The sequence below is a fragment of the Cupriavidus sp. 30B13 genome, assembly GCF_049059565.2.
Lineage (GTDB): Bacteria > Pseudomonadota > Gammaproteobacteria > Burkholderiales > Burkholderiaceae > Cupriavidus.
On the sequence record NZ_CP188223.1, the window covers coordinates 339,546 to 394,201 of the forward strand.

Consider the following 54,656-nt stretch of genomic DNA (forward strand, 5'->3'; position numbering starts at 1 on the left):
TGGCTTTCCAGCGCCAGGTCGGCCAGCACGTTGCGCATCAGCGGCTGCTCCGCCAGCAGGTGGCCGAAGGCCATGCGGTGGCGCGCGTGGTGGAGCGCCTGCACCAGCGCGGCGCGGATGATGGCGGCGCTGCCGATCACGCAGTCGAGCCGGGTATGGGTGGCCATCTCGATGATGGTCGGGATGCCGCGGCCCTCCTCGCCGACCAGGATGCCGGTGGCGCCGCGGAACTCCACCTCGCTGCTGGCGTTGGAGCGGTTGCCCAGCTTGTCCTTGAGGCGCTGGATCTGCACCGGGTTCTTGCTGCCGTCGTCGCGAAAGCGCGGCACGAAGAAGCACGACAGCGGCCCGTCCTCGGCGCCCATGCGCGCCACCACCAGGTGCGCGTCGCACATCGGCGCGGAGAAGAACCACTTGTGCCCGGTCAGCTCGTACTCGGCGCCGCGCCCCTCGCCGCGCACGGCGCGCGCCACCGTGGTGTTGCTGCGCACGTCCGAGCCGCCCTGCTTCTCCGTCATGCCCATGCCGATCATGACCGCGCGCTTGTCGCGCCACGGCAGGTCGCGCGCGTCGTGCTCGGCGGCGAACAGCTTCGGCCCCAGCTCGGCGAACAGCGCCGGCTCCTTCTGCAGCACCGGGATGCAGGCGAAGGTCATGGTCGGCGGGCACAGCGAGCCCGATTCGGCCTGTGCCTGCAGGTAATAGCCCGCCGCGCGCGCCACCCAGGCGCCCTCGCGCGGCTGCGCGAACGGCAGCGCCTGCAATTGCTGGCCGCGCAGCAGGCCCAGCAGCTCGTGCCACGCGGCGGGGAACGCCACTTCGTCGATGCGCTCGCCGGTGCGGCTGTGCGTGTGCAGCTCCGGCGAGTGGCGGTTCGCCTCGGCCGCCCAGCGCTGCACGTCGGCCTGCCCCAGGCGCGCGCCGAACGCGTCGAGCGCGCCGGCATGCCAGCTGCCGCCCAGGCGCTCCAGCGCCGCGCGCAGGGCCGGATCGCCGGCGAACAGGTTGTAGCCGGCAAGGTCCGGCACCTGGTTGAACACGCGATGGGTGGCGGCTTCGGTCATGCGGTCTCCTGGAATGTGCGTGGTGTCGTCTTGTTTTGTCTTGTTTCCTGCATGGTAGAGCAAGGCGCGCGTTATGTGACGGCGGGGCAGGGCCGGCCGGTGTGGTGCCCGGGCCCCACGGCGCCCCGCCGCGTCTTGCCGCGCTGCAGCAAGCGCCGGCCCTGACTCGCGCGCACGGCTGTCCAGATTGAAACAAGGGTGGTCAAGCCCTGGCCCTTGTGCTTAAATTCACCCCGTTGGATGAAACAGGGGTGCCGTACGGATGGGCCGTGCGGCTGAGAGAGTCCCTTCGAACCCGATCCGGCTAGTACCGGCGTGGGAAGTTTCATGACTACCGAACAGCTCCTGCCTCCAGCGAGGCACATGACCCGGCCATCGCGCCCCGTCCATGCTCAGGGCTCCTGGTTTCGTCCATCCCCGCAAGAGAGAGGACGATACCCATGGCCCGCACAAACTCCGCCCCCGCCGCTTCCTTCGAGTCGCTCGAGACCGATCTCGACAAGAAGTTCGCCTACCCCGCTTCCAGCAAGACCTACCTGACCGGCAGCCGCCCCGACATCCGCGTGCCGCTGCGCACGATCCTGCAGACTTCCACGCGCACGGACAAGGGCGAGATGTCCAATCCGCCGATTCCCGTGTACGACACCTCGGGCCCGTACAGCGACCCGGACGTGCACATCGACCTGAAGGCCGGCCTGCCGTCGGTGCGCGGCAAGTGGATCGAAGAGCGCGGCGACACCGAAGTGCTGCCGGGCCTGTCGTCCGAATACGGCCTGGCGCGCGCCGCCGACCCGGCCACCGCCCACCTGCGCTTTGCCCAGCTGACCAACCCGCGCCGCGCCAAGGCCGGCGCCAACGTGTCGCAGATGCACTATGCGCGCCAGGGCATCATCACGCCCGAGATGGAATACGTGGCGCTGCGCGAGTCGCTGAACCTGCAGGCGCTGTACGACAAGCCCGAGTACAAGGCGCTGCTGCGCCAGCACCCGGGCAACGCGCTGGGCGCCGCGCTGCCGCTGCGCCCCGAGGACATGACGCCGGAATTCGTGCGCCGCGAGATCGCCGCCGGCCGCGCCATCATTCCCGCCAACATCAACCACACCGAGCTGGAGCCGATGGCGATCGGGCGCAATTTCCGCGTCAAGATCAACGGCAACCTGGGCAACTCGGCGGTGACCTCGTCGCTGGCCGAGGAAGTGGAAAAGATGGTGTGGTCGATCCGCTGGGGCGCCGACACCATCATGGACCTGTCCACCGGCAAGCACATCCACGAAACCCGTGAATGGATCCTGCGCAATTCGCCGGTGCCGATCGGCACGGTGCCCATCTACCAGGCGCTGGACAAGACCGGCGGCATCGCCGAGGACCTGACCTGGGAGATGTTCCGCGACACGCTGATCGAGCAGGCCGAGCAGGGCGTCGACTACTTCACCATCCACGCCGGCGTGCTGCTGCGCTACGTGCCGATGACCGCCGACCGCGTCACCGGCATCGTCTCGCGCGGCGGCTCGATCATGGCCAAGTGGTGCCTGGCGCATCACAAGGAAAACTTCCTGTACACGCACTTCGACGAGATCTGCGAAATCATGAAGGCCTACGACGTCTCGTTCAGCCTCGGCGACGGCCTGCGCCCGGGCTGCATCGCGGACTCCAACGACGACGCCCAGTTCGGCGAGCTGCGCACGCTCGGCGAGCTGACCGCCAAGGCCTGGAAGCACGACGTGCAGGTCATGATCGAAGGCCCGGGCCACGTGCCGCTGCAGCGCATCCAGGCCAACATGGACGAGGAGCTCAAGCACTGCTACGAGGCGCCGTTCTACACGCTCGGACCGCTGGTGACCGACATCGCCCCCGGCTACGACCACATCACCAGCGGCATCGGCGCGGCCAACATCGGCTGGATGGGCACGGCCATGCTGTGCTACGTCACGCCCAAGGAACACCTGGGCCTGCCCGACAAGGAGGACGTGCGCGAAGGCATCATCACCTACAAGATCGCCGCCCACGCGGCCGACCTTGCCAAGGGCTGGCCGGGCGCGCAGCTGCGCGACAACGCGCTGTCCAAGGCGCGCTTCGAGTTCCGCTGGGAAGACCAGTTCAACCTCGGCCTGGACCCGGAGCGCGCGCGCTCGTTCCACGACGCCACGCTGCCGGCCGAAGGCGCCAAGATCGCCCACTTCTGCTCGATGTGCGGTCCCAAGTTCTGCTCGATGAAGATCACGCAGGAAGTGCGCGACTACGCTGCCTCGCTCAAGCCGGAAGCCGAGAAGGGCATGCAGGAAAAGTCGATCGAGTTCGTCAAGAGCGGCAGCAAGATCTACTCGTGAGGCAGGGGCGCGGCGCGCTCGCGCGCCGCGCGTGAAGTACCGCGTCCCGCCCGCGGGGCGCGCCATGAACGAAAGGAGGCCGGTGCCCGCCGCGCAGTCGCGGCAGGCGCCGGCGCAAACATCCCCATGACAGTGCAGTCGTTTGATGTGGCCGTGCTCGGCGCCGGCCTGGCCGGGCGCCTGTGCGCCTGGCAACTGGTGCGTGCCGGCCTGCGCGTGGCGCTGGTCGAGCGCGCCGGCCCCGACGGCGCCGGCTCGGCCGCGCACGTGGCCGCCGCCATGCTGGCGCCGCTGGCGGAATCCGCCATCGCCGAGCGCCGCATCGTCGAGCTGGGCATCGCCAGCGTCGACCTGTGGCGCGCCTGGGTGGCCGAGCTGCCCGAGCCGGTGTTCTTCCAGGAGGACGGCACGCTGGTGGTCTGGCACGCGCGCGACCGCGGCGAGATGTCGCTGTTCGCCAGCCGCGTGCGCGCGGTGGCGCCGCCCGCGCTGGTGAGCGAGCGCATGCGCGCGCTCGACGGCAACGGCGTGGCCGCGCTGGAACCCGCGCTGGCGGGCCGTTTCCCGCAGGGCTTGCTGCTGGCCGGCGAAGGCCAGCTCGACAACCGCGGCACGCTGCGCGCGCTGCTGTCCTGCGCGGTGGCCAGCGGCGTGCACTGCGTATGGGAGGCCGGCGAGGTCGAGGCGCAGGACCTGCCGGCGCTGGGCATCCGCGCCGGCGTGGTGCTGGATTGCCGCGGCCTCGGCGCGCGCGCCGCCTGGCCCGCGCAGGCCGCCGCGCGCGGCACCATCCCCGGCCTGCGCGGCTTGCGCGGCGAGGTGGTGCGCGTGCATGCGCCCGAGGTCAGGCTGCACCGCCCGGTGCGCCTGCTGCATCCACGCTACCCGATCTACATCGCGCCGAAGCCGGGCGATCTCTACGTGATCGGCGCCACCGAGCTGGAAAGCGAGGACGATTCCCCGATGAGCGTGCGCTCCGCGCTGGAGCTGCTGTCGGCGGCCTACTCGCTGCATCCGGCCTTCGGCGAGGCGCGCGTGCTCGAACTCAACGTGCAGCGCCGCCCCACGCGGCCGGACCACCTGCCCGCGATCCGGGTCGACCAGCATGCGCGCATCGTGCGCCTCAACGGCCTGTACCGGCACGGCTTCCTGATCGCGCCGGCGGTGACCGAAGCCGCCTGCGAGGTGGTGCGCGCGCTGCTCGACGGCGACCCGGCGGCCCACGCCGTGCCCGCCGCGCTGCGCTGGCCCGGCATGATCGGCCCGGCGCTCGACACCGTCACCGGCGGCTCGCCGGTGCTGCACTGAACAGACGCAGACAGACCATGGAAATCCTGCTCAACGGCCGCCCGCAGGCCCTTGCCGACAACGCCACGCTGGCCGACGCGGTGGCCGGCGCCGGCATCGCGCCGCCGTTCGCCGCCGCGCTCAACGGCCAGTTCGTGCCGCGCGCCGCGCATGGCGCCACCGCGCTCGCCGCCGGCGACCGCATCGACCTCGTGCAACCCGTGACGGGAGGCTGAACCGACATGACCTTCGATACCCTCGACCCTCTCGATCCCCTTGACCCGCTCGCCCGCCGCGGCGGCCTGCTCGGCGATCCCTTCGTGCTGTACGGCGAATCGTTCGCCTCGCGCCTGCTGCTGGGCACCGCGCGCTACCCGTCCCCCGCCACCCTGCAGGCCGCCGTGGAAGCGGCGCGCCCCGCGATGCTGACGGTGGCGCTGCGCCGCCAGGGCGCGGTGGGCGACGGCGAGGGCGGCCAGACCTTCTGGCGGATGCTCAAGGCGCTCGACGTGCCGGTGCTGCCCAACACCGCCGGCTGCATGGCGCCGCAGGAAGCCATCACCACCGCCATGATGGCGCGCGAAGTGTTCGAGACCGACTGGATCAAGCTCGAGCTGGTGGGCGACGACTACACGCTGCAGCCGGACACGCTCAACCTGCCCGCGGTGGCCGAGACCCTCATCAAGGAAGGCTTCAAGGTGCTGCCCTACTGCACCGAGGACCTCGTGCTGTGCCGCCGCCTGCTCGACGTGGGCTGCCAGGCGCTGATGCCCTGGGCCGCGCCGATCGGCACCGGCAAGGGCGCCGTCAACCCGCACGCCATGCGCGTGCTGCGCGAGCGCCTGCCCGACACCCCGCTGATCGTCGACGCCGGCCTCGGCCTGCCGTCGCACGCGGCGCAGGTGCTGGAGTGGGGCTACGACGGCGTGCTGCTCAATACCGCGGTGGCGCAGGCCGCCTACCCGGTCAACATGGCGCGCGCGTTCGCGCAGGCCGTGGACGCCGGCCGCACCGCCTACCTCGCCGGCCCGATGCCCGAGCGCGACATCGCCCAGGCCAGCACGCCGGTGGTCGGCATGCCGTTCTGGCACGCCGCGGGCGCGGAGGACCGCGCATGAGCCACGCCGCCGTGAAAGCCGCCGTCGACGGCGCGCTGCGCGACACGCTGCTGGCGCGCTACGGCGCCACCTTCGGCACCAGCGACAAGCCCTGGCGCGCGCTGGCCCGGCCCGGCGCCGAAGCGCTCGGCAGCGCCGACGTAGTGCTGTCCGACGGCGAGGCCGACGCCGCCGCGCTCGCGCGCATCGCCGCCGCCGGCGCGATCGCCATCGAGAGCGAGCGCGAGGGCGGCCGCTGGATCGACACCGTGCGCTCGCCGATGGGCACCTGGGTCTTCAGCGCCCACGCCGACAGCGACAGCGCGCACCCGCCGGCCTTCACCGCCGTGCTGCTGGCCTGCCTGGCGCTGCATTTCCCCGCGCACGACGCGCTTTGCCTGGCGCGCGCGTGGCAGCCGGGCACGCTCGCCTGGCCGGCGGATTTCGCCCGCTTTCCGCAGGTGCGCCATGCCGCGCTGGTCTCGCCCGAGCATCCCGCCGCGCCGTTCGCGCCATGCCCGCCGCTGGGCCTGTACGCGGTGGTGCCGAGCGCCGCGTGGATCGAGCGCCTGGTGCCGCTCGGCGTGCCCACCGTGCAACTGCGCTTCAAGTCCGATGACGCGCAGGCCGTGCGCGCCGAGATCGCGCGCGCCGCCGATGCCGCGCGCGGCAGCGCCGCGCGCCTGTTCGTCAACGACCACTGGCGCGAGGCCATCGCGCTGCACGCCGGCTTCGGCAACGACAGCGCGCGCAGCGGCATCTACGGCATCCACCTCGGCCAGGAAGACCTCGACGAAGCCGACCTCGGCGCGCTGCGCGCCTCCGGCCTGCGCCTCGGCGTGTCCACCCACGGCTACGCCGAGATGCTGCGCGTGGCCGCCATCGGCCCGAGCTACCTCGCGCTGGGCGCGATCTTCCCGACCACCACCAAGGTCATGCCGACCGCGCCGCAGGGCATGGGCCGCTTCCAGGCCTATGCCCGGCTGATGCAGCCGGTGATCCCGTCGCTGGTGGGCATCGGCGGCGTCGACGCCGCGCGGCTGCCGGAAGTGCTGGCGGTCGGCGTCGGCAGCGCGGCGGTGGTGCGCGCGATCACCGAGGCGGCCGACGTGCCGGCGGCGGTGGAGCACCTGCTGGGGATGTTTCCGGCGGCCTGAGCTTCACCGGCGCCCGACCTCGCCCCCGCGCCGCCATGCCGACGCCGTCCGTCCGTCTCGCCACCCCGGCCGACATACCGCTGCTGCCCGCCATCGAGCGCGCGGCCGCGGCACTGTTTCCCCCGGCCGACCTGCCGCCCGCGCTGCGCGCGCATACCGTGGCGCCCGGTGAACTGCGCCGCGCGCAGCGCGAGCGGCGCCTGTGGGTCGCCGTCGCCGCCGACGGCACGGTGGCGGGCTTCGCGCTGGCCAGCCGGGACGGGGAGCGCGCCTATCTCGACGAGATCGACGTCCATCCGCGCCACGCCGGCCGCGGCCTGGGCCGCGCGCTGGTGCGCGCCGTGGCCGACGCCGCCTGCCGGCAAGGCCTGCGCTCGCTCGCGCTCACCACCTTCGGCCACCTGCCGTGGAACGCGCCGTTCTATGCGCGGCTGGGGTTCGTGGTGCTGGACGACAGCCAGCTCTGCGGCGCGCTGGCCGGGGCGCTGGCGCGCGAAGCGGCGGCGGGCCTGCGCCAGCGCGTGGCCATGCGGCTCGCGCTGCCGGCGCCGTGCGGTACGATGGCGCCAGTCCCGCCACCCGCCGCCGACTCATGATCACCTCCCAGTTCATCAGCCGCGTCACTCTGCGCCGCGACATCGTCGAGAGCTTCGAGCGCTATCCGTTCAGCCTGCCCGCGGTGCGTTCGCTCGACATGCTGGAGCTCCATCCCAAGGTCACCTTCCTGGTCGGCGAGAACGGCTCGGGCAAGTCCACGCTGATGGAGGCCATCGCGGTGGCGGCCGGCTACAACGCCGAGGGCGGCTCGCGCAACTTCGGTTTCGGCACGCGCCGCTCGCATTCGGTGCTCGACGAATACCTGCGCCTGGCGCGCGGCTTCCGGCGTCCGCGCGACGGCTATTTCCTGCGCGCGGAGAGCTTCTTCAACGTCGCCACGGAGATCGAGCGCCTCGATGCCGAGCCCGGCCCGGGCGCGCCGGTGATGCCGGCCTACGGCGGCCTGTCGCTGCACGAGCAGTCGCACGGCGAATCATTCCTGGCGCTGTTGACACAACGCTTTCGCGGCAACGGCCTTTATCTGCTCGACGAGCCCGAGGCCGCGCTCTCGCCGCAGCGCCAGCTTGCCGTGCTGTCGCGCATCCATGACCTGGTGCGCGCCGATTCGCAATTCCTCATCGCCACGCACTCGCCGATCCTGATGGCCTACCCGGACGCGTGGATCTACCGCCTCGGCGCCGACGGCGTGCAGCGCATCGCCTACGAGGACACCGAGCACTTCCGCGTGACGCGCGATTTCCTCGCCGATCCGCAGCGCATGCTGCGCGTGCTGCTGGCGCACGACGAGTAGGCAACCGCGGCGGCTACGGCCGCGCGCCGCGCTCCAGGAGCTTGTACAGGTGCGAGCGCGAGATGCCGAGCTGCGCGGCGGCGCGCTTCTTGTTGCCGCCGTGCCGCGCGATGGCCTGCAGCACCGCTTCGTGGGCGACCTCGCGCAGCGCGGCGGGCGAGCGGGGCGGGGCGTCGTCGGCGGGCTCCGCCGGCGCCATGGCGGCAACGCCGTAGCCGGGCAGCGGCTCCTGCGTCTCGGCGCGCCACGCCACGGCGCTCTCCTCGCCGCGCGCGAAATCCGCCGCGCGCAGCACGCGCCCGTCGCAGAACACCAGCGCTTCCTCGATCTTCTGCCGCAGCTGGCGCACGTTGCCGGGCCAGCGGCGCTCGGCCAGGTGGCGGGCCACCTCCGGGGCCACCTCGGGCACCGGCACGCGGTTGCGCGCGCAAAAGCCGCGCACGAAGTGGCCGAGCAGCGCGGGGATATCCTCGCGGCGCTGGCCCAGCGCCGGGATGCGCAGCACCACGCCGGACAGCCGGTAGTACAGGTCGAGGCGGAAGCGCCCACCGTCGATCAGGGCCTGGATGTCGCGGTTGGTCGCCGCCACCAGGCGGAAGTCCACGCGCTGCGCGCGGCGGCTGCCCAGGCGCTCCACCATGTGGTCTTCCAGCACGCGCAGCAGCTTGACCTGCATCTCCATCGGGATGTCGGCCACCTCGTCGAGGAACAGCGTGCCCCCCGCGGCCTGCTCCAGCTTGCCGGCCTGGCCGCCGCGCTGGCTGCCGGTGAAGGCGCCGGCAGCGTGGCCGAACAGCTCGGACTCGATCAGCGTGGCCGGCAGCGCGGCCAGGTTGAGGCTGACCAGCGGGCGGCCGTCGAGCGCGCGGCTGGCGCCGTGGATGGCGCGCGCCACCAGCTCCTTGCCGGTGCCGCTCTCGCCCAGGATCAGCACCGGCACGTCCAGCCGCGCCACCGTGTCGATCTCGCGGCGCAGGCGCTGCATCGGCGCGCTGTCGCCGATCAGCAGCGCGGGGCCGGCCTGCTGCTCGCGCAGCTCGTCCAGCTCGCGCCGCGTCTGCGCCAGCTGCGAGCGCAGCTGCGTCATCTCGCGGTGCATGCGGCCGATGGCCTCGGGCTCCTTGAACAGCACCTGGCCGATCGCGCCGACCACCTCGCCGCCCGCGCTGATCGGGATGCGGTTGACCACGCGCGTCACGCCGTTCATGGTCTGCAGCTGGCCGATCTCGGCCTTGCCGCTGGCGGCCACCTGCGCCAGCCGCGAATTGGGGATGACCTCGCGCGCCGGCAGCCCGGTGCCCTCGCCGGTGCGCAGGCCGAGGAATTTTTCGTGCACCGGGCTGATGAAGCGCATGCGCCCCGCGCGGTCGGCCACGGTGATGGCCTGGTAGGGATTGGTCAGCAGGTGGTCGAGGATGGCGCCGGCGAACGGCACCGCGCCGAGGAAATCGAACAGCGCCGCCTCGCGCGTGGCCGGGCGCAGCAGGATCACCTCGCGCGCGCCGTCGCGCAGGCGCATGGCGATGTAGCGGCGCGCGGCCACGCTGCATTCGAACAGGCGGCCGGTGCCGGCCGCGCTGCCCTCGCCACTGCCCCGGGCATCATCGCCGAGCCGCGCCGAGGCCGCCAGCGCCGCCGCCGCGAGCGCCGCGTCGGCGGCCAGTCCGTGGCTGGCGAGTATTTCTCCCGCGCGCGTGGCGACCAGCACGCCGAGGCCGTCCTCGCCCGCCGGCCATGTGTCCTCGGCTGTCGTTGTCGACGACATATCGTGTCTCCGTTGCGGACATTGCGATGTCCTTTTGTGTTGTTGTGGCGGACACATTAACAGCGCCGCGCAAAAAGGACAATGAAATCAAGGCCCCGCGCGCATGGCACGGTTGCTGCGATATCAAGGCGACATAACGACAGCTTTGAGGAGACCCGCCTTGTCCTGGCAGCCCGAAATCGATGAACTCGCTTACCGCAAGCAACTCGCCGCCCAGCTCGGCGGCCCCGACAAGGTCAGGCGCCACAAGGACGCCGGCAAGCTGACCGTGCGCGAGCGCATCGACGCCATCGCCGACGCGGGCAGCTTCCGCGAGGTGGGCGCGCTCACCGGCAGCGGCCAGTACGACAGCAACGGCCGCCTGGTCGGCCTCACTCCGGCCAACCTCGTGATGGGCCGCGCGCAGCTGGATGGCCGCCCGGTGGTGCTGGTGGGCGACGACTTCACCGTGCGCGGCGGCGCCAACGACGGCGCCGTGGGCGAGAAGCTGATCCACGCCGAGAAGATGGCGCACGACCTGCGCCTGCCGATGGTGCGGCTGGTGGACGGCACCGGCGGCGGCGGCTCGGTGCGCAATATCGAGAACAAGGGCTACACCAACATCCCTACCATGAAGGTGTGGCAGCACGTGGTGGAGAACATGTCGCTGGTGCCGGTGGTGTCGCTGGCGCTGGGCTCGGTGGCCGGCATGGGCGCGGCGCGCGTGGCCGCCAGCCATTACTCGGTGATGGTCAAGGGCACCTCGCAACTGTTCAATGCCGGCCCGCCGGTGGTGGCGCGCATCGGCCAGAAGCTGGAAAAGAACGAGCTCGGCGGCAGCCAGATCCACACCCGCAACGGCGTGGTCGACGACGAAGTCGCCAGCGAGGCCGAAGCGTTCGCGCGCGCGCGCCGCTTCCTGTCCTACCTGCCGCCCTCGGTGCACGCGCTGCCGCCGCGCGCCGAGCCCGCCGACGACCCCGCGCGCCGCGACGAATGGCTGCTGTCGGCCATCCCGCGCGACAGCCGCGCGGTCTACAAGATCCGGCCCATCGTGCAGACGCTGGTGGACCAGGACTCGTTCTTCGAGATGGGCCGCTTCTGGGGCCGCGCCATCGTCACCGGGCTGGCCCGCATCGACGGCTGGCCGGTGGCGGTGGTGGCGAGCGACCCGTACCACTACGGCGGCGGCTGGGACGGTCCCACCGCCGAGAAATTCATCCGCTTCGTCGACATGGCCGAGGCCTTCCACCTGCCGGTGGTGAACATGGTCGACATCGCCGGCTTCCAGATCGGCCTGGAAGCCGAGAAGGCCGGCACCATGCGCTACGGTGTGCGCGCGCTGGCCGCGGTGTACCAGGCCACGGTGCCGTGGTGCTCGCTGATCCTGCGCCGCGCCTACGGCGTGGCCGCGGCCGGCCACCAGCACATGGGCCGCTTCAACTTCCGCTACGCGTGGCCCTCGGCCAACTGGGGCTCGCTGCCGATCGAAGGCGGCCTGGAAGTGGCCTACAAGGCCGAGATCGAAGGCGCCGACGACCCCGTGCAGAAGCGCGCCGAGATCGAGCAGCGCGTGCGCAGCCTGACCTCGCCGTTCCGCAGCGCCGAAGCCTTCGTGGTGGAAGACATCATCGACCCGCGCGACACGCGCGCGCTGCTGTGCGAGTTCGCCAACCTGGCCGCGCCGCTGCGCGAGCCGGGCGTGAGCAGGTTCGGCATCCGGCCCTGAGGCGGGCTTGCGCCTTGCCTTGCTGCCGCCTGCGGCCCTCCGCCGCTGGCGGGAGAGGGCGGCAAGCCAGCGCGCCGCGCCGGCCAATACCCGAGAAAGCCAGCTGCACCACAACTAGAAACTGGAGACTGCCTTGCCCTATCACCGATTCCTTCCCGCTCTCAACGGCGCGGCGGCCGCCGCGCTCGCCATCGGCGCCGCGCTGCTGCCCGCCGGCGCGCAGGCGCAGGAGAACTGGCCGCAGAAGCCGGTCACCATCGTCGTGCCGTTCCCGGCCGGCGGCATGACCGACCTGCTGGCGCGGCGCATCGCGCGCGACATGCAGGCCGAGTTCAAGCAGCCCTTCGTGGTGGACAACCGCGCCGGCGCCAGCGGCCAGATCGGCAGCGAGATCGTGGCGCGCGCCACTCCGGACGGCTACACGCTGCTGGTCACCGCCACCCACCACGTGATCAACCCGGCCGTGCGGCCGCGGCTGCCGTACAACGCCAGCAAGGACTTCACGCCGATCGCGCTGCTGGCCACCACGCCCAACGTGCTGGTGGTGAACAACAACGTGCCGGTGTCCAGCCTGCAGGAATTCCTCGCCTACGCGAAGAAGCAGAAAGAGGGCCTCTCGTTCGGCTCGTCGAGCATCGGCGGCGCCACGCACATGTCGGGCGAGCTGCTGCGCCTGATGACCAACACGCCGCTCACGCACATCCCCTACAAGGGCGCGGCGCCGGCGCTGTCCGACCTGCTCGGCGGCCAGATCCCGGCGCTGTTTCATGACGTGATGACGATGGCGCCGTACGTGAAGGACGGCAAGGTCAAGGCCATCGGCGTGACCTCGGCCAGGCGCAGCGAGGCGCTGCCCAACGTGCCCACCATCGCCGAGCAGGGCGTGCCCGGCTACGAGGCCACCACGTGGATCGGCTTCTACGGCCCGGCCAACCTGCCCAGGCCGCTGGTGGAGCGCCTGAACCGCGACGCGGTGAAGAGCATGAACGCCGCCGACTCGAAGGCCAGCCTTGCGCAAAGCGGCACCACGCCGGGCACGCTCGACGCCGCGCAGTTCGGCGCCTTCGTGCAGGCGGAGCTGGCCAAGTGGAAACGCGTGGCCCTCGAGGCCAAGGTCAAGGTGGACTGAGCGATGCGCGAGAACCACGACAACAGCGGCGACTACGGCGACAGCGGCGATAACGGCGACGACCACCTCCTCGGCCTGCTGGCGCCGCGTTCGGTTGCCATCCTCGGCGCCTCGGACAATCCCATCAAGGCGGGCGGCCGGCCGATCGACTACCTGCGCCGCCACGGCTTCGCCGGCGCGGTGTATCCGGTCAATCCCAACCGCGCGCAGATCCAGGGCCTGCCGGCCTATCCCGAGCTGGCCGCGCTGCCGGACGCGCCCGACGTGGTGGTGGTCAGCGTGGCCGGCCAGGAAGTGGAGCAGGCCATCGAGCAATGCCTGGCCGTGCGCGCGCGCGCCGCGGTGATCTATTCCTCGGGCTTCGCCGAGCTGGGCGAGGCGGGCGCGGCGCAGCAGCGCCGCCTGGTGGAACGCGCGCGCGCCGGCGGGCTGCGCCTGTTCGGGCCCAACACGCAGGGCGTGGCCAACTTCCGCGACGGCGCCATCCTGCATTTCTCCACCATGATCAACGAGGAGCCCGGGCAGGACGGCCCGGTCGCCATCGTCAGCCAGAGCGGGGCGGGCTCGTCCATCGTCTACGGCGGGCTGCGCCGCAAGGGCATCGGCGTGCGCTACATGGTCGCCACCGGCAACGAGGCCGACATCACCGCCGCCGAGGTGCTGCGCGCGGTGGCGGCGGACCCGGACATCCGCGTGCTGCTGCTGTACGTCGAATCGCTCAAGGACCCGGCGGTGCTGGCGCAGGCCGCGCGCATCGCCCACCGGCGCGACATCCCCATCCTGGCCGTCAAGGCCGGCCGCACGCAGGCCGGGCAGCTTACCGCCAGCTCGCACACCGGCGCGCTGGCCGGCGAGGACGCGCTGGCCGACGCCTTCCTGCGCCAGCACGGCATCCAGCGCGTGGCGGACTTCCGCGAGCTGGTGGAGTACAGCCAGGTCTTCGCCGGCGGCCAGCGCCCGCGCGGGCGCAAGGTGGTGGCGATCAGCAACTCGGGCGCGACCTGCGTGCTGGCGGCCGACGCCGCCGAGGACCAGGGCCTGGACCTGTGCCAGTTCGAAGGCGCGGGCGCGGCGGCGCTCAAGGCGGTGCTGCCGCCGTACGTGTCGGCGCGCAACCCGATCGACATGACCACCGCGCTGCTGGGCCAGCCGCACATCTACGGCCAGACGCTGGAGGTGGTGGCCGCGCAGCGCCAGGCCGACATGATCTACGTGGGCTTTCCGATCGGCGGCGAAGGCTACGACTTCCCCGGCTTCTCGGCGCAGACCGGCCGCTTCGCCGCGGCCAGCGGCGTGCCGGTGGCGGTCAGCGCCAACCAGGAATGGGTGGCACAGGCCTTCCGCGCGCACGGCGTGCCGGTGTTCGACAGCGAACGCGCGGCCATGCGCGCGCTCGGCATGCTGGCGCGCCACGCGCAACTGAATGCCGCGGCGCTGGCCGCGCCCCCGGCGGTCCCGCCGGCTTGGCCGGACGGCATCCCGGCGGCCACCCACACGCTCGACGAAGTCGAGAGCCTGGCGGCGCTGGCCGAGGCCGGCCTGCCCGTGGTGGCGCACCGCCTGTGCAAGAGCGAGGACGACGTGCGCCGCGCGCTGGCCGAGCTCGGCACGCCGGTGGTGGCCAAGGGCGTCTCGCCCGACATCACGCACAAGTCCGAGCTGGGGCTGGTGCGCCTCGGCCTGGCCGGCGAGGCGCAGGCGCTGGCCGCCTACGCCGATCTCGACCGCATCCTGCGCGGCCTGGCCGCGAGCGAAGGCGTGCGCCACGGCGGCGTGCTGCTGGCGCGCCAGCAGCGCGGCGCGTTCGAGCTGGCCGTGGGCGCGCATATCGACGCCATCTACGGCCCGGTGGTGATGGTGGGACAGGGCGGCGTGCTGGTCGAGGCCATCGACGACGTGCAGTTCCTGTGCGCGCCGTTCAGCGCCGCGCAGGCGCGCGAGGCCATCGGCCGCCTGCGCATCGCGCGCGCGTTCGGCGCGCTGCGCGGCCTGGCCGCGGTGGACGTGGACGCGCTGGCGCGCATGCTCGCGCGCCTGGGCGACTGGATGGTGCAGGCGCAGGGGCGGGTACGCTCGGTGGACGCCAATCCGGTCATGGTGATGCGCGGCGAGGCCGCGCCGGTGCTGGTCGACGCGGTGGTGATCCGCGCGGGGGAACGGGCAGGAAAACGGGCAGGAGAACGGGCAGGAGAGGCGTCATGAGCATGAACACGGAAGCATCCGCCGCGCCGCGCCCGCTGCGCCGCGTGCTGGTGGCCAACCGCGGCGCGGTGGCCGCGCGCGTCATCCGCGCGCTGCGCGGGCTCGGGCTGGAATCCGTCGCGGTGTATTCGGATGCGGACGCCGGGCTGCCCTACCTGCGCGAGGCCGATATGGCGCTGCGCATCGGCGAGGCGCCGCCGCTGCAAAGCTACCTGGACCAGGACAAATTGCTCGAAGCCGCGCGCGCCAGCGGCGCCGACGCGGTGCATCCCGGCTACGGCTTCCTCTCCGAGAACGCCGCCTTCGCCGAGCGCGTGGAAGCGGCCGGCCTGTGCTTCATCGGGCCGTCGCCGCGCTGGATCCGGCGCCTGGGCCACAAGACCGAGGCACGCGCCTTCATGGCGGCGCAAGGCATGCCGCTGGCGCCGAGCTCCGCCGTGCTGCCCGACGACATGGCGACCGTGGCCGAGGCCGCCGCGCGCATCGGCTACCCGGTGCTGATCAAGCCCGCCGGCGGCGGCGGCGGCATCGGCATGGTGCCGGTGCGCGACGCGGCCGGGCTGGCGGCCGCCTGGGCGCAGGCGCGCTCGGTGGCGCAGCGCAGCTTCGGCCAGGCCGAGCTGTACCTGGAAAAGCTGGTCGAGCAGCCGCGCCACATCGAGTTCCAGGTGCTGGCCGACCGCCACGGCGGCGTGCGCATCCTGTGGGAGCGCGACTGCTCCGTGCAGCGCCGCCACCAGAAGGTCATCGAGGAAGCGCGCGCGCACGGCCTGGACCGCGCCGAGGTCGAGGCGATGGCGGCGCAGCTCGCCGCGCTGCTGTCCGCCATCGGCTACGACGTGATCGGCACCGTCGAGATGCTGCACACGCCCGCCACCGGCTTCGTGTTCCTGGAGATGAACACGCGCCTGCAGGTGGAGCACGCCGTCACCGAGCAGATCACCGGCATCGACATCGTCGCCGCGCAGCTCCGGCTGGCGCGCGGCGAGCGCATCGACGCGGTGCTGCCGCAGGCCGCGGGCGGCATCGTGCCGGCGCGGGGCCACGCCATCGAGGCGCGCGTCTATGCCGAGGACCCGGTGCGCTTCTTCCCGTCGCCGGGCCCGCTGGACGTGTTCCGGCCGCCGCGCATGGAAGGCGTGCGCGTGGAGACCGGCTATGCCGAAGGCGGCCGCGTGACGCCCTACTACGACCCCATGCTGGCCAAGGTGATCGCCACCGGCGCCGACCGCGGCGAGGCCATCGCCACGCTGCGCGCGGCGCTGGAAGCGTTCGCGGTGGCCGGCGTCAAGACCAACATCCCCTTCATCCTGCGCGTGCTCGCGCATGCCGATTTCGCCGCGGGGCGCATCGACACCGCGCTGGCCCAGCGCGTGCTGGCCGCGCCCGATGCTTCCCAACCTTCCCTGAGAGTAGCCTGATGAACACCATCGAAACCCTGGTCAGCGGCCATGTCTGCGCCATCCACACCGAAGTTGGCGCTACCATTGCGGCCGGCGACGCCGTCATGATGATCGAGTCCATGAAAATGGAGATCCCGCTCGAGTCGGACCATGCCGGCGTGGTCAAGGCCATCCTGGTCCAGGCCGGCGACGCCGTCACGGAAGGCCAGGCCGTCATCGAACTCGAATAACGCCTCAAAGGAAGAGAAGTCTTGGAAAGCCCCTCGCAGATCGTCCCGGTGGCGCCCGGCACCCCGGAGCAGCCCTATTTCGGCATCGACGTGCCGCTGATGCGCCACCTTGGCCTGCAGCCGGTGCAGATCGAGGAAGGCCTGTGCCGCACCCGCCTGCCGGCCAGCCCGTTCCTGGTCAACAGCCGCGGCGACGTGCACGGGGGCACCCTGATGGCGGTGCTGGACTTCACGCTCAGCGGCGCCGCGCGCTCGCACGCGCCGCTGCAGACCGGCGTGATCACCATCGACATGTCCACGCATTTCCTCGCCGCCGCGCGCGGCGAGCTGCACCTGGAGGCGCGCTGCATGCGGCGCGGCGCGCGCATCGCGTTCTGCGAGGGCGAGGTGAAGAACGCCGACGGCGAAGTGGTGTGCGTGGCGCGCGCGGCGTTCAAGCTGGTGCCGCTGAGCAGCGGCGGCAACTAGGCGCCGCGCGCCCAGGCCGGCGCCGCCGTGCTCAGCCGGCCCGGCCGCGCCGCAGCATCGCCAGCAGCAGGTACTGGCCGCCCAGCAGCGCCGCCGTCAGCCCGGCCGGGATCTCGTTGGGGAACAGCAGCAGCCTCCCCAGCCACTGCGCCAGCACCATCAGCAGCGCGCCCGCGGCGGCCGCGGCCAGCATCTGCTCGCGCGCGCGGTGTATCCCCAGCGAGCGCGCCAGGTGCGGCGCCATCAGCCCGACGAACGAGAGCGGCCCCACCAGCAGCGTCGCGGTGGCGGTGAGCAGCGCCGCCAGCAGCAGCACGGCGAGCCGCGCCGCGCCCACGCGCACGCCCAGCGAGATGCCGATGCCTTCGCCGAGCGGCAGCAGCTCGAGCCAGCGCGCCGTGAGCGGCGCCGCGGCGAGGCCCGCGCATGCCACCAGCACGCCGAGGCCGGCCGCGGCGGGTTGCACGTAGTAGGTGGAGCCGACCACGAAGTTCAGCAGCAGTTGCGCGCGCGGGTCGCCGCTGGCCGTGATGGCGCCGCTGACCGCCTGGAACAGCGCGGCGAGCGCCACCCCGACCAGCAGCATGCGCTCGGCCGCGTAGCCCGCGCGGCGGCCGTGCCATAGCAGCAGCGCCAGCACGCCGGCGGCGCCGGCCAGGCAGGCGCCGAACAGTTCCAGCGGGCCGGGCGCCGGGTACAGCAGCACCGCGGCGGCGATGCCGAGCGCGCCGCCGGCGCTCACGCCGGTCATGTCCGGGCTGGCTATCGGGTTGCCGCTCATGCGCTGGATCAGCGTGCCGGCCAGGCCGAGCATCACGCCCACGGCCAGCGCGGCGGCGGTGTGCGGCACATGCCAGAAGGCCAGCGCGCGCAACTGCGCGAAGTCGGCGATGCGCCAGCCGCCGAGCCCGCGCCCGATCACCATCGAGCCGAGCGCGGCCAGCAGCGCGAGCACCGCCAGCGCCGCGATCGGCCGCCACGGCCGCGCGCGGCGCAAGCTGGCCGTGCCCGCCGGCGCGGCGGCCTGCGGGTCGGGACTCGGCTTCACCCGCCGCAGCAGCCACAGCAGCAGCGGCGCGCCCAGCAGCGACGCCACCGCGCCGGTGGGAATCGGTTGCGCGCCGAAGGCGCCGGCGAGCGCGGCCGCCTGCACCGCCGCGTCGGTCAGCCACAGCAGCACCGCGCCGAGCAGCGGCGCCCACAGCAGCCGCTGCGCGAAGCGGCGCGCGCCGGCCGCGCGCGCGAGCGTGGGCGCGGCCAGGCCGACGAAGCCGATCACGCCGGCCGCGCTGACCACGCAGGCGGTCAGCGCGACCGCGATGCCCAGCGCCGCCAGCCGCGTGCGCGGCAGCGACACGCCGAGGCCGCGCGCGGTGCTCTCGCCGGCCTCGAACAGCCCCAGCGGCCGGCGCATCAGCCAGGTGGCGGCGCCGGCGGCGGCCAGGCGCCCGAGCAGCGCGGCGCTGTCCTGCCAGCCTTGCTGGTCCAGCGCCCCGCCGCCCCAGATCATCAGGCCCGCCAGCAACTGGAAATGGGAGATCGCGAAGGCCAGGCTCAGCGCGCTGCAATAGAGGCCGACGATCATGCCGGCAAGAATTACCGCGAGCGGCGCCAGCCGCTGCCGCCACGCCAGCGCGAACACCAGCAGGATCGCCGCCGCGCCGCCGGCGAACGCGACCAGGCCGCGCCGGTCCGCGGCCCACGCCGGCGCCCACAGGGTGGCGGCGGTCAGCGCCAGGTACGCGCCGGGGAAGATGCCGAGCGTCATCGGTTCGGCCAGCGGGTTGCGCAGCACCTGCTGGACGATGGTGCCGGCCAGCGCCAGCGCGGCGCCGCACAGCAGCGTCATCGCCAGGCGCGGCAGCAGGCTGTCGCGCACGATGGCCTGCGGCAGGCTGCCGGGCTGCGGCGCGAACAGCGCGGCGCGCAGGCTCGCGCCCGCCAGTTGCGCGTGCAGCACCCACGCGGTCAGCGCCAGCGCGCCCAGCGCGGCGAGCAGGCACAGCGGCGGCAGCAGGTTGCGCGCCGCGGCGCGTTCGTTGCGTTCAGCCGGCATGGACATCCCGCATGACGTCGGCCACCGCGCGAGCGAAGCGCTGCACGGAGACCAGGGCGCCGCCCTCGGCGATCACCGGCAGCGTGGCCGTGCGCCCGGCCTGCGCGAACGGCAGCAGCCGCCAGAGCGGATTGCGCCGCAGCTGCCGCGCTCCGGGGCCGACCCACAGGATCGCGGCGGCCGGCGCCGCGGCGAGGCGGTCCAGCGCGACGACGGCGCGCCGCGCGCCGGCGAAGGCGTTGCGCAGGCCCAGCGCGGCGAGCACGTCGTCGAACATGCTGTGCGCGCCGAACAGCCGCACGTGCCGCTCGTCGACGGCCTGCGCCACGTAGACGGCCGGATAGCCGCCCGCGGGCGCGCCGGCATCGAGCGCCTGGCGCGCCCGCGCGACGGCGCGGCCGGTCTGTGCCAGCAGCGTGCGCGCCCGGTCCTCGGCGCCGAGCCGCGCGGCCAGCGTCGCCAGTTCGCCGCGCATGGCCGCGACGGGATCGGGAGCCGACATGTAGCCGCCCAGCGTGAGCGTGGGCGCGATGCGCTCGTACAGCGGCCGCGCGCTGGCATGGGCCGGCGTGACCAGCAGCAGGTCCGGCCGCAATTCGTAGAGCAGGTCGAAGTTGGGCTGGAACAGCAGTCCGACGTCGACCACGCCAGCCGGCAGCGGCGGCGCCACGATGCTGCTGGCGTACCACGCCGGCGCCGGCAGGCCGGCCGGCGTCACGCCCAGCGAGAGCAGCATCTCGGCCAGCTCCCAGCTCAGCACCACCACGCGCGGCGGCGCGGCGTGCGCGGCGGCGCGGGCGGCCGGCAGAACGGCTGGCGGGAAGGCCGGCAGCGCGGCCGTGGCCGCGGCGGCGCGCAGCCAGGCGCGCCTGCGCGCGCATTGCAGCGTCCCGGCGCTCATCGCGGAATGCCGATGGCGCGGCCGCTGGCGGGATCGCGCAGCACGTTCATCGGCATGCCGTAGATCGCCTGCAGGCGCGCTTCGGTCATGATGTCGGCGGGCGCGCCCGCCGCCAGGATGCCGCCGCCGCGCAGCGCGACGATGCGGTCGCTGAAGCGCGCCGCCATGTTGATGTCGTGCAGCACGATCACGGCGGCCATGCGCCGCTCGGCGCAGAGCGTGCGCACCAGATCCAGCATCTCGACCTGATGGGCGACGTCGAGCGCGGAGGTCGGCTCGTCGAGCAGCAGGCAGTCGCTGTCCTGCGCGATCAGCATGGCCAGCCAGGCGCGCTGGCGTTCGCCGCCGGACAGGCTGTCCACCAGGCGGTCGGCGTAGCGCGCGACGTCGGCCAGCCGCATCGCCTCGTCCACGTGGGCGCGGTCGCGCGCGCCGAAGGCGCCCAGGATGCCGTGCCACGCGTAGCGGCCCAGCGCCACCAGTTCGCGCACCAGCAGGCCGTCGGTGGCGGGCGTGTGCTGCGGCAGGTGGGCCACGCGGCGCGCGTATTCGCGCGGCTTCCACGCGGCCAGCGCGCGGCCGTCGAAGTCGATGGCGCCGGCGCTGGCGGCGTGGTGGCGCACCAGCAGGCGCATCAGCGTGGTCTTGCCGGAGCCGTTGTGGCCGATCAGCGCGGTCACCTGCTCGCGCGCGATCGACAGGTCGATGCGGTCCAGCAGCGTGGCGCCGCCGGCGCGGAAGCCGACCTGGCGCAGTTCGAACAGCGCGGCGCTCATGTCCCGCCTCCCGCTTTGACTCCCGCCTCGGCCACCTGGCCGGACTCCATGCGGATATGCCGGTCCGCGAGATGGAAGTAGCGGTCGTCATGCGTGATGACCACCACCGCCTTGCCGCGCGCCTTGAGCTCGGGCAGCAGGCGCCGGTAGAACACTTCCTTGAACAGCGGGTCCTGATCGGCCGCCCATTCGTCGAACAGGTAGAAGGGCCGGTCCTCCAGGTACGCCACCAGCAGGGCCAGGCGCTTGCGCTGGCCCTGCGACAGCGCAAGCGTGGAGAACACGCCGTCGCGCACGCACACCTTGTGCGCGAGCTGCAGGTCTTCGAGCAGCGCCTGCGCGGCGGCGTCGAGGTTGTCCAGGCGCAGGCCCAGCAGCGTGTCGAACAGGAAAAAATCGCCGAACACCACGGAGAAATGCTGGCGGTAGAAGTCCCGCCGCGCCTCGTCGATTTCCTCGCCGTCGAGCAGGATGCGGCCGCTCTCGGGCGCGTACAGCCCGACGATCATCTTGGCCAGCGTGGTCTTGCCGCTGCCATTGCCGCCGGTCAGGTAGACCAGCTCGCCCGGGCGGAAGCGCAGGCTCACCGGGCCGAGCGTGAAGGTCTCGTTCTCCTTCTCGCGGAAATAGCGGTGCGTCACGCCTTCGAGCACGATGCTGCCGAACGCCGCGGCCGGCGGCTCGGTGCGCGTGCGCTCGGCCGGCAGCTCCGCGTTCAGTTGCTCGATGCGCTCGAGCGCCACGCGCGCGATGCCGAGGCTGGGAATGGCCGACAGCAGCCCTTCGACCGGCATGATCATGTACAGGAAGATCATGGCGTAGCCGGACATGACGTGCGGCGTCACCGGGACGTAGCGCGCCAGGATGAACAGCACGCAGCCGATGAAGGCGAAGAAGATGAAGCTGCCCCAGCTCGCCGCGGCGGCATACAGCACGTAGCCGCGCGTGCGCTGCACGCGCACCGCCTCGACGTTGGTCGCCAGCGTGCCGTCGACGAACTCCCGCCGGCGCGCGCGGTGCAGCTTGAGCTCCTTGGCGCCGTCGAAGAGCGCGCGGAAGTGGCGCACCAGCGCGTCCTCGCGGCGGCGCGAATCGCGCAGGTGCAGGATGCCGCGCGCGTGGGCCAGGTGGAAGCCGGCCGCGCCCAGCAGCACCGTGGCCGAGGCGAACGCCAGCACCGGCCACGACAGCAGGCCGAGGTAGAGCAGGCAGCCGGCCACCACGGCGCCGTTCATGACCAGCCCGGGCAGGCTGACGAACAGCACCACGATGGCATCGAGATCCTGCGTCAGCACGCTCAGCGCGCGCGCCGCGCCCTGGCGCTCGAGCTGCGCGTAGGGCGCGGCCGAGATCCGCTCGATGGTCTTCATGCGCAGGCTGGCCTTGGCGTCCTGGCCCAGGCTCATGAACAGCGTCTGCGAGGCGGCGCGCATGATGAGCGCCGCCACGCCGACGGCAAGGAAGCGCAGGCCGAGCTCGGCGCGCTGCGCGGGCGCCGCCGCCAGCGCCTGGTTGATCAGCGCCACCAGGGCGGCGCTGCCGAAACCGCTGGCCAGGCTCATCGCGAAGGCCAGCACCAGCCGTTCGCGCGAGCCCGTCACCAGGTGCCAGAGTGTGCGCATGGGGTCCTTACCACTGGTAGCGCACGGTGCCGATCACCGTGCGGTCGGCGCCGTAGTAGCACTGCACCTCGCTGTTGCAGTAGGCAATGTACTCGCGATTGAACAGGTTGCTCGCGTTGAGCGCGAAGCGCCAGTTGCGCACGTCGTAGTGCAGCGCCGCGTCGACCAGGAGGTGGCTCGGCACCTTGAAGGTGTTGGCGCGGTCGCCCCACGACGGGCCGATGTAGCGCGCGCCCGCGCCGAAGCCGAGCCCGCGCCAATCGCCGCGGTGCAGCGTGTAGTCGAGCCAGGCCGAGGCCATGTTCGACGGCGCGCCGGTGGGCGGCGTCTTGCCCGCGGACGGATCGCCGATGCCGGCCGAGATCACGCGCTGGTTCAGGTAGGCATAGGAGGCGATGGCCTTGAGGCTGTCGGTGAGGTTCACGCGCGCTTCGGCCTCGAAGCCGCGCGCGCGGATCTGGCCGGTCTGGCGCGTGAAGCCCGGGTGGTCATCGTCGGTGGTCTGCACGTTCTTCTGGCGCAGGTCGAACGCGGCGATCGAGAACAGCGCATCCCAGCCCCTGGGCTGGAACTTCACGCCGACCTCGTATTGCTGGCCGTGGGTGGGCTGGAACGGCGTGCCGTCGAAGGTGGTGCCGGCGCCCGGCTGGAACGACTTGGCGAAGCTCGCGTACGGCGCGATGCCGGAGGCGAACTGGTAGGTCAGCCCGGCGCGCCACGTGAACGCGTGCTGCTGGTCGCGCGTCTGCGCGCCGTCGACGGTATTCTCGTTGCGGGCCCAGTCCTGGCGGCCGCCCACGGTCAGCGTCCAGCCGCGGTAGCGCAACTGGTCCTGCGCATAGACGCCGTACTGGGTCTGGCGGATGTACTGTTTGGTGATGTCGGGCACGAAGGCCACGTTGCGGTAGTCGGGCGCGAACACGTCGACGGTACCCAGCGAGAAGCCGCGGCTCACGTTGTTGGTCACACGCTGCACGTCGAAGCCGAACAGCGCGGTGTGGTTGACGGCGCCGGTGTCGAACTTCGCCTCGGCCTGCGTATCGACGGAGAGGTTGGTCAGGTGCTCGTCGTTGTTGTTGGTGAACAGGCCGGCGGTGCGCTGGTCGGCGGCCAGCGAGCCGAACAGCGAGTTCTGGTAGAACTGCAGGCTCTGGTGCAGATAGCGCACGTTCTGGCGCACCTTGAAGCTGTCGTTGAACGCATGCTCGAACAGGTAGCCGAGCGAGAACTGCTCGCGCTTGGAGCGGTCGCGGTCGGGGTCGCCGAGGTAGTCGTGCGACGAAATGCGTCCGTTGCGGTTGGGCAGGATGGTGCCCGCGGCGGGTACCGGGTTGAACAGGCCGCCCTGCGGGTCGTTCTGGTAGCTGCCGAGGAAGGTGAACGACGTGCTCTTGTCGGGCCGGAACGTCAGCGACGGCGCGATGGCCAGGCGCTGCTCCCTGACGTGATCGGTCTGCGTGTCCGCGTCGCGCGCCAGGCCGGTCACGCGGTACAGCACGGTGCCGTTCTCGTCGACCGGGCCGCCCAGGTCGAACATGCCCTGGAAGCGGTTGTAGTTGCCGAACTGCGCCTGCACTTCGTGGAACGCCTCGGCGGTGGGCAGCTTGCTGGTCATCAGCACGGCGCCGCCGGGGCTGCCCTGGCCGTACAGCACCGAGACCGGGCCGCGCACCACGTCGATGCGGTCGAGGAAATACGGGTCGATGCGCGGCGTCGCGTACCACGTCGTGCGCATCAGGCGCAGGCCGTCGAGGTAGGTGTCGTTGCTGAGGTCGAAGCCGCGCGCGGTGATCTGGTCGAAGCGGATGTCGTTGTCCTGGGTGGTCACGCCCGGCACGTAGCGGATCGCGCCGTCGATGGTCTGCGCGGCCTGCGCGTCCATCTGCTCGCGCGTGACCACGGAGACCGACTGCGGCGTCTCGACCAGCGGCGTGTCGGTCTTCGCGCCGGCCGTGCTGCGCCGGGCCACGTAGCCGGACGTTTCCGCGCCCGGCGCCGCTTTCACCACCACCGGCGGCAGCGTGGCGGCGCCGTCGGCGGCGGCTTGCTGCGCATGCGCCGCGGCGGCGGTCAGCCAGACCGTGGCCATCGCCCACTGCCGCCCGTGGCGCCGCTTCCACCCGTGTTCCCCGTTCCGTTTGTGCCGCCCTGCGGCGTGGTGCTGCATGACCTGGTTCGTTCCCCGTTCCCGCATGGCCGAAATCCTCTCCTTGTATGTATATTGCGGCACTTGATAACAATAACAATGAGAATCGTTACTATTTCAATTCGTATTAACTTGCAAAGGCAAGCTGGAAGTGAAAGGATAGCGGCGGTATTAATGCACTGTCTTGCCATCAAACATCGCGAAACAGACATGATTTGGCAGCCGGCCGGTGGGGCGGCCGGCAGGGGAAACGGGGAACGACATGGATCCGATCTGGCGCAAGCAATTCGGCTACGAGTACCGGCGCCAGCCGCGCGCCGTGATGGCGCGCGGCTCGACATACAAGAACGGGCAGCGCGAGATCTGGCATTCGCACGAGCAGGCGCAGCTGGTCTATGCGATGGAGGGCGCGGTGCGGGTGCTGACGCCGACCGGCAGTTGGATGCTGCCGCCGATGCGCGCCATCTGGCTGCCGCCCGGCGTCGACCACGAATTGCACGCGGTCGGCGCAGTCAACGCGTTCTCCGTCTACCTCGAGCCCGACGCGGCGCCGTGGCTGTGGCCGGCCTGCCGCGTGGTGCTGGTGACGCCGCTGATGCACGAGCTGACCGCGGCGCTGGCGCAGCAGCCGCTCGAATACGAACCCGACAGCCTCGGCGCGCATATCGCGCCGCTGCTGCTGGCGGTGCTGCGCGACGCCGAGTGCACCATGCAGGGCGGCCTGCCGCTGCCCGGCGACCGCCGCCTGCGGGCCATCTGCAGCGAGCTGCTGGCCGCGCCGGCCAACGACGACACGCTGGACGAATGGAGCGAGCGGGTGGGCGCGAGCGCGCGCACGCTGGCGCGCCTGTTCCGGCAGGAAACCGGCCTGACGTTCGGGCAATGGCGCCAGCAGCTGCGGCTGGTGGAAGCCATGTCGCGGCTGGCGCTCGGCGGCTCGGTGGCCGGCGTGGCCGACGAGCTCGGCTACGGCAGCAGCAGCAGCTTCATCGCCATGTTCCGGCGCGCGCTCGGCGAGACGCCGCAGCGCCTGCTGCGGCAGTCCTGAGCCGCGAGGGGCGCGGCGTCAGGCGCTCCGGTAGACCTGGGCGAAGCGCGCCTGCTGCACGATGCCGTAGTCGCCCGGCGCATATTGCATCAGCCAGTCGCCGGCCTCGCCGCGCAGCACGTCGCCGCCGGCCGAGCGGGCGATGCTGAACGCGGCTTCCATCCGTTTTGCGAGCACCGTGGCGGGCTGGTTCCGGTAGTCGCCGTCGCGCCCGTGCGAACCGGCTTCCAGCGGCTCGTACCGGGCGTCGAAGCGGTCGCGCGAGACCACCCAGCGGTCGCCGGTGGAGCCGGTGACGATGGCGTCGCCGGGCCGGTAGCGGTTGGGGCCTTCGAGGCTGACGAGTTCGCCGGGCGCGGTGGCGAAGGCCACCCGCACGACTTCATGTTTCTGGTAGGGCGCGGCAGCCGGGTCGGCGCGCAGGTCGATCTGGGACAGCAGGGTCATGGCGTGGCAAGGATGGCGCGGAGGCCGGACGATGGACAGCGCGATCATACCGCCGGGAGCGGGCCGTCCCCCGGACTAGCCCATCGCGCGCGGCGCGAAGGCATGGTTGAGCGGGCCGTTGCCGGCGCCGAGTTCCAGGTCGGCGCCGGCGACGATGGCTTCGGCCACGTAGTCCAGCGCGGCGTCCACCGCGTCTTCCAGCGCATTGCCGCGCGCGAGCTGCGCGGCGACGGCGGCGGCCAGCGTGCAGCCGGTGCCGTGCAGGTTGCGGGTCTCCACGCGCGGGTGGGAGAACACGTGCACGGTGCCGTCGGCGGTCATCAGCAGGTCGTCGAGGCCGGCGTCGGCCGGGTCGAGGTGGCCGCCCTTGAGCAGCACGGCGCGGCAGCCCAGCGCCAGCAGGTCGCGCGCGGCCTGCTCCATCTCGCTGCGGCGGCTGATCTTGCGGCCCAGCAGCCAGGAGGCTTCGGGCAGGTTGGGCGTGACCAGCACGGCACGCGGGAACAGCAGGCGCACCATGGCCTGGCTGGTGGCGTCGTCGGCCAGGGTGGCGCCGGAGGTGGAGATCATCACCGGGTCCACCACCAGCTGGCGGATGGCGTGGCGGTCCAGCGCGGCGGCCACGGCCTCGACGATGTCGGCCGTGCCCAGCATGCCGGTCTTGGCGGCATCCACGCCGATGTCGCTGGCAACCGCGTCGATCTGCGCGGCCACCATGCCGGCGGGGATGGCGTGCACGCCGCTCACGCCGAGCGTGTTCTGCGCGGTGATGGCGGTGATCGCGCTCATGCCGAAGCAGCCCAGCGCGGCGAAGGTCTTGAGGTCGGCCTGGATGCCGGCGCCGCCGCCGGAGTCGGAGCCGGCGATGGTCAGGGTGCGCGCGGGGCGGTGTGTGGTCGGGGTCATGTGCGGTGCGGGCAGGCGGCAAAAAGGCGGTAGAAGCGGCAAAAAGGCGGCACAAGGGCGGCCGGCAAAAAATCGTGCGCGGCGCCGGTGCGCGGCGCCGGCGGTCAGGCTACAATACCGCCACTCCGAGGAGCGTTGCAACGGATGCGACCATTGTGCCCCAGTGCGCGGTGGACCATTCGCCAGGCTCGGACTGTCTCAACGGCGCTCGCTGATCCGTGGCCCCCACGGTGGCGAGTCGACCTATCCGCCCGCTTTGCATGTCCTGCTGCGCCAGGCGTGCCCGCGCGCCGCATATCCCCCCGCACTCGCCGCCATCGCGCCACTCTTCACCGGAGTGAAACATGAACGCAGTGACTGACCTGAAGAACGATTACCTGGTTGCCGACATCAACCTGGCCGGCTGGGGCCGCAAGGAAATCGCCATCGCCGAGACCGAGATGCCCGGCCTGATGGCGATCCGCGACGAGTTCGCCGCCGCGCAGCCGCTCAAGGGCGCGCGCATCGCCGGCTCCCTGCACATGACCATCCAGACCGCCGTGCTGATCGAGACGCTGGTCGCGCTCGGCGCCGACGTGCGCTGGGCCTCGTGCAATATCTTCTCGACCCAGGACCACGCTGCCGCGGCCATCGCCGCCTCGGGCACGCCGGTGTTCGCCTTCAAGGGCGAGACCCTCAAGGAATACTGGGACTTCACCCACCGCATCTTCGACTGGGCGGACGGCGGCACCCCCAACATGATCCTGGACGACGGCGGCGACGCCACGCTGCTGCTGCACCTGGGCGCGCGCGCCGAGAAGGATGCCTCGCTGATCGCCAAGCCGGGCAGCGAGGAGGAAACCTTCCTGTTCGCCGCCATCAAGGAGAAGCTGGCCAAGGACCCGACCTGGTACAGCCGCAACCTGGACGCCATCAAGGGCGTGACCGAGGAAACCACCACCGGCGTGCACCGCCTGTACCAGATGGCGCAAAAGGGCGAGCTGCGCTTCCCGGCCATCAACGTCAACGACTCGGTGACCAAGAGCAAGTTCGACAACCTGTACGGCTGCCGCGAATCGCTGGTGGACGGCATCAAGCGCGCCACCGACGTGATGATCGCCGGCAAGGTTGCCGTGGTGGCCGGCTACGGCGACGTGGGCAAGGGCAGCGCGCAGGCGCTGCGCGCGCTGTCGGCCCAGGTGTGGGTGACCGAGATCGACCCGATCTGCGCGCTGCAGGCCGCCATGGAAGGCTACCGCGTGGTGACCATGGACTACGCCGCCGAGCATGGCGACATCTTCGTCACCTGCACCGGCAACTACCATGTCATCACGCATGACCACATGGCCCGCATGAAGGACCAGGCCATCGTCTGCAACATCGGCCACTTCGACAACGAGATCGAGATCGCCGCGCTGGAACAGTACCAGTGGGACGAGATCAAGCCGCAGGTCGACCACGTGATCTTCCCCGACGGCAAGAAGATCATCGTCCTGGCCAAGGGCCGCCTGGTGAACCTGGGCTGCGGCACGGGCCACCCGTCCTACGTGATGAGCAGCTCGTTCGCCAACCAGACCATCGCCCAGATCGAGCTGTGGCAGGAACGCGATAGCGGCAAGTACCCGGTCGGCGTCTACACGCTGCCCAAGCACCTGGACGAGAAGGTCGCGCGCCTGCAGCTCAAGAAGCTCAACGCGCAATTGTCCGAGCTGACCGAGGAGCAGGCCGCCTACATCGGCGTGAAGAAGGAAGGCCCGTACAAGGCCGACCACTACCGCTACTGATCGCGGCGGGCCGGCGCGCGCGTCGCGTGCCGCTTGACCGTGCTCATTGATCGCGGCCGCCGATCGCGGGTACGATCGCACGGCCGGGCTGTCCCGGCCGTCGGGCCGCGGCGCGCGCGAAGGCGCGCCGCGGTGTCGCGCATCCTGTTTCGTCTGACCCGAGCGAAGGAGTCGTCATGAGATTGCTGGCCGTCTGGATCATCAATGCCGCCGCGCTGTTCCTGGTGGGCAACCTGATCAGCGGGATTCACCTTGGCGGCTTCGGCTCGGCCATGATCGCCGCGCTGGTGCTGGGCCTGGTCAACACCCTGATCCGCCCGGTCCTGGTCATCCTCACGCTGCCGGTGACGCTGCTCACGCTCGGCCTGTTCATCTTCGTGATCAACGCGCTGCTGTTCCTGTTCGTGGGCAAGCTGCTGTCCGGCTTCGTGGTCAGCGGCTTCGGCGCGGCGCTGCTCGGGTCGATCCTGTACAGCGTGATTTCCTGGCTGCTGTCGAGCGTCCTCCTGGGCGAACGCCGGAACGCCTGATGCACGCGGCCCGCGGGCCGCTGCCAAACTTTCCAGCGCGCCGCGCCACAGGCGGCGCGCCACCATCATGCAAGACCGCTACTTCAGCTTCGAGTTTTTCCCGCCCAAGACGGCGGAGGGCACCGAGAAGCTGCGCAACACGCGCGCGCAGCTCGCTCCGCTGAATCCCAAGTACATCTCGGTGACGTTCGGCGCCGGCGGCACCACCCAGCAGGGCACGCTGGACGCCGTGCTGGAAATCCAGCGCGAAGGCATCGAGGCCGCGCCGCACCTGTCGTGCGTGGGCTCCACGCGCGAGAGCATCCGCCGCATCCTGCAGACCTACCGCGACGGCGGCATCCGCCATATCGTGGCGCTGCGCGGCGACATGCCCTCCGGCATGGGCGAGATCGGCGAGTTCCGCTATGCCAACGAGCTGGTGGAATTCATCCGCGCCGAGACCGGCGACTGGTTCCACATCGAAGTGGCCGCCTATCCCGAGTACCACCCGCAGGCCAAGTCGCCGCGCGTGGACCTGGAGAACTTCGTGCGCAAGGTCAAGGCCGGCGCCGACTCGGCCATCACCCAGTATTTCTTCAACGCCGACGCCTACTTCCGCTTCGTCGACGACGTGCGCGCCATGGGCGTGGACGTGCCCGTCGTGCCGGGCATCATGCCGATCACCAATTCCTCGCAGCTGATGCGCTTCTCCGAGATGTGCGGCGCCGAAGTGCCGCGCTGGGTGGCCCGGCGCCTGGAAGGCTTCGGCGACGACCGCGAATCGATCCGCGCCTTCGGCCTCGACGTGGTCACCGCGCTGTGCGAGCGCCTGCTCGCGGCCGGCGTGCCGGGGCTGCATTTCTACACGCTCAACACCGCCGGCGCCACCAAGGCGATCTGGCAGCGCCTCAAGCTCTGAGCCCATGGCCACCGCGCGCCGCCCCGATCCCTTCGTCGACCACCTGCTCGAACTGATGGGCCCGCTGGCGGCGCGCATCGGCCCCGTCACCGCGCGCCGCATGTTCGGCGGCCACGGGCTGTACTACGACGGGCTGATGTTCGCGCTGGTGTCCGACGGGCGCTGCTGGCTCAAGACCGACGCCCGGACCCGCGCGCTGTTCGAGGCCGAGGGCGGCGAGCCGTTCCGCTACAGCAGCGCCGGGCGCGAGGTCACCATGCGCCATTACCTGAGCCTGCCGCCGGCCTGCCTGGAATCGGCCGAGGAGATGGCGAAATGGGCGCGCCTGTCGGTGGAATCCACGCTGCGGCTGGCCAACCAGGCGCGCTGAGCGGGCGCTCGGCGGCGCCGTCGCTGCGGCCGGCCATGGCCTACACTGGCGTATGGCCACAGCAGCCTCCGACGCCACCGCGGTCACCGCCACGTTCCGTTTCCACGAAGAACTGAACGACTTCCTGCCGCGCGCGCGGCGCGGCGCGGACTGCGCTTGCGCCTGCGCGCGCGCCGCCACCGTCAAGCACATGATCGAGGCGCTCGGCGTGCCGCACACCGAGGTCGAGCTGATCCTCGTCAACGGCGAGTCGAGCGGCTTCGGGCGGGTGCTGCGGGACGGCGACCGCGTGGCCGTCTATCCGCGCTTCGAGACCTTCGACATCACGCCGCTGCTGCGCGTGCGCGAGCGCCCGCTGCGCGAAACGCGCTTCGTGGCCGACGCCCATCTCGGCGGGCTGGCCCACCTGCTGCGCCTGACCGGCTTCGACACGCTCTACGACAACCATTTCGCCGACGCCGAGATCGAGGCCATCGCCATGCGCGAAGGGCGCATCGTACTCACGCGCGACCGCGAGCTGCTCAAGCGGCGCGGTGTCACCCATGGCTGCTACGTGCGCGCCATCAAGGCGCTGCCGCAATTGCACGAGCTGTTCGCGCGGCTGGACCTGGCGCGTGGCGCGCGGCCGTTTTCGCTATGCCTGGACTGCAACGCGCCGTTGCGGCGCATCGGCAGGGCCGAGGCGGCGGGGATGGCCGGGCGCGTGCCGGCCGGGGTGCTGGCGCGGCAGGAGCGGTTTGCCACGTGCGATCGCTGCCGCAGGGTGTTCTGGGAGGGCTCGCACTGGCGGCGGATGCGGGGGGTGGTGGACGAGGTGCTGCGGAAGGGATGACCGGCGGGGCCGGCCGGTCTGTGGCCCCGCTCAGAAAACCCCCGCTTCGCTGACCACCCAATCCATCCCCACGTCATGCTCCTGCGGCAGGAGCCCGGTCCGGCAAGCCTCGAAGCCGATGCCGATCGCCACGGGCGGTGTGCCTTCGGCGGCAGCCAGCGCCGCCAGCGTGCGGTCGTAGAAGCCTCCGCCATAGCCCAGGCGGAACTTATCGGAGCTGAAACCGACACAAGGAATCAGCAGCGCGTCGGGCAGCACGGCCGGCGTGCCGTCGGGGACCGGAATGCCGTAGCGTCCCGTGGCCATCGCGGTGCCCGGTTCCCACAGGTGGAAGTCGAGCGGCGCGCCGGGGCGGCTCACTACCGGCAGGGCGGCCTGGCGGCCGGGCGCGGCGGCGAGCCAGCGCATTACCGCGGGGCGGGCGTCGAACTCGTGCTGGATCGGCCAGTAGAAACCGAGGCGCCGCACCGCCTGGCGCTCCAGCAGCGCGGCCAGCGCGGCTTCGACGGCGGCGTCGGCGCCGGCGCGCGCGGGCAGGGCCGCGCGCAGCGCCAGCAGGCGCCGCCGCAGGGTGTTGCGTTCCTCGCCGGAGCGGTCGCGAACCTCGTCGCTGGGCATGGCTGCGTGGGATAATGTTTGCTGTTGACCAAATATCGCACGGTCGGACGCGTGCCCTTCGCGCACAGGCAGAGAAGGCAATATCGTCCGGCCGTCACAACAAGGAAAGCCAAGAATGCCGAAGGGAGTATATCCGCAGCGTGCGGGCAGGGCCGCCCTCGCGGCCATCGCGTGCGCGCTGCTTGCCGCGCCGGTATTTGCGCAGAAGCGGCCGCAGCCGGTTCAGCAGCAGCAGCAATCGCAGGCAACCATCATCCCGGGCAACCCCGACGACGCTTTCGTGGCGCTGCGCGACGCCGCCCGCAAGAACGACGTGGTCCGCACCGATGCCATCTCGGCCACGCTGGTGGACTACCCGATCCCGTCGTACGTGGAGTATTTCCGCATCAAGCCGCAGATGTTCGACGCCAGCGGGCTGGCCCGCGTCGACGCGCCGGACGACCAGGTGCGCGCGTTCCTGCAGCGCTACAAGGGCGAGGCCATCGCCGACCGCATGCGCAACGACTGGCTGCTGGTGCTGGGCAAGAAGCGCGACTGGGCGAATTTCGACGCCGAGTACCCGCAGTTCGTGCTCAAGGACGACACGCAGGTGGAATGCTATGCGCTGCTGTCGCGCGCGCTCAAGGGCCAGAACGTGGCGGCCGAGGCACGCGCGGCGCTGGCCGATCCCAAGAATTTCGGCGAAGGCTGCGTCGACCTGATCGGCTACCTCGCGCAGAGCCGCCAGATCGAGCCGAGCGACGTGGCCTTCCAGGCACGCCAGGCGCTGGAGCAGAATTTCGTGACGCTGGCCGGCCGCATCGCCGCCACCGCGCCGGACGCGCGCGGCGACAGCAACACGCTGGCCACCGTGGTCAAGATGGCGCGCAACGATCCGTCGCAGGCCGCCGCCTACCTGAACGCCAGCGCCGGCAGCCTGTCGCGCGACGAGCAGGGCGCGGGCTGGGGCGTGATCGGCCAGTACGCGGCCAAGAAGCTGGCGCCCGAGGCCGCCGGCTATTACCGCCGCCAGATGGACCTGGGCGGCAACCAGTGGCTGTCGGACGAAAGCCAGGAGTGGCGCGTGCGCGCCTTCCTGCGCCAGGGCGACTGGAAGCAGGTGCGCATGGCGGTGGAGGCCATGCGCCCCGAGCTGCGCGCCAAGGACCCGGCCTGGACCTACTGGTACGGCCGCGCGCTCAAGGCGGACAACCGCGCCGCCGAGGCCGAGCAGCAATTCCAGGCCATCGCCGGCCAGTTCAATTTCTACGGCCAGCTGGCCAATGAAGAGCTGGGCAACCGCACCGTGCTGCCCGCGCGCACCCAGGTCAGCGACGCCGAGGTCAACGCCATGCGCGCGCGCCCCGGCTTCCTGCGCGCGCAGAAGTTCTACGACCTGAACCTGCGCTTCGAAGGCAACCGCGAGTGGAACTGGGAACTGCGCGGCATGACCGACCGCCAGCTGCTGGCCGCGGCCGACTACGCGCGCCGCATCGAGCTGCTGGACCGCGCCGTCAACACCGCCGACCGCACCCAGGCCGAGCACGACTTCTCGCTGCGCTTCCTGATGCCCTACCGCGACATCATGCAGCGCGCCACCGACGACGTCGGCCTCGACATGGCCTGGGCCTACGGCCTGGTGCGCCAGGAATCGCGCTTCATCATGAACGCGCGCTCGTCGGCCGGTGCGCACGGCCTGATGCAGGTGATGCCGGCCACCGCCAAGTGGGTCGCGCGCAAGATCGGCATGTCGGATTTCTCGCCGTCGATGATGGGCGATCCCAACGTCAACATCATGCTCGGCACCAACTACATGAGCATGGTGTTTACCGACCTGGACAGCTCCTGGACGCTGGCCTCGGCCGCCTACAACGCCGGCCCCGGGCGCCCCAAGAGCTGGCGCACCAGCCTGCCGCGCCAGGTCGAGGGCGCGATCTTCGCCGAGACCATCCCGTTCTCGGAGACGCGCACCTATGTGAAGAATGTGCTGTCGAACGCCACGTACTATGCTGCATTGATGAGCGGCAGGCCGCAGTCGCTCAAGGATCGCCTGGGCACGGTGTCGCCGTCGCAGATCACCACCACCGCCTTGCCCTGAGCCGGCGCGCGCTGCGCGGTCTGCCGGCGAGTGCGGTCGCCGGCGCGTGCCCGGTCCGGGGCGCGCGCCGGCCGGGCCTTGCCACGGAGGAATCCATGCAGACCAGCCATGTTCTAGTGATCGGCGGAGCCGGTTTCGTCGGCAGCCACCTGGTGGCGCGCCTGGCGGGCGTGGCCACCGCCTCGGCCACGCCGCTCGAGCCGGGCAGCGTGACCGAGCCGCCCATCGACCCCGAGCGCATCGTCGCGGCCACGCGCGACGCCGAGCACGCCCAGCACCTGCTGTTGCTGCCGCGCGTGGAGGTCCTCGAGCTCGACGTGCGCAACGATGCCGACCTCAATGCCGCCGTCGGCTCGCTGGGCACCGACGGCATCGTGGTCAACCTGGTGGGCATCCTGCACGGCGAGCGGGCCGAGCCTTACGGTGCGGCCTTCGCCGCCGCGCACGTGGACCTGCCGCGCCGCCTGGTGGACGCCTGCCGCAGCACCGGCGTGCGCCGGCTGTTGCACATGAGCGCGCTGGGCGCGGACAGCGCCGGCCCGTCGATGTACCTGCGCAGCAAGGGCGACGGCGAGCGCGTGGTGCGCGAAAGCGCGCTGGACTGGACCATCTTCCGCCCGTCCGTGATCTTCGGCCCCGACGATCACTTCCTCAATCTGTTCGCCCACATGCAGCAGATCGCGCCGGTGGTGCCGCTGGCGTGCGCGCAGGCGCGCTTCCAGCCGGTCTACGTGCAGGACGTGGCGCAAGCCTTCGTCAACGCCATGGCCACGCCCGCCACCATCGGCCACGCCTATGACCTGGCCGGGCCGCAGGTCTACACGCTCGAGGCGCTGGTGCGCTATGCCGGCCAGGCCAGCGGCCACCCGCGCCCGGTGCTGCACCTGCCCGACGCGCTGGCGCGCCTGCAGGCGGCCGTGCTCGAGCACATGCCGGGCACGCCGGTGATGACGCGCGACAACCTGGACTCCATGCGGCTCGACAACGTCATGCAGGGCCCGCTCGCGCCGGAGCTCGGCCTGCGCCAGCCGGTCAGCCTGGAGGCGGCGATGACCGACGTGCTGGCCGGCCGCGGCCATGAAAGCCAGATGCAGACCCTGCGGCGCAGCGTGTATCGCTGAAAGCGCAACGGCGGGCCGGCCGGCCCCGCCCGCTTGTGACCTGCGCTCACATCGCTGCGAGCGCAATTCGCTTGGAGCGGCCCGGCGCGGCTGGCTACAATGCCTTGTTCCGCCGGTGTGCTTTCCCGGCCGCTCCCTTCCCAGTTCCAGCAAGGATTCCGCGATGAAGCTCGTCATCGGCAACAAGAACTATTCGTCCTGGTCGCTGCGCCCGTGGCTGCTGATGCGGCAGGCCGGCATCGCCTTCGAGGAGATCAACGTGCGCCTGTCCACGCCGGAATTCGACGCGCTGGTGGCGCGCCATTCGCCGGCCGGCAAGGTACCCGTGCTGGTCGACGGCGACCTCGCCGTGTGGGACACGCTGTCCATCGCCGAGTACCTGGCCGAGCGCTTTCCCGACAAGCAACTGTGGCCGGCCGAGCGCAGCGCGCGCGCGCTGGCGCGCTCGGTCTGCGCGGAGATGCACGCCGGCTTCGGCAACCTGCGCAGCCAGATGCCGATGAACGTCACCGCGGTGCTGCCCGGCCTGGGCTGGAACGTGGCCGTGCAGCGCGACGTGGACCGCATCGCCGCGATCTGGACCGACCTGCGCGCGCGCTTCGGCGCCGGCGGCCCGTTCCTGTTCGGCGCCTTCACCGTCGCCGACGCGTACTTCGCGCCGGTGGTCAGCCGCTTCGCCACCTATGGCACCCACCTGCCCGACGAAGCCAAGCGCTACGCCGACTTCATCCTCGCGCTGCCCACCATGCAGGCCTGGATCGCCGATGCGCGCGAGGAGCGCGATTTCATCGTGGAGGACGAGCCGTACCGGCTCGCGCCGGACCGCGCCGACGCCATCGTCATCAACCGCTGAGGACCGTCCATGCAGGTGTATGCCGTAGGCGGCGCCATCCGCGACGCCCTGCTGGGCAAGTCCAGCCAGGACCGCGACTACGTGGTGGTGGGCGCGACTCCGGCCGAGATGGAAGCCGCCGGCTACAAGCCGGTGGGCAAGGATTTCCCGGTCTTCCTCCATCCGCGGACCAGGGAGGAGTACGCGCTGGCGCGCACCGAGCGCAAGACCGCGGCCGGCTACAAGGGCTTCGCCTTCTACTGCGCGCCCGACGTCACGCTCGAAGACGACCTGGTGCGGCGCGACCTCACCATCAATGCCATGGCGCGCGCGGTCGATGCCGGCGGCGAACTCGCCGGCCCGGTGATCGATCCCTACGGCGGCCAGCGCGACCTGGCCGCGCGCCAGTTCCGCCACGTGTCCGAAGCCTTCGCCGAAGACCCGGTGCGCATCCTGCGCGTGGCCCGCTTCGCCGCGCGCTTCCACGACTTCACCGTGGCGCCGGACACGCTCGCGCTGATGCGCCGCATGGTCGAAGCCGGCGAGGTCGACGCGTTGGTGGCCGAGCGCGTCTGGCAGGAACTCGCGCGCGGCCTGATGGAGGCAAAGCCCTCCCGCATGTTCGGCGTGCTGCGCGACTGCGGCGCGCTGGCGCGCCTGCTGCCCGAGCTGGACCGGTTGTGGGGCGTGCCGCAGCGCGCCGACTACCACCCCGAGGTCGATACCGGCGTGCACGTGATGATGGTGATCGACACCGCCGCCGCCATGGGCGCCGCGCTGCCGGTGCGCTTCGCGGCGCTGGTGCACGACCTCGGCAAGGGCACCACGCCGGCGGACGTCCTGCCGCGCCATATCGGCCACGAGCAGCGCAGCGTGGCGCTGCTCGAAGACGTCTGCAAGCGCCTGCGCGTGCCCACCGAATGCCGCGACCTCGCGGTGGCGGTGGCGCGCGAGCACGGCAACATCCACCGCAGCGACACCTTCGGCGCCGCGGCGCTGACGCGCCTGCTGGAGCGCTGCGACGCGCTGCGCAAGCCGGCGCGCTTCGCCGGGATCCTGCAGGCCTGCGAGGCCGACGCGCGCGGGCGGCTGGGGTTCGAGGAGCGCAGCTATCCGCAGACGGCGCGGCTGATGCGGGCGCTGGCGGCGGCTTCGTCGGTGGATGCGGGCGCGGTGGCCCGGGAATGTGCCGGCGATGCGGGCCTGATCAAGGATCGCGTGCATGCGGCGCGGGTGGCGGCGGTGGAGGCGGCGCTGGGGGCGCCGTGACCGTCAGGCGCGGCTAGATCAGCTTCCCCACCGCCAGCGCCACCATCGACAGCAGGATCGTCGACGCGAACGGCAGCATGAAATCGCGCCCGAACAGGCGGAAGCGCACGTCCCCGGGCAGCCGCCCCAGCCCCAGCTTCTGCAGCCATGGCAAGGCCGCCGACAGCACGATGACGGCCAGGAAGATGGTGAAGGTCCAGCGCAGCATGGTGCGTGCCTGTGGGGTTCGGGTGCGTGACTATAGCGCGTGGCTGCGGTCGGCGCGCGCGAAGCCGGCCAGCGGCAGCGCGTGGTCGAGGCCGCGGGTCAGCGCGATGACCTTGAACAGCTCGCCCATCTCGGCCTCGGACAGCAGTTTCTGCACCGCGTTGGCGGCGGGCAGGAAGCTGCGCGTGTCGCCCGGGTCCAGCGCCATCAGCAGTTCCGTGATGCCGGCGTTCATCAGGAAGCGCGCCTGCGAGGCGAAGCCGGCCACGATCAGGCCGGTGTCGGCCGCGGCGTGGGCGATGCCGCTGAAGTCGACGTGGGCGGTGATGTCCTGCAGGCCGGGGTAGAGGAACGGGTCCGGGTGCGCGTGATGGCGGTAGTGGCACATCAGCGTGCCGCCCATGCGCTGCGGGTGGTAGTACTCGGCGGCCGGGAAGCCGTAGTCGATGAAGAAGGCGGCGCCGCGCGCGAGCATCGCGCCCACCGCGCGCACGAAGCCCTGGGCTTCGGCGTGGGTCTCGGTGACGATGTCGTGGTCGCCGGGGATCGCGTGCAGCGCCTCGGGCAGGTCGCCGGCGGGCACGGGGCGGTCGGAGAAGGCGAAGGCGGCGCCGGTCTGCGCCGCATTTCCGGCTGCCGCGGCCTCCTGCCGGATCACGCCGCGCTCGAGCCAGCGGCCGTGGCTGCGCGCGAACAGGCGCACCGGCATGGCATCGAGCACTTCGTTGCCGACGATGACGCCCTCGAAATGCCCGGGCAGCGTATCGAGCCATTCCACGCGCGCGGCCAGGTGCGGGGCGCGCGCGGCCAGCGTGGCCTGCTGGCGCGCGCGCAGCTCGCCGGAGAGTTCGACGATGGCATAACGCCCCGGCAGCTGCCCTTCCTGTTCCAGCGCCAGCAGCAGGTCTGCCGCCAGGCGGCCGGTGCCGGCGCCGAATTCGAGCAGTTGCGCCAGGCCCGGTTCGGCCAGCAGCGGCGCGAACTGGCGCGCCAGCGTGCGGGCGAAGAACGGGCTGAGCTCGGGGGCGGTGACGAAGTCGCTGCCGTCGCGCGCGTCGCGGCCGAACTTGGCGGCGCCGCCGCTGTAATAGCCGAGGCCGGGCGCATACAGCGCCAGCGCCATGTAGCGGTCGAAACCGAGCCAGCCGCCGGCCGCGTCGATGGCCTGGGCGATATGTGCGCTGAGCGTGGCAGAGGCGCTCAGCGCGTCTGCGGGGGGAAGGGGTAGACTAGCGCCTTTGTGCATACCGCGATTGTAGCAATGCCCGACTCCGTATCTCCTGACTCCGCATCGCCCGGCGGCCCGTCGGCTGCCGCTTCCGATTCCGCTGCCGCCGCTCCTGCCGCTTCCGCCGCCGCCGCCGCGCCCGCGCGCGGCGTCGCGCTGGTGACCGGCGCCGCGCGCCGGCTCGGCCGCGTGATCGCGCTGGAACTGGCCGCGCGCGGCTGGGACGTGGCCGTGCACTGCCACCGCTCGCTGGCCGAGGCCGAGGCGCTGGCCGGCCAGATCCGCGCGCGCGGCCGCCGCGCCGCCGTGCTGCAGGCCGACCTCGCCGACGAGGCCGCCACCAGCAAGCTGGTCGCCGCCTGCACCGCGGCGCTGGGCGTGCCGGGCTGCCTGGTCAACAATGCCTCGCTGTTCCAGTACGACGTGGCGACCAGCTTCTCGTATGCCTCGCTCGACACCCACATGCGCACCAACGTGGCGGCGCCGCTGCTGCTGTCGCGCGAGCTGCACCGCGCGCTGCCCGAAGGGCAGACCGGCGTGGTGATCAACCTGCTGGACCAGAAGCTGGACAACCTCAACCCGGATTTCCTGTCCTACACGCTGTCCAAGGCGGCGCTGCAGACCGCCACCGTGCAACTGGCCCAGGCGCTCGCGCCCAAGCTGCGCGTGGTGGGCGTGGCGCCCGGCATTACCATGGTCTCGGGCGACCAGTCCGGCTCGAGCTTCCGGCGCGCGCACTGCATGACGCCGCTGGGCCACTCGTCCACGCCGGAAGACATCGCGCAGGCGGTGGCCTACCTGGCCGAGGCGCGCGCCGTGACCGGCACCACGCTCTACGTCGATGGCGGGCAGCACCTGATGCCGCTCGCGCGCGACGTGATGTTCCTCACCGAATGACCCTTTGACTTACCCGGCGCGCGGCCGCTGCCCGGCCCGCGCCTTCCAGATCCGGTTTCCCCCCATCATGACCATGCTCGCCGCCCTTACCCACCCCAGCCTGCAGGACTGCCGCCGCATGTTCCTGCGCAATTACGAAGTGCAGATCAACATCGGCGTGCACGAATTCGAGAAAAAGGGCGAGCAGCGCGTGCTGATCAATATCGACCTGTTCGTGCCGCTGGCGCAGAGCACGCCCCAGGAAGACAAGCTGCAGGAAGTGGTGGACTACGACTTCATGCGCAACACCGTGGCCGAGCGCATGGCGCAGGGCCACGTGCACCTGCAGGAAACGCTGTGCGACGACGTCGCGCGCGCCATGCTCAGGCACCCCAAGGTGCGCGCCGTGCGCGTCTCGACCGAGAAGCCGGACGTCTATCCGGACTGCGATTCGGTCGGCGTCGAGGTCTTCCACATCAAGGGCGCGTAAGCCGCGCACGGCGGCCCGCCGGCCCGCACGCGGGCGGCAGCCGGCGCGCACGGGGCGCTCAAGCTAAAATACCGGGCTGTCCGGCTACGGCCCGGGCCGCCGGCACCGCAAGTGACGCGGCTGCCGCATCGCCCGCCGTTCCGCCCCCCGCATTCCCCGATCCGAGCGCCATGACCGCCACCACGCATTCCAAGAACTTCTACCGCCTGGAAACCTACCTCCAGTCGCAGACGGGCCGCGCCATCGGCGACTTCAAGATGATCGAGGACGGCGACACGGTGCTGGTCTGCCTGTCCGGCGGCAAGGACTCGTACACCATGCTGTCGGTGCTGATGGCGCTGCAGAAGCGCGCCCCGGTCAAGTTCAGGCTCATCGCGATGAACCTCGACCAGAAGCAGCCGGGCTTTCCCGCGGACATCCTGCCGGCGTACCTCAAGTCGGTCGGGGTGGAGTATGTGATCGTGGACGCGGACACGTATTCCATCGTCAAGGAAAAGGTGCCCGAGGGCAAGACCACCTGCTCGCTGTGCTCGCGCCTGCGCCGCGGCGTGATCTACCGCACCGCCAAGGAACTGGGCGCCAACAAGATCGCGCTGGGCCACCACCGCGACGACATCGTCCAGACCTTCTTCCTGAACCTGTTCTTCGGCGGCAAGATGAAGGCCATGCCGCCCAAGCTGGCCACCGACGACGGCCAGCACATCGTGATCCGCCCGCTGGCCTATTGCCCGGAGAAGGACATCGCCGCCTATGCGCGCGCCATGGCCTATCCGATCATTCCGTGCAACCTGTGCGGCTCGCAGGAGAACCTGCAGCGCAAGAAGGTCAAGGAGATGCTGCTGGAGTGGGAGCGCCAGAGCCCGGGCCGCATCGACAACATCTTCGCCGCGCTGCGCAGCGTGGTGCCCTCGCACCTGGCCGACACCGAGCTGTTCGACTTCAACGGCCTGGCCACCGGGCTGGCCAAGGTGGACGAGGCCACGCTGTTCGGCCAGACCAGCTTTGCCCAGCAGCCGCTGGTGTTCGCCGGCGGCATGGAGGAGAACAAGCTGGAGTTCGTGCGCTTCGAGAAATCCGCGCCGGCCGGCGCCGAGCCGGCCAGCGCGGAGTAAGGAAGAAAGGCGGCTGCGGCGGCCGCTGCGGCGGCTAGTTGTCCGCCCGCGCCGGCTGCGCGCCGGCCGCGTTGGCGGTGCCGGGCGGGCTTTCGCGCATCAGCGCGCTGGCGTCGTCGATCCATTTCTGGAAGCGCTCGGCCGCGTGGTTCTTCTGCTCGGGCGTGGTCAGGTTGGCGATGGTGGCCGTCAGCACCAGCCCCGCCTCGTTGTTGGCGTCGTAGCGCGCGTCGCGCTCGCGCGTGGGCGGGTTCTGCCAGTGGTCGCCGTAGCGCTTGAGCATCTCCACCACCTGGGCACGGGGCGGATGGGTGGCCTGCACCTGCCGCGCCAGCGCCAGCCATTCCTGCTGGCGCTTGACGCGCTCGTCGTAGCGCGCCTCGGCGCCTTGCACCACCGGCCCCAGCGCGCGGCGGATGGTGTTTTCCTGCTCGTCGGAGAAGCGTCCGTAGATCAGCCGCGCGTAGTCCATCACCTTGTCGTAGCGGGCTTCCTCGCGCGCGGCCGGGTCGGGGCGCAGGTATTCCTTGCGGTACTTGGCGTTGGCGTCGCCGAATTTCTTCTCCATGCGGGCGATCTGCTCGGGCGTGAGCGTGAGCAGCAGGTCGGCCACGTCGGGCGTGGAGCGGTCGAACGCCACGCGCGCCAGGCGCTGGGCGCCTTCCTGGATCCTGGCCACCTCGGCCGGCGTGACCGGCCGCTGCACTTCGCTCTTGGCCTGGCGCAGCAGGCCGGCGATCTCGGGCAGCTGCTCGCGGCGGTGCCAGGCGAAGAAGCGGGCGATGGCGTCGCGCGTGAGCGGCTCCTGGCTGGCGGATACGTCGACATAGTTGTCGATCCACCAGAACGCCAGCCGGTCGCCCTGCTGGTAGCCCAGTTTCATGGCGTTGCAGGCGGCCAGCGCCACCACCGCACCGGCCAGCGCCAGGTGCCGCAAGGCGCGCAAAATCGTCAGAATTGGTGACGAACGGCGCAAAACCCCCATGATAGAATCCTTTCCCGCGCGATCCGGCCGATCCGGCGCTTCCCGGCGCTTACCCTTCCCCTCCGCGGTGGGCTGTGCCGCGCGCCCCGGAACCCCGATCATCAGACCGGCCGGCGCGTCCGCCCCCGCTCCGGTCCGGGGGGCGGCTTCAAACGGTTTCATGGACACACTCACTTAGGATCCTCCTTGTGAATATCGTCATTCTCGCTGCGGGAATGGGCAAGCGGATGAATTCCGCGCTGCCCAAGGTACTGCATCCGCTCGCCGGCCGCCCTCTGCTTGCGCATGTGATTGCCACGGCGCGCCAATTGTCGCCGACGCGGCTGGTGGTGGTGGTGGGGCATGGCGCCGAGCGCGTGCGCGAGGCGGTGGGCGCGGACGACGTCGCCTTTGCCCTGCAGGCCGAGCAGCTCGGCACCGGCCACGCCGTGGCGCAGGCGCTGCCGCTGCTCGACGACAGCCAGCCCACGCTGGTGCTGTACGGCGACGTGCCGCTGACCGAGCCCGGCACGCTGCAGCGCCTGGTGGCCGAAGCCGGCGCGGGGCGCTTGGGCATCCTCACCGTGGAGATGGACGATCCCACCGGCTATGGCCGCATCGTGCGCGAGGGCGGCAGCATCACGCGCATCGTCGAGCAGAAGGACGCCAGCGAGGCGCAGCGCGCCATCCGCGAGATCAACACCGGCATCATCATGGCGCCCACCGGCCACCTGCGCCGCTGGCTGTCGACGCTGCGCAACGACAACGCGCAGGGCGAGTACTACCTGACCGACACGGTCGAGCGCGCCGTCGCCGACGGCGTGGCCGTGGTCTCGGCCCAGCCCGCCGCGCTGTGGGAAACGCTGGGCGTCAACAGCAAGGTGCAACTGGCCGAGCTGGAGCGCATCCACCAGCGCAACCTGGCGCAGCGCCTGCTCGAAGCCGGCGTGACGCTGATGGACCCGGCGCGCATCGACATCCGCGGCGAGCTCACCTGCGGGCGCGACGTCACCATCGACGTCAACTGCGTGTTCGAAGGCCGCGTGCACCTGGAAGACGGCGCCCACGTCGGCGCCAGCTGCGTGATCCGCAACAGCACCATCGGCGCGGGCGCGCGCCTGCAGCCGTTCTGCCACTTCGAGGACGCCAGCGTGGGCGCGCAGGGCCGCATCGGCCCGTACGCGCGGCTGCGTCCCGGCACCGTGCTGGGCGAGGACGTGCACATCGGCAATTTCGTCGAGGTCAAGAACAGCCAGATCGCCGCGCACAGCAAGGCCAACCACCTCGCCTACGTGGGCGATGCCACGGTCGGCTCGCGCGTCAATATCGGCGCCGGCACCATCACCTGCAACTACGACGGCGCCAACAAGCACCGCACCGTGATCGAGGACGACGTCTTCATCGGCTCCGACACGCAACTGGTGGCGCCGGTCACCGTGCGGCGCGGCGCCACGCTCGGCGCCGGCACCACGCTGACCAAGGACGCGCCGGCCGACAAGCTGACGCTGTCGCGCGCCAAGCAGATGACCCTCGACGGCTGGCAGCGTCCGGTCAAGCAGGCCAGGAAATAACCCCCGCCTCCGTGCGGCCCGGCACATGCCGGGCGGCACTGGCAACACGCGGGTGACGGCGCCGCCGTTACCGCGCAAAGCAACCGGCGCGGCCATGACCGCGCCTATCGGGAGAAAACTATGTGCGGCATCGTCGGCGCGGTTTCCACGCGCAACATCGTACCGGTCCTGATCGAAGGCCTGCGCCGCCTCGAATACCGCGGCTATGACTCCTGCGGCGTGGCCGTAGTGCGCGAAGGCGCGCTCGAGCGCGCGCGCACCGTCTCGCGCGTGGCCGACCTGGACGAGCAGACCCGCGCCTCCGGCCTGGCCGGCTTCACCGGCGTGGCGCACACGCGCTGGGCCACCCACGGCAAGCCCGACACCACCAATGCCCACCCGCATTTCTCGGGCGAGACCATCGCGCTGGTGCACAACGGCATCATCGAGAACTACGAGCCGCTGCGCGAAGAGCTGCGCGCGGCCGGCTACGGCTTCGAGTCGCAGACCGACACCGAGGTCGTGGCCCACCTGATCCACCAGGCCTACAGCTATCCCAGCAGCGCCACGCGCGGCGACCTGTTCGCCTCGGTGCGCGCCGTGACCAAGCGCCTGCACGGCGCCTACGCCATCGCGGTGTTCGCCAAGGACCATCCCGAGCGCGTGGTCGGCGCGCGCGCCGGCTCGCCGCTGGTGGTGGCGCTGGGCGAGAACGAATCGTTCCTGGCCTCGGACGCGCTGGCCGTGGCCGGCACGGCCAACCGCATCATCTACCTGGAAGAGGGCGACGTGGTGGAGCTGACCCGCGAGGGCGCCACCATCCGCGACGTGCACGACCACCTGGCCGAGCGCGAAGTGCGCGTGGTCGAGACCCACGCCGCGGCCGTCGAGCTGGGCCCGTACCGCCACTTCATGCAGAAGGAAATCTTCGAGCAGCCGCGCGCGCTCGGCGACACGCTCGAGGGCGTGGACGCCATCACGCCGGAACTGTTCGGCCCCGGCGCGGCGAGCGTGTTCGGCGAGATCGACAGCATCCTGATCCTGGCCTGCGGCACCAGCTACTACTCGGGCTGCACCGCCAAGTACTGGCTCGAGTCGGTGGCGAAGATCCCGACCCAGGTCGAGGTCGCCAGCGAATACCGCTACCGCGAGACCGTGCCCGACCCGCGCGCGCTGGTGGTGGTGATCTCGCAGTCCGGCGAGACCGCCGACACCATGGCCGCGCTGCGCCACGCCAAGTCGCTCGGCCACACCCACACGCTGGCCGTGTGCAACGTGGCCACCAGCGCGATGGTGCGCGAGACCGAACTGCGCTTCCTGACCCGCGCCGGCACCGAGATCGGCGTGGCTTCCACCAAGGCCTTCACCACCCAGCTCGCCGCGCTGTACATGCTGACGCTGGCGCTGGCCAAGGTGCGCGGCAAGCTCGGCGCCGAAGCCGAGGCCGCCGCGCTGACCAACCTGCGCCACCTGCCGGCCGCGCTGCACGGCGTGCTGGCGCTGGAGCCGCAAATCATCTCGTGGTCGGAGGACTTCGCCCGCCGCGAGAACGCGCTGTTCCTGGGCCGCGGCCTGCACTACCCGATCGCGCTCGAAGGCGCGCTCAAGCTCAAGGAAATCTCGTACATCCACGCCGAGGCCTATCCGGCCGGCGAGCTCAAGCACGGCCCGTTGGCGCTGGTGACCGAGGCCATGCCGGTGGTCACGGTGGCGCCCAACGACGCGCTGCTGGAAAAGCTCAAGTCCAACATCCAGGAAGTGCGCGCGCGCGGCGGGCGCCTCTACGTGTTCGCCGACAGCGATACCCACATCCAGTCGAGCGAAGGCATCCAGGTGATCCGCCTGCCCGAGCACTACGGCGATCTCTCGCCGATCCTGCACGTGGTGCCGCTGCAGCTGCTGGCCTACCACACGGCCTGCGCCCGCGGCACGGACGTCGACAAGCCGCGCAACCTGGCCAAGTCGGTCACGGTGGAGTAAGGGCAACAGAGGGCGCGCCGGGCGCACTAGGCGCCGGCGCGGCGGCGCCCGGGGCGGTCCGTGCGGGGCACGGGCAGGCTCACCGGGCGGCCGCGCGGGGTTGGACTCGGCCACGTCGGACATGCGCTTGTATCCCATGCCGCGCCGCCCGCGGGCAAGACGGTGCCGCCAGGGGCGGAGGCGGGGAAGGAAAGCAGTTGTTCACGAGTCGAGTGTTGGCCAGAACGGGGCCGGCCGCTATCGGCCGTCCGCCTACAAGGCTGGCAAGATCTTCAAGGTCTTCAAGGTCCGCCAGGCGGCGGACCCGCTTCCGTGCCCGCTATGCCTTCGTCGCCGGGCGTGCCGAGACTTCGTCATACCATCGCTGCAGGGCGGCGTGCCCGGCGGGGATCGGCATCTTCAGCGCGCCCGCGGCGAAATCGACCGTCACCAGCGTGGTGATGTCGGCCGCCGAGAACGCATCGCCGGCCACGAACGGAACCGAGGCGAGGCGCGCGTCGAAATCGGCGAAGAAGTTCGCCACGCGCTGCCTGCTGCGCCCGACCAGTTCGGGAATCTGCTCATAAGCGTGCGGGCCTGATAGCGCGCGGCCTTTCAGGCCTTCGACCGCGTTGCGCACGCCTTCCATCACCGCCGCGAAGCCGTCCAGCTCGGCGCGGCGCTCCCACATGGCCACCAGCGCGCGCGTCTTCGCCGTGGTGCCCAGCAGCGGATGCCGCGGGAACTCTTCTTCCAGGTAGCGCCAGATGGCGGGCACCTCGGCGATGGTCGTGCCGTCGGCGAGCACCAGCGCCGGCACCTGGCTGCGCGGATTGATGGCCTTGTAGGCCGGCGAAAACTGCTCCTTGTTGCCCAGGTCGACCGCCCGCAGCGGGATTTCGAGCCCCTTCTCGGCGATAAAGATGCGCACGCGGCGCGCGTTGGGCGAGGCCTTGGATTCGTACAGCACGGGCGCGCTGGTCGTCATTTCGTTTCTCCATGTTGAAGGTCCGCCAGCTCTTCGATCGCGTCGACGCGATCGGGATAGAAGGCGAGGTGATCCTTGATCTGCGCCACGGCGGCATAGGGATCTTCGTAGGTCCAGACGGCGTTGACCGAGCGCTCGCCGCCGGACGGGATCGAGTAGTAGGCGCACTCGCCCTTGTAGGGGCAGTAGGTGCCGTGGGTGGTGCGCTCCAGCAGCGTCATGTCCGCATCCTTGCGCGGGACGTACAGCACGGGCGGATAGGCGGCCTCGCGCAGCGTCCATGCTTCGCGCGTATCGGCGATGACCTTGCCGGCGAGCCTGACCACCACCCGCGCGGGATTGCGTTCGATGGTGAGCGGATGGTCGGGGCCCGGGATCTTCACGGGCCGGTTGGGGGCGGGGTTGCCTGACATGGGTGTGCTCCTTGCATGGCATTGCCGGGCGCGCGGGTTTGGCGCGGCCTCCCGATGAGGCCGGCCTGCGCGTCCGCTGTCGAGCCGTTAATCTAGTGGCGGCAGGCGCAAACGGAAAAGACTTTGTAGGCTGGCGGGCATGCCTGCCAGGCATGGTATGCGACAAGCGGGAGACCACGCCCGGAGACTTTGCCTGTCGCCCGCCGGCGAACTGGCCCGCCCGGGCGCGCGAGCGCATTCATCCTCGGCTGGAATGACGCCTATGCGGATGCGCGCCTACCGCAGCGCGGCCGGAATGGATAAATTGGTTTCCAGCGAATCGCCGTGCCGGGCCACCGGAGCAACGTTCCCGGCAGCAATCCGCAGGCCGCCTTCGGCCCCATGTCGAAGGTGCCGGGCGAGTATAAGATTGCCTGTCCGCATGGGATCGCGCCGCGCGCCAGAGGCGACGGCGCCTTGCATCGCGGCCCTGGCCGCGGGCGGCCGCGCCATGTCCGCGCGGCGTTCCGGGACGGCAACGAACGGCACGGCACGGAGTCCCCCGCTCTCGACATTGCCGAGACGGCCTGAGCGGGCGGGACGCATCCGGGGCATGTTCCCCGGGACCTCCCGCCGCCTCATCCACCCAACCAAGAGGTTTCTCATGTCACGCACCATCAAGTTCGCCAAGGCCGGAGGACCGGAAGTCCTCGAATTCGTCGAGACGCAGGTGGCCGCTCCCGGCCCCGCCGAGGTCCGCATCCAGGTCAAGGCGATCGGCATCAACCGCGCCGAGTCCATGTGGCGCAACGACGATTACATCGAACCCGCCCGCTTCCCGGCGGGCCTGGGCTACGAAGCCGCCGGCATCGTCGACGCCGTGGGCGCGGAGGTCGCCGGCATCGCGGTGGGGGACGCGGTCAGCGTGATCCCGGCTTTCTCGATGAACCAGTACTTCACCTATGGCGAGGTGGTGCTGGTGCCGGCCTATGCCGTGGTGAAGCATCCCGCCTCGCTGTCGTTCGCCGAGGCCGCCTCGGTGTGGATGATGTTCGTGACGGCCTACGGCGCGCTCATCGAAGACGCCAAGGTGGGCAAGGGCGACTTCGTCCTGATCCCGGCCGCTTCCAGCAGCGTGGGGCTGGCCGCGATCCAGCTCGCCAACTACGCCGGCGCGACTTCCGTCGCGCTCACGCGCACCGCCGAGAAGCGCCAGCAGCTGATCGACGCGGGCGCCGCGCACGTGATCGTCACCGAAGAGGCCGACCTGCTGCAGGAAACCATGCGCATCACCGATGGCAAGGGCGCGCGCGTGGTGTTCGACCCGGTGGGCGGCCCGAATTTCCAGAAGCTGGTGTCGGCGCTGGCCTTCCAGGGCATCGCCTACATCTACGGCGCGCTCAGCGAAGGCCCCACCACGCTGCCCGTGCTGGACATGATCGGCAAGATGACGGCCGTCAAGGCGCACAACATCTGGCTCACCAGTGGCGACGAAGCGGGCCGCAAGGCCGCGGTGGCCTTCGTCCTCAAGGGCCTGGAGGAAGGCGCGCTCAAGCCCGTCATCGACCGCACCTTCAAGTTCGACGACATCGTGGACGCGCACCGCTACCTGGAGAACAACGGCCAGTTCGGCAAGATCGTGGTGACCGTGTAGCCAGGCCCACGCCGTCCCGCGCCGGCTAGGCCGCCAGGCAGCTCTCCACGAAGCCGGTGAACTGCCTGGCCTTGGTGCTGGCCAGGCGGCCGGTCGGGTACACCGCCGACAGGCTGATGGACGGCAGCACCCAGTCGTCCATCGCCGCGACCACGGCGCCCGACTTCAGCTCGGGCGTGAAGGCCCATTCGGAGGCGATGGCCAGGCCCATGCCGGCCAGCACCGCCGCGCGCAGGCCTTCGGTGGCGTTGATCTTCACCCGGCCCTGCATCTTGACCGAGAACTCGGCGGTCTCCTTGCGGAACTTCCAGTCTTCGCCGCCGCCGTCGCGCGTGTAGATGACGGCCTGGTGCGCCAGCAGGTCGGCGGGAACCGCCGGCGTGCCGTGCCGCCTGAAGTATTCGGGCGTCGCGACCACGCGGCGGCGCGCCTCGGCTATCCTGCGCGCGGTCATGCTGGAGTCCGCCAGCGCGCCCATGCGCAAGGCGACGTCGATGCCTTCGTCGACCAGGTCGATGTTGCGGTCGTCGAGCACCAGCTCCAGTTCCAGGTTCGGGTGCTGCTCCATGAATTGCGGCAGCCGCGGCACGATATGCAGCCGCGCGAAGCACACCGCCGCCGACACCCGCAGCTTGCCGGACAGGCCCGCGGCCGTGCCCCGCGCGGCCAGCACCGCCTCGTCGGCTTCCTCCACGGCGCGCCTGGCGCGCTGGTAGAAATTCCTGCCGGCCTCGGTCGGCGTGAGCGCGCGCGTCGAGCGCAGCAGGAGCTTGACCCCGAGCCATTCCTCCAGGTGCGCGACCGCCTTCGACACGGCCGGCTGGCCGACCTCGTAGTGCCGCGCGGCGGCCGAGAACGAGCCGGTATCCACCACGCGTATGAACATCTCGATTGCCGCAAGGCGGTCCATCCTGATTCTCCGGCGGAATGAATATTCCGCGATTTTGCGCCTTCCGCGGTCCGCGCGGAATGGACAAATGCAGCTTGCCGGCCCCGCCGCGCGGCGGCCGTCGCGGCGCTCGCCCTGGATGCCGTCGCGGGTGGCGCCGACCTCCCGCCGCGGCCGCGCCAGGCAACCTGTCTTCGTCGCGTCACCCAGATGTGGCAAACTGCCGCGCGGATGCGATTCGCCACGCTGGCCGCGGCGGCATCGGTCCTGCGCTCCTGGAGTGGCATGGGCAGCACCGGGCCAGGGTTCCCCGGACACGCAAGAAGGGAACCCGCCCGGCCGCAGGCCGCGCCGAAACCAAAAAGACCTGCCCGATACAGGGCATCCTGCCGCGCTTGCGCGCGTGCCTTCATGCGCCCTTTGCGCAGGCAGGAATAGTAGAAGCTTCGCCTTTGTCGTACATGAGGCAGGGGGGTCTAATGCCCTGCCGCGCACCTTGTCTCGGGAATGACTCATGATTGGCTTGCCGGGCGGCTCGGATGCCGCCTGGATGGTTTGGCCGCGCTGGCCGGGAGACGGGCCGGCGCGGGGTTCTTCTGGCGGGTCTGCTGGCCGGCGTGGCATGGACTGGCGCTGGCCTGCCTGCTGATGGCGCGCGCGGCGGCGGCCGATACGGTTCCGCTGGTGCTGCAAGGCACGGCGGTGTCCTGGCTGCGCGACCCGGGCGGGCACCTCGACATTGCGCAGGTGGCGGCCGCCGGCAGCTTCGAGCCGCTGCGCGGCAGCCTGCGCGCGGGCCGTTCGCCCGATGCCTTCTGGCTGCGCGTGGTGCTGCCCGAAGAGGCGCGCGGCAGCGGCCCCTTGCTGGAAGTGTCCGCGGGCGGGCTGGCCGACGTGCGCCTGTACCAGGCCGAGCGCGGCGGCGGCTGGGCCGAGCGCCTTGGCGGCAACGCCTTGCCCTTCCACCAGCGCGAACTGCCGGTGCGCGGCGCCGTGTTCCGGCTCGCGCAGCCGCGCCCGGGCGACGTGCTCTACCTGCGCGTGCGCAGCGCACAGGCGATGGCGGCCGAGCTGCGGCTGTGGCCGGAGCCCGCGCTGCAGGCCGCGGCCGGCGCCGGCACCCTCGGCGCCGGCATGTACCTCGGCCTGATGCTGACGGTGGTGCTGTTCAACGTGGCCGGCTGGCTGGTGACGCAGCGCAGCCTCTATGGTTTCTTCGCGCTGTTCGTCGCGGCCGGCACCGTGCGCTGGTTCGTCTCCGGCGGGCTGGCCGGCCAGTTCCTGTTTCCCGCCGGCCCCATCGTGCCGCAGCCGCTGGCCGATGCGCTGCTGGGCTTGCAGGCGCTGTGCGCCAACGTATTCCGGGCGCGGCTGCTGCAGTTGCGCGAGCGCGCGCCGCGCCTGCTGCGCTACTTCCACGGCATGATGCTGCTCAGCGCCGCGGCGATGGCGGCCGCGTTCACGGGCCATTTCACCGCGGTCATGACGCTGCTCTACCTGGGCACGCTGGCGGGCCACTTGCTTTCGATCCCCGTGTATGCCGGCCTGTGGCGCACCGGCGGGCCGGCCGGGCGCCTGATCGTGGCGGCCCTGATGATGTATGGCGCCATGCTGCTGCCCGGCATGCTGGGCGCGCTGGGGCTGGTGCCGCTGCATGCCTTCACGCTGCGGATGGCCCAGCTGGTGGACCTGCCGGCGGTGCTGGCGCTGCACCTGGTGATCGTGCTGCGCATGCGCGATGCCGAGCGCGAGCGCAACCTGGCGAGGCTGCAGGCCAGCCACGCCGTCGCCGCCTCGCAGCGCGAACGCGATGCGCGCGAAGAGCAGGGCCGCCTGCTCGCCATGATGGCGCACGAGGTGCGCACCCCGGTGGCGGTGATCGATGCCGCCGCCTACAGCCTGCGCCTGCTCGACGATGGCCGCGCCGACCGCCCCGACCGCGCCCAGCGCGACAGCCGCTACCAGAGCATCCGCCTGGCCGTGCGGCGGCTCACGCTGCTGAGCGAACTGGCCGAGGCGCGCGAGCGGATGGCGCACGGCGAGGAGCGCCTGCGGGCCGCCCCGCTCGACCTGCCCGCCCTGAGCCGCGAGGTGCTCGCCACGCTGGAGCCGCGGGCCGCGGCCCGGATCGTGCTGGATGTGCCGGCGGAGGCGGGCGGCGAGGCGCTGCCGCCGCTGGCCGCGGACGCGCGCCTGCTGCATTTCGCGCTGCTCAACCTGATCGACAACGCGCTCAAGTACGCCCACGCGTGGACCGTGGTGCGCATCGAGATCGCCGCCCGCGACGACATGGGCCGGCGCGGCGTGGCCTGGCGCATCCGCGACCGCGGCCCCGGCGTGCCGCCCGGCAAGGAAGAGGCGATCTTCGAGAAATTCCACCGGCTCGACGAGCTCGCCGGCCATCCCGGCCTCGGGCTCGGGCTGCCGCTGGCGCGCAAGATCGCCGAGCTGCACGGCGGCTCGCTGCGCTATGAGCCGGACTGGCGCGCGGGCGCCTGCTTCGCGCTGTGGCTGCCGGAGGCCGCATGACGCGCCTGCTTTCCGCCTCCCTGGCCGCCAGCCGCGCGGCGATCGCCAGCGCCGCGGCGCCGCGCGCGCCCATCGCGCTGGTGGAGGACAACGCGCTGCTGCGGGCCGAGCTGATGTTCCACCTCGCCCACGCGGGTTATGCCCCCAGCGGGCTGGCCCACGGCGCGGCGCTGGACGCGCACCTGGCCAGCCAGCCGTGCCGGCTGGTGGTGCTCGACCTCGGCCTGCCCGGCGAGGACGGGCTCTCGATCTGCGAGCGCCTGCGCCGCACGCGTCCCGAACTCGGCATCGTGGTGCTGACCGCGCGCGGCGCCCTGCCGCACCGGCTGGCGGGCCTGCGCGGCGGCGCCGACGCCTATCTCGTCAAGCCGGCGCCCCCGGAGGAGCTGCTGCTGGTGATCGCCAACCTGCTGCGCCGCCTCGATGCCGCGCCGGCGCCGGCGCCCGAGGCGCCGCCGGTCTGGCGCCTCGACGCGCACCGCCTGGCCGCCTTCGCGCCCGATGGCCGGGCGCTGGTCCTGACCCGCGTCGAATGCCTGCTGCTGCAGGCCCTGGCGCGCAGCGCGCCGCGCGCGGCCACGCGCCGGCAACTGGTGGAGGCGCAGGGCGGCAACTATCTCGCGTTCGACGAGCACCGCATCGAGGTCGCCGTCAGCCGCCTGCGCGGCAAGCTCTCGCAGGCCTGGCCGCACGCGCCGGTCATCCGCACGGTGCGCGGCGTCGGCTACCTGCTGGTGCAGCCCTGGCTGCTGCTGCCGGGCCCCGGCGCGTAGCGCGCCGCGCGGCGAATCGCGGTGAGTTGCCGCGAGCCGCCGCGAGCTGCCGTGAGCATTTGTGAGCTTTGCCGGGCCTTATTTTTGTATGCTGCTCCGCCACGGGCGCGGCCCGTCATCGTGACCAGGCGGCAACGGCGGGATTATCCATCTCCCCCGGGGCCGGTGAACGCAGAGACAAGAAGCATGGAGCAGGGATGAGGCAGGGCGAGCTATTGGGCAGGGTGGTGGAAGGCGCGGTCCTGCGCATCACCCGCGACCCCTGGGGCAATCTGTTGCCGAGCGTGACGCTGGTCGAGCCCGGGCCGCACGGCAAGGCCGAGGTCGTGCACCGGTGGCAGATCCGCAAGATGATGGATGCGGGTTTGCTGACCTACGACAAAGGCACGCCGGAGCGCTCGGACAAGCTGTTGCCGACCGCGGCCGGGCTGGCCGCGGGGCAGGCCTGGAACCGCGCGAAGAGCCGGGACGGCGGCGCGCACGGCGGGGAAGGGTAGCGCCGGCGCGCCCCGCGCGGCCGCCCGGGGTGCCGCGATACTCCGGGAGACTACGCGGCGGCGCCTCGCGGCGCGCGCGTCCAGACGCCGTCGACCAGGCGGTCGATGCCCAGCGGGTTGGCGTCCTTCAGCGCGTCCGGCAGCAGCGCGTCGGCGAAGTTCTGGTAGCAGACCGGGCGCAGGTAGCGGTCGATGGCCAGGGTGCCGACCGAGGTGCCGCGCGCGTCGGAGGTGGCGGGATAGGGGCCGCCATGCACCATCGCGTCGCACACTTCCACGCCGGTCGGATAGCCGTTGACCAGCAGCCGGCCCACCTTCTGCTCGAGCCGCGCGACCAGCGCGGCGCAGTCCGCCAGTTCGTCGTCGTCCGCGATCAGCGTGGCGGTCAGTTGCCCGCGCAGGCTGTCGACGAGGCGGCCCAGCTCTGCCGCGTCGGCCGCCTCGACCACCACCGTGGAGGGGCCGAAGACCTCCTCCTGCAGCAGCGCGTCGCCTTCCAGCAGCAGCGCCGCCTCGGCCTCGAACACCTGGGCGCCGGCCTTGCCGTTGCGCAGCGCCGCCCCGGCCAGGCGCGCCACGCGCGGGTGCGCCGCCAGCGCCTGGGAGCCGCGCGCATAATGGTCCAGCCCGGCCGCGCTCAGCATGGTCTGCGCCGGCTGCGCCTCGACCGCCGCGCACAACTGCCGCACGAACGCGGAAAACGCTTCGCTGCGCACGCCCAGCACCAGGCCCGGGTTGGTGCAGAACTGCCCGGCGCCCAGCGCGACCGACGCCGCCAGCTCCGCCGCCACCTGCGCGCCGCGGCGCGCCAGCGCGCGCGGCATGACCAGCACCGGGTTGATGCTGCTCATCTCGGCGAACACCGGGATCGGCTGCGGCCGCGCGGCAGCCATGTCGCACAGCGCGCGCCCGCCGCGCAGCGAGCCGGTGAAGCCGACCGCCTGGATGGCCGGATGCTTGACCAGGCGCTCGCCCACGCGGTCGCCGAACACCATGTTGAAGACGCCGGCGGGCATGCCGAGCCGGCGCGCCGCGCGCAGGATCGCGTCGGCGACTTCCTGCGCCGTCGCCATATGGCCCATGTGCGCCTTGAACACGACCGGGCAGCCGGCGGCCAGCGCCGAGGCGGTGTCGCCGCCGGCGGTCGAGAA

The 54,656-nt window shown here is 71.5% G+C and carries 49 protein-coding genes and 2 riboswitches (2 of these 51 cut by a window edge); of the genes, 32 read left to right on the forward strand and 17 right to left on the reverse strand.

Annotation, left to right across the window (positions count from 1 at the left end; all coding sequences use genetic code 11):
* A protein-coding gene (locus ACKI2N_RS01520; RefSeq protein ID WP_420994025.1) for an acyl-CoA dehydrogenase family protein crosses the window boundary here: on the reverse strand, nucleotides 1-1,064 show its 5' portion. It extends 598 nt beyond the left edge of the window; the window shows 1,064 of its 1,662 coding nt (coding positions 1-1,064); it begins with the start codon at nucleotides 1,062-1,064; the stop codon falls past the left edge of the window.
* Nucleotides 1,065-1,301: 237 nt separating this feature from the next.
* Nucleotides 1,302-1,403, forward strand: a riboswitch (TPP riboswitch).
* 101 nt (nucleotides 1,404-1,504) lie between these two features.
* Between ACKI2N_RS01520 and thiC the strand changes: the two genes are divergently transcribed.
* From thiC to ACKI2N_RS01555, 7 genes are all read left to right on the forward strand, one after another.
* On the forward strand, nucleotides 1,505-3,391 hold the full coding sequence (gene thiC, locus ACKI2N_RS01525) for a phosphomethylpyrimidine synthase ThiC (protein WP_420994026.1): 1,887 nt from the start codon (nucleotides 1,505-1,507) through the stop codon (nucleotides 3,389-3,391).
* 126 nt (nucleotides 3,392-3,517) lie between these two features.
* Nucleotides 3,518-4,699 carry an FAD-dependent oxidoreductase gene (locus ACKI2N_RS01530; protein ID WP_420994027.1) on the forward strand — a complete coding sequence of 394 codons (1,182 nt, stop codon included), beginning with the start codon at nucleotides 3,518-3,520 and terminating at the stop codon, nucleotides 4,697-4,699.
* A 17-nt stretch (nucleotides 4,700-4,716) separates the two neighbouring features.
* Entirely contained in the window at nucleotides 4,717-4,914 is a 198-nt protein-coding gene (gene thiS, locus ACKI2N_RS01535; protein WP_420994028.1) for a sulfur carrier protein ThiS, read from the forward strand.
* A 6-nt stretch (nucleotides 4,915-4,920) separates the two neighbouring features.
* Complete coding sequence (locus ACKI2N_RS01540) at nucleotides 4,921-5,796, forward strand: thiazole synthase (protein ID WP_420994029.1); 876 nt, start codon at nucleotides 4,921-4,923, stop codon at nucleotides 5,794-5,796.
* A complete protein-coding gene (locus tag ACKI2N_RS01545) occupies nucleotides 5,793-6,932 on the forward strand; it encodes a thiamine phosphate synthase (protein WP_420994030.1) in 1,140 nt (379 codons plus the stop codon). Before ACKI2N_RS01540 ends, ACKI2N_RS01545 begins: the two co-directional genes overlap by 4 nt.
* 35 nt (nucleotides 6,933-6,967) lie before the next feature.
* Nucleotides 6,968-7,528, forward strand: a complete 561-nt coding sequence (locus ACKI2N_RS01550; RefSeq protein WP_420994031.1) for a GNAT family N-acetyltransferase — start codon at nucleotides 6,968-6,970, stop codon at nucleotides 7,526-7,528.
* Nucleotides 7,525-8,280, forward strand: coding sequence for an AAA family ATPase (locus ACKI2N_RS01555; protein WP_420994032.1), 756 nt, complete (start codon nucleotides 7,525-7,527; stop codon nucleotides 8,278-8,280). Before ACKI2N_RS01550 ends, ACKI2N_RS01555 begins: the two co-directional genes overlap by 4 nt.
* A gap of 13 nt (nucleotides 8,281-8,293) precedes the next feature.
* Here the strand turns inward: ACKI2N_RS01555 and ACKI2N_RS01560 are convergent, their stop codons facing one another.
* Complete coding sequence (locus ACKI2N_RS01560) at nucleotides 8,294-10,045, reverse strand: sigma-54 interaction domain-containing protein (RefSeq protein WP_420994033.1); 1,752 nt, start codon at nucleotides 10,043-10,045, stop codon at nucleotides 8,294-8,296.
* A gap of 160 nt (nucleotides 10,046-10,205) precedes the next feature.
* Between ACKI2N_RS01560 and ACKI2N_RS01565 the strand changes: the two genes are divergently transcribed.
* The 6 genes from ACKI2N_RS01565 (at nucleotide 10,206) to ACKI2N_RS01590 (ending at nucleotide 17,185) form a co-directional block, all read left to right on the forward strand.
* Nucleotides 10,206-11,753, forward strand: coding sequence for an acyl-CoA carboxylase subunit beta (locus tag ACKI2N_RS01565; protein ID WP_420994034.1), 1,548 nt, complete (start codon nucleotides 10,206-10,208; stop codon nucleotides 11,751-11,753).
* A 133-nt stretch (nucleotides 11,754-11,886) separates the two neighbouring features.
* Entirely contained in the window at nucleotides 11,887-12,882 is a 996-nt protein-coding gene (locus tag ACKI2N_RS01570; RefSeq protein ID WP_420994035.1) for a tripartite tricarboxylate transporter substrate binding protein, read from the forward strand.
* Between the two features lie 3 nt (nucleotides 12,883-12,885).
* Nucleotides 12,886-15,084 carry an acetate--CoA ligase family protein gene (locus ACKI2N_RS01575; RefSeq protein WP_426990286.1) on the forward strand — a complete coding sequence of 733 codons (2,199 nt, stop codon included), beginning with the start codon at nucleotides 12,886-12,888 and terminating at the stop codon, nucleotides 15,082-15,084.
* Nucleotides 15,081-16,505: an acetyl-CoA carboxylase biotin carboxylase subunit gene (locus ACKI2N_RS01580; protein WP_420994037.1), complete on the forward strand. Its 1,425-nt coding sequence runs from the start codon at nucleotides 15,081-15,083 to the stop codon at nucleotides 16,503-16,505. The genes ACKI2N_RS01575 and ACKI2N_RS01580 overlap by 4 nt, the downstream gene beginning before the upstream one ends.
* The gene (locus tag ACKI2N_RS01585) at nucleotides 16,505-16,717 is read left to right on the forward strand and encodes an acetyl-CoA carboxylase biotin carboxyl carrier protein subunit (protein ID WP_420994038.1); all 213 of its coding nucleotides are present in this window, start codon (nucleotides 16,505-16,507) and stop codon (nucleotides 16,715-16,717) included. Before ACKI2N_RS01580 ends, ACKI2N_RS01585 begins: the two co-directional genes overlap by 1 nt.
* A gap of 21 nt (nucleotides 16,718-16,738) precedes the next feature.
* Nucleotides 16,739-17,185 (forward strand): PaaI family thioesterase, encoded by a 447-nt coding sequence (locus ACKI2N_RS01590; RefSeq protein WP_420994039.1) that lies wholly within the window; start codon nucleotides 16,739-16,741, stop codon nucleotides 17,183-17,185.
* 31 nt (nucleotides 17,186-17,216) lie between these two features.
* On the opposite strand, the gene fhuB is transcribed toward ACKI2N_RS01590, so the two are convergent.
* From fhuB to ACKI2N_RS01615, 5 genes are read right to left on the reverse strand one after another with little or no spacing between them, the layout of a single operon-like run.
* Nucleotides 17,217-19,241 carry a Fe(3+)-hydroxamate ABC transporter permease FhuB gene (fhuB, locus tag ACKI2N_RS01595; protein ID WP_420994040.1) on the reverse strand — a complete coding sequence of 675 codons (2,025 nt, stop codon included), beginning with the start codon at nucleotides 19,239-19,241 and terminating at the stop codon, nucleotides 17,217-17,219.
* Nucleotides 19,231-20,142 carry an ABC transporter substrate-binding protein gene (locus ACKI2N_RS01600; RefSeq protein ID WP_420994041.1) on the reverse strand — a complete coding sequence of 304 codons (912 nt, stop codon included), beginning with the start codon at nucleotides 20,140-20,142 and terminating at the stop codon, nucleotides 19,231-19,233. The genes fhuB and ACKI2N_RS01600 overlap by 11 nt, the downstream gene beginning before the upstream one ends.
* A complete protein-coding gene (locus ACKI2N_RS01605; protein ID WP_420994042.1) occupies nucleotides 20,139-20,918 on the reverse strand; it encodes an ABC transporter ATP-binding protein in 780 nt (259 codons plus the stop codon). Before ACKI2N_RS01605 ends, ACKI2N_RS01600 begins: the two co-directional genes overlap by 4 nt.
* Nucleotides 20,915-22,540, reverse strand: coding sequence for a cyclic peptide export ABC transporter (locus ACKI2N_RS01610; RefSeq protein WP_420994043.1), 1,626 nt, complete (start codon nucleotides 22,538-22,540; stop codon nucleotides 20,915-20,917). Before ACKI2N_RS01610 ends, ACKI2N_RS01605 begins: the two co-directional genes overlap by 4 nt.
* Nucleotides 22,541-22,547: 7 nt before the next feature.
* Nucleotides 22,548-24,629 carry a TonB-dependent siderophore receptor gene (locus ACKI2N_RS01615; RefSeq protein WP_420994044.1) on the reverse strand — a complete coding sequence of 694 codons (2,082 nt, stop codon included), beginning with the start codon at nucleotides 24,627-24,629 and terminating at the stop codon, nucleotides 22,548-22,550.
* A 319-nt stretch (nucleotides 24,630-24,948) separates the two neighbouring features.
* On the opposite strand from ACKI2N_RS01615, the gene ACKI2N_RS01620 reads away from it, so the two are divergent.
* Nucleotides 24,949-25,734, forward strand: coding sequence for an AraC family transcriptional regulator (locus ACKI2N_RS01620; protein WP_420994045.1), 786 nt, complete (start codon nucleotides 24,949-24,951; stop codon nucleotides 25,732-25,734).
* Nucleotides 25,735-25,752: 18 nt separating this feature from the next.
* Here the strand turns inward: ACKI2N_RS01620 and ACKI2N_RS01625 are convergent, their stop codons facing one another.
* Both ACKI2N_RS01625 and thiD read right to left on the reverse strand, forming a co-directional pair.
* Complete coding sequence (locus tag ACKI2N_RS01625) at nucleotides 25,753-26,181, reverse strand: PGDYG domain-containing protein (protein ID WP_420994046.1); 429 nt, start codon at nucleotides 26,179-26,181, stop codon at nucleotides 25,753-25,755.
* A gap of 75 nt (nucleotides 26,182-26,256) precedes the next feature.
* Nucleotides 26,257-27,087 (reverse strand): bifunctional hydroxymethylpyrimidine kinase/phosphomethylpyrimidine kinase, encoded by an 831-nt coding sequence (thiD, locus tag ACKI2N_RS01630; RefSeq protein ID WP_420994047.1) that lies wholly within the window; start codon nucleotides 27,085-27,087, stop codon nucleotides 26,257-26,259.
* Nucleotides 27,088-27,208: 121 nt separating this feature from the next.
* Nucleotides 27,209-27,304: riboswitch (S-adenosyl-L-homocysteine riboswitch) on the forward strand.
* 127 nt (nucleotides 27,305-27,431) lie between these two features.
* On the opposite strand from thiD, the gene ahcY reads away from it, so the two are divergent.
* From ahcY to ACKI2N_RS01655, 5 genes are all read left to right on the forward strand, one after another.
* A complete protein-coding gene (ahcY, locus tag ACKI2N_RS01635) occupies nucleotides 27,432-28,850 on the forward strand; it encodes an adenosylhomocysteinase (RefSeq protein ID WP_420994048.1) in 1,419 nt (472 codons plus the stop codon).
* Between the two features lie 176 nt (nucleotides 28,851-29,026).
* A complete protein-coding gene (locus tag ACKI2N_RS01640) occupies nucleotides 29,027-29,380 on the forward strand; it encodes a phage holin family protein (protein ID WP_420994049.1) in 354 nt (117 codons plus the stop codon).
* Between the two features lie 67 nt (nucleotides 29,381-29,447).
* Entirely contained in the window at nucleotides 29,448-30,278 is an 831-nt protein-coding gene (gene metF / locus ACKI2N_RS01645) for a methylenetetrahydrofolate reductase [NAD(P)H] (protein WP_420994050.1), read from the forward strand.
* Nucleotides 30,279-30,282: 4 nt separating this feature from the next.
* On the forward strand, nucleotides 30,283-30,648 hold the full coding sequence (locus ACKI2N_RS01650) for a TfoX/Sxy family protein (RefSeq protein WP_420994051.1): 366 nt from the start codon (nucleotides 30,283-30,285) through the stop codon (nucleotides 30,646-30,648).
* Nucleotides 30,649-30,700: 52 nt separating this feature from the next.
* Entirely contained in the window at nucleotides 30,701-31,480 is a 780-nt protein-coding gene (locus tag ACKI2N_RS01655) for a Mut7-C RNAse domain-containing protein (protein WP_420994052.1), read from the forward strand.
* A 30-nt stretch (nucleotides 31,481-31,510) separates the two neighbouring features.
* Here ACKI2N_RS01655 and ACKI2N_RS01660 read toward each other — a convergent pair whose 3' ends face one another.
* Nucleotides 31,511-32,098, reverse strand: a complete 588-nt coding sequence (locus ACKI2N_RS01660) for a 5-formyltetrahydrofolate cyclo-ligase (protein ID WP_420994053.1) — start codon at nucleotides 32,096-32,098, stop codon at nucleotides 31,511-31,513.
* A 115-nt stretch (nucleotides 32,099-32,213) separates the two neighbouring features.
* Between ACKI2N_RS01660 and ACKI2N_RS01665 the strand changes: the two genes are divergently transcribed.
* The 4 genes from ACKI2N_RS01665 to ACKI2N_RS01680 all read left to right on the forward strand — a co-directional run bounded on the left by ACKI2N_RS01665 (nucleotide 32,214) and on the right by ACKI2N_RS01680 (nucleotide 37,397).
* Complete coding sequence (locus ACKI2N_RS01665; RefSeq protein ID WP_420994054.1) at nucleotides 32,214-34,175, forward strand: transglycosylase SLT domain-containing protein; 1,962 nt, start codon at nucleotides 32,214-32,216, stop codon at nucleotides 34,173-34,175.
* A gap of 95 nt (nucleotides 34,176-34,270) precedes the next feature.
* A complete protein-coding gene (locus ACKI2N_RS01670; protein WP_420994055.1) occupies nucleotides 34,271-35,296 on the forward strand; it encodes a complex I NDUFA9 subunit family protein in 1,026 nt (341 codons plus the stop codon).
* A gap of 163 nt (nucleotides 35,297-35,459) precedes the next feature.
* Nucleotides 35,460-36,149, forward strand: a complete 690-nt coding sequence (locus ACKI2N_RS01675; RefSeq protein ID WP_420994056.1) for a glutathione S-transferase family protein — start codon at nucleotides 35,460-35,462, stop codon at nucleotides 36,147-36,149.
* Between the two features lie 9 nt (nucleotides 36,150-36,158).
* Nucleotides 36,159-37,397, forward strand: coding sequence for a multifunctional CCA addition/repair protein (locus tag ACKI2N_RS01680; protein ID WP_420994057.1), 1,239 nt, complete (start codon nucleotides 36,159-36,161; stop codon nucleotides 37,395-37,397).
* Nucleotides 37,398-37,410: 13 nt separating this feature from the next.
* Here ACKI2N_RS01680 and ACKI2N_RS01685 read toward each other — a convergent pair whose 3' ends face one another.
* Both ACKI2N_RS01685 and ACKI2N_RS01690 read right to left on the reverse strand, forming a co-directional pair.
* Entirely contained in the window at nucleotides 37,411-37,605 is a 195-nt protein-coding gene (locus tag ACKI2N_RS01685; RefSeq protein ID WP_420994058.1) for a DUF2905 domain-containing protein, read from the reverse strand.
* Nucleotides 37,606-37,635: 30 nt separating this feature from the next.
* A complete protein-coding gene (locus ACKI2N_RS01690) occupies nucleotides 37,636-38,850 on the reverse strand; it encodes a class I SAM-dependent methyltransferase (protein ID WP_420994059.1) in 1,215 nt (404 codons plus the stop codon).
* Nucleotides 38,851-38,865: 15 nt separating this feature from the next.
* Between ACKI2N_RS01690 and ACKI2N_RS01695 the strand changes: the two genes are divergently transcribed.
* The 3 genes from ACKI2N_RS01695 (at nucleotide 38,866) to ttcA (ending at nucleotide 41,310) form a co-directional block, all read left to right on the forward strand.
* Complete coding sequence (locus ACKI2N_RS01695; protein WP_420994061.1) at nucleotides 38,866-39,729, forward strand: SDR family oxidoreductase; 864 nt, start codon at nucleotides 38,866-38,868, stop codon at nucleotides 39,727-39,729.
* A gap of 67 nt (nucleotides 39,730-39,796) precedes the next feature.
* Nucleotides 39,797-40,198 carry a dihydroneopterin aldolase gene (locus ACKI2N_RS01700; RefSeq protein WP_420994062.1) on the forward strand — a complete coding sequence of 134 codons (402 nt, stop codon included), beginning with the start codon at nucleotides 39,797-39,799 and terminating at the stop codon, nucleotides 40,196-40,198.
* A gap of 170 nt (nucleotides 40,199-40,368) precedes the next feature.
* Nucleotides 40,369-41,310, forward strand: coding sequence for a tRNA 2-thiocytidine(32) synthetase TtcA (gene ttcA, locus ACKI2N_RS01705; RefSeq protein WP_420994063.1), 942 nt, complete (start codon nucleotides 40,369-40,371; stop codon nucleotides 41,308-41,310).
* A gap of 34 nt (nucleotides 41,311-41,344) precedes the next feature.
* On the opposite strand, the gene ACKI2N_RS01710 is transcribed toward ttcA, so the two are convergent.
* Nucleotides 41,345-42,295: a DUF6279 family lipoprotein gene (locus tag ACKI2N_RS01710; RefSeq protein WP_420994064.1), complete on the reverse strand. Its 951-nt coding sequence runs from the start codon at nucleotides 42,293-42,295 to the stop codon at nucleotides 41,345-41,347.
* Nucleotides 42,296-42,483: 188 nt separating this feature from the next.
* Between ACKI2N_RS01710 and glmU the strand changes: the two genes are divergently transcribed.
* Nucleotides 42,484-43,845 (forward strand): bifunctional UDP-N-acetylglucosamine diphosphorylase/glucosamine-1-phosphate N-acetyltransferase GlmU, encoded by a 1,362-nt coding sequence (gene glmU, locus ACKI2N_RS01715; RefSeq protein WP_420994065.1) that lies wholly within the window; start codon nucleotides 42,484-42,486, stop codon nucleotides 43,843-43,845.
* 120 nt (nucleotides 43,846-43,965) lie between these two features.
* Complete coding sequence (glmS, locus tag ACKI2N_RS01720; protein ID WP_420994066.1) at nucleotides 43,966-45,804, forward strand: glutamine--fructose-6-phosphate transaminase (isomerizing); 1,839 nt, start codon at nucleotides 43,966-43,968, stop codon at nucleotides 45,802-45,804.
* A gap of 319 nt (nucleotides 45,805-46,123) precedes the next feature.
* On the opposite strand, the gene ACKI2N_RS01725 is transcribed toward glmS, so the two are convergent.
* Nucleotides 46,124-46,771, reverse strand: coding sequence for a glutathione S-transferase family protein (locus ACKI2N_RS01725; RefSeq protein WP_420994067.1), 648 nt, complete (start codon nucleotides 46,769-46,771; stop codon nucleotides 46,124-46,126).
* Nucleotides 46,768-47,184 (reverse strand): DUF427 domain-containing protein, encoded by a 417-nt coding sequence (locus ACKI2N_RS01730; RefSeq protein ID WP_420994068.1) that lies wholly within the window; start codon nucleotides 47,182-47,184, stop codon nucleotides 46,768-46,770. The genes ACKI2N_RS01725 and ACKI2N_RS01730 overlap by 4 nt, the downstream gene beginning before the upstream one ends.
* Before the next feature lie 643 nt (nucleotides 47,185-47,827).
* Here ACKI2N_RS01730 and ACKI2N_RS01735 point away from each other — a divergent pair.
* Nucleotides 47,828-48,817 carry a zinc-dependent alcohol dehydrogenase family protein gene (locus ACKI2N_RS01735; protein ID WP_420994069.1) on the forward strand — a complete coding sequence of 330 codons (990 nt, stop codon included), beginning with the start codon at nucleotides 47,828-47,830 and terminating at the stop codon, nucleotides 48,815-48,817.
* Between the two features lie 25 nt (nucleotides 48,818-48,842).
* Here the strand turns inward: ACKI2N_RS01735 and ACKI2N_RS01740 are convergent, their stop codons facing one another.
* The gene (locus ACKI2N_RS01740; protein WP_420994070.1) at nucleotides 48,843-49,727 is read right to left on the reverse strand and encodes a LysR family transcriptional regulator; all 885 of its coding nucleotides are present in this window, start codon (nucleotides 49,725-49,727) and stop codon (nucleotides 48,843-48,845) included.
* 486 nt (nucleotides 49,728-50,213) lie between these two features.
* Here ACKI2N_RS01740 and ACKI2N_RS01745 point away from each other — a divergent pair, with 486 nt between their 5' ends.
* The 3 genes from ACKI2N_RS01745 (at nucleotide 50,214) to ACKI2N_RS01755 (ending at nucleotide 53,505) form a co-directional block, all read left to right on the forward strand.
* Nucleotides 50,214-52,235, forward strand: coding sequence for a sensor histidine kinase (locus ACKI2N_RS01745; RefSeq protein ID WP_420994071.1), 2,022 nt, complete (start codon nucleotides 50,214-50,216; stop codon nucleotides 52,233-52,235).
* Nucleotides 52,232-53,008, forward strand: a complete 777-nt coding sequence (locus ACKI2N_RS01750; protein WP_420994072.1) for a response regulator transcription factor — start codon at nucleotides 52,232-52,234, stop codon at nucleotides 53,006-53,008. The genes ACKI2N_RS01745 and ACKI2N_RS01750 overlap by 4 nt, the downstream gene beginning before the upstream one ends.
* A 197-nt stretch (nucleotides 53,009-53,205) precedes the next feature.
* Nucleotides 53,206-53,505 carry a hypothetical protein gene (locus ACKI2N_RS01755; protein ID WP_420994073.1) on the forward strand — a complete coding sequence of 100 codons (300 nt, stop codon included), beginning with the start codon at nucleotides 53,206-53,208 and terminating at the stop codon, nucleotides 53,503-53,505.
* A gap of 50 nt (nucleotides 53,506-53,555) precedes the next feature.
* On the opposite strand, the gene ACKI2N_RS01760 is transcribed toward ACKI2N_RS01755, so the two are convergent.
* On the reverse strand, nucleotides 53,556-54,656 hold the 3' portion of the coding sequence (locus tag ACKI2N_RS01760) for an aldehyde dehydrogenase (NADP(+)) (protein WP_420994074.1). The gene runs 492 nt beyond the window's last position; the window shows 1,101 of its 1,593 coding nt (coding positions 493-1,593); its start codon lies off the right edge, out of view — the gene reads right to left on this strand; it ends in the stop codon at nucleotides 53,556-53,558.

What these genes read in the sequence shown, in the direction of transcription:
- thiC (WP_420994026.1), top strand. Translation starts at nt 1,505, where the DNA reads ATGGCCCGCACAAACTCCGCCCCCGCCGCTTCCTTCGAGTCGCTCGAG.
- ACKI2N_RS01530 (WP_420994027.1), top strand. Translation starts at nt 3,518, where the DNA reads ATGACAGTGCAGTCGTTTGATGTGGCCGTGCTCGGCGCCGGCCTGGCC.
- thiS (WP_420994028.1), top strand. Translation starts at nt 4,717, where the DNA reads ATGGAAATCCTGCTCAACGGCCGCCCGCAGGCCCTTGCCGACAACGCC.
- ACKI2N_RS01540 (WP_420994029.1), top strand. Translation starts at nt 4,921, where the DNA reads ATGACCTTCGATACCCTCGACCCTCTCGATCCCCTTGACCCGCTCGCC.
- ACKI2N_RS01545 (WP_420994030.1), top strand. Translation starts at nt 5,793, where the DNA reads ATGAGCCACGCCGCCGTGAAAGCCGCCGTCGACGGCGCGCTGCGCGAC.
- ACKI2N_RS01550 (WP_420994031.1), top strand. Translation starts at nt 6,968, where the DNA reads ATGCCGACGCCGTCCGTCCGTCTCGCCACCCCGGCCGACATACCGCTG.
- ACKI2N_RS01555 (WP_420994032.1), top strand. Translation starts at nt 7,525, where the DNA reads ATGATCACCTCCCAGTTCATCAGCCGCGTCACTCTGCGCCGCGACATC.
- ACKI2N_RS01560 (WP_420994033.1), bottom strand. Translation starts at nt 10,045, where the DNA reads ATGTCGTCGACAACGACAGCCGAGGACACATGGCCGGCGGGCGAGGAC.
- ACKI2N_RS01575 (WP_426990286.1), top strand. Translation starts at nt 12,886, where the DNA reads ATGCGCGAGAACCACGACAACAGCGGCGACTACGGCGACAGCGGCGAT.
- ACKI2N_RS01580 (WP_420994037.1), top strand. Translation starts at nt 15,081, where the DNA reads ATGAGCATGAACACGGAAGCATCCGCCGCGCCGCGCCCGCTGCGCCGC.
- ACKI2N_RS01585 (WP_420994038.1), top strand. Translation starts at nt 16,505, where the DNA reads ATGAACACCATCGAAACCCTGGTCAGCGGCCATGTCTGCGCCATCCAC.
- fhuB (WP_420994040.1), bottom strand. Translation starts at nt 19,241, where the DNA reads ATGCCGGCTGAACGCAACGAACGCGCCGCGGCGCGCAACCTGCTGCCG.
- ACKI2N_RS01600 (WP_420994041.1), bottom strand. Translation starts at nt 20,142, where the DNA reads ATGAGCGCCGGGACGCTGCAATGCGCGCGCAGGCGCGCCTGGCTGCGC.
- ACKI2N_RS01605 (WP_420994042.1), bottom strand. Translation starts at nt 20,918, where the DNA reads ATGAGCGCCGCGCTGTTCGAACTGCGCCAGGTCGGCTTCCGCGCCGGC.
- ACKI2N_RS01610 (WP_420994043.1), bottom strand. Translation starts at nt 22,540, where the DNA reads ATGCGCACACTCTGGCACCTGGTGACGGGCTCGCGCGAACGGCTGGTG.
- ACKI2N_RS01615 (WP_420994044.1), bottom strand. Translation starts at nt 24,629, where the DNA reads ATGGCCACGGTCTGGCTGACCGCCGCCGCGGCGCATGCGCAGCAAGCC.
- ACKI2N_RS01620 (WP_420994045.1), top strand. Translation starts at nt 24,949, where the DNA reads ATGGATCCGATCTGGCGCAAGCAATTCGGCTACGAGTACCGGCGCCAG.
- ACKI2N_RS01625 (WP_420994046.1), bottom strand. Translation starts at nt 26,181, where the DNA reads ATGACCCTGCTGTCCCAGATCGACCTGCGCGCCGACCCGGCTGCCGCG.
- thiD (WP_420994047.1), bottom strand. Translation starts at nt 27,087, where the DNA reads ATGACCCCGACCACACACCGCCCCGCGCGCACCCTGACCATCGCCGGC.
- ahcY (WP_420994048.1), top strand. Translation starts at nt 27,432, where the DNA reads ATGAACGCAGTGACTGACCTGAAGAACGATTACCTGGTTGCCGACATC.
- ACKI2N_RS01640 (WP_420994049.1), top strand. Translation starts at nt 29,027, where the DNA reads ATGAGATTGCTGGCCGTCTGGATCATCAATGCCGCCGCGCTGTTCCTG.
- metF (WP_420994050.1), top strand. Translation starts at nt 29,448, where the DNA reads ATGCAAGACCGCTACTTCAGCTTCGAGTTTTTCCCGCCCAAGACGGCG.
- ACKI2N_RS01650 (WP_420994051.1), top strand. Translation starts at nt 30,283, where the DNA reads ATGGCCACCGCGCGCCGCCCCGATCCCTTCGTCGACCACCTGCTCGAA.
- ACKI2N_RS01655 (WP_420994052.1), top strand. Translation starts at nt 30,701, where the DNA reads ATGGCCACAGCAGCCTCCGACGCCACCGCGGTCACCGCCACGTTCCGT.
- ACKI2N_RS01660 (WP_420994053.1), bottom strand. Translation starts at nt 32,098, where the DNA reads ATGCCCAGCGACGAGGTTCGCGACCGCTCCGGCGAGGAACGCAACACC.
- ACKI2N_RS01665 (WP_420994054.1), top strand. Translation starts at nt 32,214, where the DNA reads ATGCCGAAGGGAGTATATCCGCAGCGTGCGGGCAGGGCCGCCCTCGCG.
- ACKI2N_RS01670 (WP_420994055.1), top strand. Translation starts at nt 34,271, where the DNA reads ATGCAGACCAGCCATGTTCTAGTGATCGGCGGAGCCGGTTTCGTCGGC.
- ACKI2N_RS01675 (WP_420994056.1), top strand. Translation starts at nt 35,460, where the DNA reads ATGAAGCTCGTCATCGGCAACAAGAACTATTCGTCCTGGTCGCTGCGC.
- ACKI2N_RS01680 (WP_420994057.1), top strand. Translation starts at nt 36,159, where the DNA reads ATGCAGGTGTATGCCGTAGGCGGCGCCATCCGCGACGCCCTGCTGGGC.
- ACKI2N_RS01685 (WP_420994058.1), bottom strand. Translation starts at nt 37,605, where the DNA reads ATGCTGCGCTGGACCTTCACCATCTTCCTGGCCGTCATCGTGCTGTCG.
- ACKI2N_RS01690 (WP_420994059.1), bottom strand. Translation starts at nt 38,850, where the DNA reads ATGCACAAAGGCGCTAGTCTACCCCTTCCCCCCGCAGACGCGCTGAGC.
- ACKI2N_RS01695 (WP_420994061.1), top strand. Translation starts at nt 38,866, where the DNA reads ATGCCCGACTCCGTATCTCCTGACTCCGCATCGCCCGGCGGCCCGTCG.
- ACKI2N_RS01700 (WP_420994062.1), top strand. Translation starts at nt 39,797, where the DNA reads ATGACCATGCTCGCCGCCCTTACCCACCCCAGCCTGCAGGACTGCCGC.
- ttcA (WP_420994063.1), top strand. Translation starts at nt 40,369, where the DNA reads ATGACCGCCACCACGCATTCCAAGAACTTCTACCGCCTGGAAACCTAC.
- ACKI2N_RS01710 (WP_420994064.1), bottom strand. Translation starts at nt 42,295, where the DNA reads ATGGGGGTTTTGCGCCGTTCGTCACCAATTCTGACGATTTTGCGCGCC.
- glmS (WP_420994066.1), top strand. Translation starts at nt 43,966, where the DNA reads ATGTGCGGCATCGTCGGCGCGGTTTCCACGCGCAACATCGTACCGGTC.
- ACKI2N_RS01725 (WP_420994067.1), bottom strand. Translation starts at nt 46,771, where the DNA reads ATGACGACCAGCGCGCCCGTGCTGTACGAATCCAAGGCCTCGCCCAAC.
- ACKI2N_RS01730 (WP_420994068.1), bottom strand. Translation starts at nt 47,184, where the DNA reads ATGTCAGGCAACCCCGCCCCCAACCGGCCCGTGAAGATCCCGGGCCCC.
- ACKI2N_RS01735 (WP_420994069.1), top strand. Translation starts at nt 47,828, where the DNA reads ATGTCACGCACCATCAAGTTCGCCAAGGCCGGAGGACCGGAAGTCCTC.
- ACKI2N_RS01740 (WP_420994070.1), bottom strand. Translation starts at nt 49,727, where the DNA reads ATGGACCGCCTTGCGGCAATCGAGATGTTCATACGCGTGGTGGATACC.
- ACKI2N_RS01745 (WP_420994071.1), top strand. Translation starts at nt 50,214, where the DNA reads ATGACTCATGATTGGCTTGCCGGGCGGCTCGGATGCCGCCTGGATGGT.
- ACKI2N_RS01750 (WP_420994072.1), top strand. Translation starts at nt 52,232, where the DNA reads ATGACGCGCCTGCTTTCCGCCTCCCTGGCCGCCAGCCGCGCGGCGATC.
- ACKI2N_RS01755 (WP_420994073.1), top strand. Translation starts at nt 53,206, where the DNA reads ATGAGGCAGGGCGAGCTATTGGGCAGGGTGGTGGAAGGCGCGGTCCTG.